Here is a 53949-nt window from a genome sequence, read left to right on the forward strand (position 1 = left end):
GACACCCTTCGGAGTACATTCTCCCCCTCTCCGCCCCTCTTCCTGTCTCCCCCCCCCCCCCCCCCTACTCCCCCCCCCCCCCCCCCCCCACCCCCCCCCCCCCCTCCCCCCCCCCCTCCCCCCCCCCCCCCCCCCCCCCCCGCGTCCGGCTCATCCCGCCCGCAGGTGCCGGACCGCGGGCGGCGCGTGGCGGTGCGCGGTGGTCGCGGGCGTGGCCTCGAAACGGCTCGGGAAGGGGTACTTCCGCTCCAGGAAGGCGTGGATGGCGGCCCGCGCCGCCGCCCTCGCCGCCGGGGCGGTGTCGACGTCGTTGAGGCAGAAGAAGTCGACGTCCTCGCCCGCCGACAGCCGGGCCAGGCGCCGGCCCATGTCCGGCGTGCCCAGTTCCACGTAGCGGAAGCGGTAGTCCGCCGGGACGGCCCGCCCCGTCGCGATCGCCCAGTGGTGGTGGAGCGTGGACGCCGGGGCGACGTCGTGCACCGAGCGGAAACGCGAGGCGGCGGTCCGCTCCAGCTCCTCGATGCCGAAGCCCTCCATCTCCCGCATGACGGACAGCAGTTGGGGATGCGGGGTGTGCAGCGACTTGTGCCTGGCCTGCCGGCCGTGGAAGCGGCTGATCACCTCGCGGGCGTTCTTCCCCGCGGAGTTCGGGGCGGGCTCCAGCGGATGCGGGTCGCCCACGCCGAGCTTCAGCGGGGACAGCGGGATGCGGGCGATGCCGTTGCCGTGGAAGAAGAACTCGGCGCGCACCGGGCGGTTGATGAAGACGTCGTCGTTGAAGTAGAGGTAGCGCTCCGACAGGCCCGGTATGTGATGCAGCCGGCTCTCTATGGCGTGCGAGTTGAAGACGGGCAGCGCCTCGGCCGGGAGGATGTCCCGGTGGTCGACCACGGTCAGGCCCTCCGCCCGCGGATCCAGCCAGTCGGGCACCTGGGAGTCGGTCACCAGGTAGACGTGCCGGACGAACCCGGCGTACATCTCCAGCGAACGCAGCGCGTACTTCAGCTCGTCGTGGCTGGTGTAGCGGGAGGCGCCGGTCTCGCGCGGGGCGATGCCGCTGCCGGCCGGGTTCTGGTGGGCCCGGCGCTTCGCGGCCATCGCCGGGTCCTCCCCGTCCACCCATGTGTACACGGCGTCCACCGGGAAGCGCACCTCGTCCAGACCCGGCTCGGCGAACGCGGCGAACGTCGGCACGCTGCGACGCCGGCCCGCCACCGCGGCGGGCAGCTGCGCCGTCGCCGGCACCACCTCCGACACGGCGTTGGGGCGCGGGGCGACCAGCGCCGGGCCGAAGACGTCCCCGAGTCGGCTGCCGGGCACGGTCAGCCAGGACGGATCCGCGCCCATGTCGCGGCCACGGCGCCAGAACTCGACGTCGCACCCCGCCTCCAGGCCGCTGAGCACCTGGCCTCCGGGGCCGAGCCGCACCACGCCCGTACGCAGCACCGTGGCCCGGCGCAGCGCCCGCGGCAGCTTCCGGTCGGCCCACAGCGCGGCCCGCGTCACGGCCCCGTCCGGGCCGACGGCGCCGACGTAGCAGGCCGTGCCGGCGAAGCGCTCCGCGGCCCGGGCGAGGACCGTGCCGCGGTGCGTCTCCTCGACGCCGATCACCCGGCGCGGCGCGCCGGCCGTCTCCTCGGTGGGCACCAGGAAGTAGGGGACGCCGGCCGCCTCCAGCAGGGCGCACACGCCCTCCAGGTCGGCGTCGGCGGCGTCCGCGGCGGTGTAGCCGGCGACCGGGCGCCCGTACAGCGGCAGCGGTCCGCAGTACACGCGGCGCAGGCCGGGCACGGCGGCCCGCAGGCTCCGCCGGGCCCGGGCGGAGCGCAGCGCCCAGAGCCGGGCCCACAGCCAGAGTCTCAGGCGGGCCAGGAGATCCCGGGTGGCCCGCATGCCCGCGGCACCCGCGAGGCGGTGACGGATATCCATGGACGCGGCCCCGTCAGTTCTGCTTTTCGAAGCGGCTGGGGAACGGGAAGTAGTCCTCCAGGAACTCGTGCATCCGCACGCCGACCCGCTCCCGCTCCTCCGGCGGCACGTCGACGTCGTTGAGGCAGAAGAAGTCGAAGCGGCGGGTGCGGCGCAGGTCGGCCAGACGCGCCTCGGCGTCCGGGCGGCTGATGTTCACGTACCGGAAGCCGAACCGGCCCGGCACACCGCGGCCGGTCATCAGCGCGTACTGGTAGAGCAGCGGCGCCGTCATGGCGATGTCCTGCGGCGAGCGGAAGCGGGAGGCCGTGGTGCGGGCGACGTCCTCGGCGAAGAGCTCCTCCAGCTCCTGGAGCGTCGCGCGCTGCTGCGGCAGCGGGGTGTGCATGAAGTTGTTCGTGGTCATGCGCCCGAACCTCTCCAGCAGCAGCCGCCGGACGTTCTTGCTCGCGGAGTTGGTGGCCGTCTCCTCGGCGTGCGGCTTGCCCACGCCGATCTTGAGCGGGGACACCGGGATCTTCATCAGGCCGCTGCCGTGGAAGAAGTGCTCCGCGGTGACCCGGCGGCCGACGAACACGTCGTCGTTGAAGTACAGGTAGTGGTCCGACAGGCCCGGTATGTGGTGCAGCCGGGTCTCGATCGCGTGCGAGTTGAACACCGGCAGGACGTCCTGCGGGAAGATGTCGCGGTGGTCGACGACCGTGATGCCGTCGGCCCGGTCGTCGAGCCAGTGCGGCTTCTGGCCGTCGGTCACCAGGTAGATGTGCCGGACGAAGTCGGCGTACATCTCCAGCGAGCGCAGCGAGTACTTCAGCTCGTCGTGGCTGGTGTAGCGGGAGGCGTTGGTCTCCTTGTCCAGGATCTCGGCGGTGCCGCGCTCCTGGTACCGGGCCCGCTTCGCCCGCATCCCGGGCTCCTCGCCGTCGACCCAGGTGTAGACGACGTCGACCGGGAAGGTCACGTCGTTCACCGTGGGCAGGGTCAGCGGGGTGAAGGTCGGCAGCTCCCGGGCGCCGATCCGTACCGTGGCCGGCTTCTGCTCGGACGCCGGCAGTACGTCGGTGATCCCGTTGTTGCGCGGCGCGACCAGGGACTCGGCGAAGACGTCCTCGGACGCCTGCGGCTGTACCTTGGCCAGGCGCCGGGGCCCCTCGTCGGAGGCGAGGAGCTGCCCCCCGTCCTCCCAGAACTCCACGTCGCAGGCCAGCTCCGGCCCGGCGAGCAGTTGGCCGGCGGGCCCGAGGTGGTTCTCGCCGACGCGCAGCGTGGGCGCCGTGCGCAGCGCGGCCGGCAGGGCGCCGTCCATGAACAGGGCCGGGTGCTTGAGCTGACCGCCGGGCAGCGGCCTGCCGATGAACACCGCCTTGCCCGCGTTCCGGGCCTCGAGGGCGGTGAGGAAACGCTCCCGGTCGACGGCGTTCACCCCGACCGTGTGCCGTACCCGGGACGACGGCACCAGGAAGTAGGGGATCCCCTCCTGCTCCAGGGCGGCGACCACCAGGTCGAGGTTGGCTGCGGCCGCCTCGGCGGCGGTGAACCGGGTCACCACCCGCCCGTAGAACCGCTGCCCGCGCACCGCCACCGGGCGCAGCACCGGATCCGCGACCGCTGCCCTGCGGCGCCGCCGCATGGTGCGCAGCTGCCACACTCCCTCGGATGCCTTCCGCTCGACTCGCGGCCGCATCCTCCGGGCAAAAGAACGCACGGTCACGCTCGGGGCTCCTCTTCCTCATTGCTGAACATCCCTGCGCTAACCAGACAGGCGCACATGACGAAAGGTTGTAGAAGATTTCCCCGGGAATTAACGAACGTGAGGGGACCCACACAGCTCATTCATCATCGGCTGTGCTATGCGACGGCCTCGTCGGCGCCTCGCGGGCCGGACGGTCGGCGTCCCACCGGAACGGCACCACGGCGCGCGCCGGCGACTGCCCGTCACCGGCGAATGGCGCAGGTCGGGTGCCCGGGGCGCCACCGGGCGGCGGCGTCGTGGCCGAGAGCGGTTCCCCGGTCCTGCTGGAGCACGGTCACGGGCATGGCCGGACGGTTGCCCGCGGCCCGGCCGGCCCGGTCGGCCTGGTCGTGCTCCGTGTCGATGCCCGCGGAGGCGCGGTGGTCGGCGACGATCGACGGCACTGCCTCGCGGCAGGCTCGCAGGCAGGCAGGCAGGCAGGCAGGCAGGCAGGCAGGCAGGCAGGCAGGCGGCGCGGACGTCGGCCGGGACGGCGCGGGGGTCGTTCGACCGGGCGTCGAGGAAGTGCCCGAAGAACGCGTCCGCGCTCGCCGTGATCACCTCCTCGGGCAGGCCCGGCGGCCGGCCATGACGTAGAGCTGGGCCATGGGGCAGAGGTGGAAGGCGACCGCGGTCCGAGGCGCCGTGTGACGCCTCCCCCATCTCCAGCGTCGGCAGGACGTCCGGTCAGGCCGGCGCGGTGATCGCGGCGGGGTGGTCGAGGCCGGCCCGGCCACGACGATGCGGCGGGCCGCCGCGGCCCCCGCGCCCGCCCGGCACGAACTGGCGGGCGCGGCCGGCGGCCCGCTGACGCTCGGCCCGGGCGCGGACCACCTGGACGCGCCGCCCGCCGCGCCGGCGGAGGAGCGGCGGCCGGTGGAGGAGGGGCGCCCCGGCGCAGGAGCGGCGGCCCGGCCCGGTCAGGCGAGGGTGACCTCGACCGGCAGCCTCTTGATGCCGTTGACGAAGTTCGAGCGCACCCGCGGCACCTCGCCGACCAGCCGGATGTCCGCCAGCCGCGGGATGAGCTCCTCGAACATGATCCGGATCTCGGTGCGGGCGAGCAGGTTGCCCAGGCACAGGTGCGGGCTGCCCTTGCCGAAGGTGATGTGGTCGTTGTTCTGCCGGGTGACGTCGAAGTCGTAGGGGTTGCCGAAGACCTCCTCGTCGCGGTTGCCGGAGGCGTACCACATGACGACCTTGTCGCCCTCCTTGATGTGCTTGCCGTTCAGCTCCACGTCCCGGGTCGCGGTGCGCCGGAAGTGGTAGACGGGGGACGCCCAGCGCAGGAACTCCTCAACCGCCGTCGGGATCAGCGACGGGTCGTCCCTGAGGCGGGCGAGCTGCTCCGGGTGCTGCAGGAGGGCCAGCATGGAGTGGGTGATGGTGTGGCGGGTGGTCTCGTTGCCGGCCACCACCAGCAGCAGGAAGTAGTTGTCGAAGTCCTGCGCCGAGAGCGGCACTCCGTCCCGCGGGGTGGTGTTGACCAGCCGGGAGACCAGGTCGGTGCCGTCGCCGCCGCGCCGCTGCCGGGCCAGCTCGCGCCCGTAGGCGAAGACCTCCAGCGAGGCGGGGGAGCGGAAGGGCAGGTCGCGGTACTTCTCGCTCTCATCGCTGTGCAGCAGCACGTCCGCGTAGTCGGGGTCGGTGTTGCCGATGATGCGGTTGCCCCACTCGATGAGCTGCTGGTTGTCCTCCGGGGGCACGTCCAGGAGGCGGGCGAGGACGTTGATGGGGAAGTCGGCGGAGACCTCCTTGACGAAGTCGAAGCGTCCCTTCGCCAGCGCCGCGTCGAGGGTCTGGGCGGTCAGGCCGCGCAGGAAGTCGGTGTAGCTGCTGATCACGCTCGCGCCGAACTGGCGCTGGATGACGCTGCGCAGAGCGCGGTGGCGGACGCCGTCCAGCTCCAGGACCGAGGCGCGTTTCTTGATCTGGTCCTCGTCGAGCTCTTCCAGGTTGACGAACTTCGAGGAGGTGAAGGTCTCGGCGTCGCGGTCGACGCGCGCGATGTCGGCGTGCCGGGTGACCGCCCAGAAACCGGAGTTGGGCGCCTCCTCGGGCTGCCAGTGCACCGGGTCCTCGTGCCGCAGGGTGTGGAACATGCGCCAGGGGGTGACGCCGTCGGTGAAGTTGTCGAGGTCGGCGAGGTCGACGTCGGCCAGGGGCAGCGGTTCGCGCACGGCGTCGGTCACGTTCGGGGTGGTGATGCTCATGGGGTGCGGGCTCCTCGGTGTCACAGGTGGTAGGCGTACTCGGTGAACTCCCAGTCGGTGACGTGCCGTTGGAAGCGTTCGACCTCGTCGCGCTTGTAGGTGAGGTAGGAAGAGGTGAAGGACTTGCCGAGCAGCTCGGTCAGGTCGGCGTCGGCCTCCAGGGCGTCGAGCGCGGCCGGCAGGGTCGTCGGCAGCATGGCCGCCCGGCTGGTGTCGTAGCCGTAGCCCTCCAGCGGGGCGGGGGGCTCCTCGCCGGCCAGGACGCCCAGCAGCGCCGCCGCGGTGGTCGCGGCGACGGCGAGATAGGGGTTGGCGCTGGCGTCCCCGAGGCGCAGTTCGAACCGGGCTCCGGAGCCCCGCTCGGGCGGGATGCGGACCATCGCGCTGCGGTTGTCCATGCCCCAGTCGATCAGCCAGGGCGCGAGGGTGTCGGGGCCGAAGCGCTTGTAGGAGTTGACCGTCGGGTTGAGCAGCGCGGCCAGGGCGGGCGCGTGGGCGAGGACACCGGCGACGGCGTGCCGGGCGGTGGCCGACAGGCCGTGGGCGCCGGCGGGGTCGTCGAAGGCGTTGCGGCCGTCCGCGCCGGTGCAGGAGAAGTGCAGGTGGAAGCCGGAGCCGCCGGCGTCGTTGAACGGCTTGGCCATGAAGGTGGCGAGCCTGCCCTCGCGCCGGGCCAGTTCCTTGACCGCGGCCTTCAGGCGGAAGGCGCGGTCGGCGGCGGAGAGGGCGTCGGAGTGCAGCAGGTTGATCTCGAACTGTCCGCCGTCGAACTCGTGGTTGCCGCTGAGCACCCCGATGCCGAGGCCGCGCACCTGCCGCAGCGTGCGCAGCAGGTGGTTGTCCGGGTCGGCGCGCAGGCCGGCGGTGTAGACGACGCCGCCGGTGGTGTCGTAGCGCCGCCACCCGCCGGCCGTCCCGGGGGCCGGCTCGCACAGGAAGTACTCCAGCTCGGGGCCGACGACCGGGCTCAGCCCGTGCTTCCGGCACCGGTCGAGGACCGCGTGCAGCAGGTCGCGGGGTGACTCGGGGGCCGGCCGTCCGGTGGCCGGGTCGACGACGTCGGCGAGGCAGGCGGCGACGCCGGGCTCCCAGGGCAGGGCGGTGAGGGTGTTCAGGTCGGGCCGTACGGAGACGTCCGGCAGGCCGGCGTCCAGGCCGCCGCTGACCGGGACCACGTCGCCCTGCGGGGTGGTGTGGTAGACGGCCCGGCAGAAGGCGAGCCCGTGTTCGACGGCCCGCGGCAGCTCCTCCAGCAGCACGTCGCGGGCCCGGTCGGTGCCGATGAGGTCGGGATAGGTCACCCGGACCACGTCGATGCCGTCGGCGGCGAGCCGGTCCATGTGACGGCGGACTTCTGGCAGGTCTTGAGCGCTCACCGTTGTCTCCTCGGGCGGACGGCGGGACACCTCCGGGACCGGACGTCCGGGAGGCGGGTGGCGTGGGGGAGAAGGAGGCCGGGGCGCTTCTGCGGGAGGCAGCTCCGGGCCGGTTGTTTGATGCCAAACGGTAAGGAGGGGCGGACCTTGCCGCAAGGGGGACGGGGAAAGAATTTATCCATACGGATAGCTATTGACCAGGGGGTGCCCCCTGCCTACCTTGTTTGAAGCCAAACGAGTTGGGGGCGCGTTCTCGGCGCCCCTTTGGCCGGGGCCCGGCCGTTCCGCGGCCGGGCCCCTCTTCTGCTTCTTCCTCTCCCCCGCTCCCGTTCCCCAGGAGGACCGGCCATGAAGGTCGTCGTCGACATGAACAAGTGCCAGGACCACGGCCAGTGCGTCTTCGCGGCCCCCGACGTCTTCTCCATGGACGACGCGGGACACCTGGTGTACGTCTCCGAGCCCGACGACGCGCTGCGCGACGAGGTCGAGGAAGCGGCCGACGTGTGTCCGCTGCAGGCCATCCGGATCGAGGGCTGACCCGATGCCGTCCGGACGCATCGTCGTGGCCGGCGCCTCCATGGCCGGCCTGCGCGCCGCCGAGCAGCTGCGCGCCGCCGGCTGGAGCGGAGCGATCACGCTCGTCGGCGAGGAACCCCACATGCCCTACAACCGGCCGCCGCTGTCCAAGGAGGTCCTGGCCGGCAGAGCGCCCTTCGAGTCCCTGGCCTTCCGCCCCCGCGCCGAGGTGTCCGACGCCGAGTGGCGGCTGGGCACGAAGGCCGTGGCGGCCCGGCTCGCGGAACGGACCGTCTCGCTCGACGACGGCTCTACGCTGCCGTACGACGGGCTCGTCGTCGCCACCGGCATGCGGCCCCGGCGCCTGACCTGCCCCGGCCCGGTCGAGGGGCGGCACACCGTGCGCACCCTCGCCGACGCGCGGGGACTGCGCGAGGCGCTCACCCGGCCCGGCGCGCGGGTCGTCGTGGTGGGCGCCGGCTTCATCGGCTGCGAGGTCGCCGCGACCGCGGTGGGCCTCGGGGCCGCCGAGGTGACGGTCGTCGACCCGCTGCCCCTGCCCATGCTCGGCCCGCTCGGCGACCTGCTCGCCCGGGCGCTGCTGAAGCGGCACCGGGAGCGCGGCGTGCGCTTCGCCCTCGGCACCGGAGTGTCCGGCTTCACCGGCGAGGACCGGGTCACCGGCGTGGTGCTGGCCGACGGGACCGTGCTGCCCGCCGACGTGGTTGTGGAGTCGGTCGGCTCGGTCGCCAACACCGAATGGCTCGACGGCAATGGCCTCGACCTCACCGACGGGGTGCTGACCGACGGCATGCTGCGCGCCGGCGGACACCCGGAGGTCGTCGCGGTCGGCGACGTGGCCCGCTTCCCCAACCCCCGCTACGACGGTGTGCCGCGCCGCGTCGAGCACTGGTCCATCCCGACGGACACCGCCAAGCACGCGGCGAGGACCCTCGTCTCCCATCTGGCCGGAACCGAGGAACCGCCGGCGCCCTTCGCGCCGCTGCCGACCTTCTGGAGCGACCAGCACGAGTTCCGGCTGCAGTCCTTCGGGGCGCCCGCCCTCGGCAAGGACGACGTACGCGTCCTCGACGGCGACCCGGACGGGGACGTCCTCGTCGGCTACCACGCCCACGGCCGGCTCGTCGGCGTCGTGGCGCTCGGCGGCCGGGCCGCCGCGTCCGCCGCCGCCCGGTACCGCGCCGAACTGCTCGAGCAGCCCGCCCTCACCGCATAAGGAACCCCAGTGACCAGTGTCCGTGGATACTTCCCTCCCAAGACGGCGAGCGGCGCCTCGTCGCTGATCCCGTCGCCGCCGTGGCGCTACTCCGGTGACCTGCTCACCGTCGAGTACCGCACCGACCCCGCCAGGGTGCGCGAACTGCTGCCCGAACCGCTTCAGCTCGCCGACGACGACCCCGGCGCGGTCGCGCTGATCTGGGCCGACTGGCAGTCCTGCTCGGCCTCCGGCGCGGAACTGCTCGACCCCGTGCTCTCCCAGTACAAGGAGGCCTTCGCGGTCGTGCGCTGCAAGTACCGCGGGCAGACGTACTCGCGCTGCGTCTACATCTGGGTCGACAAGGACTTCGCGATCGCCCGCGGACTGCACCAGGGCTACCCGAAGAAGCTCGGCTCCATCCACCAGACCCGCCCGCACCCTTACGGGCCCGCTCCGCGCATCGAGGCCGGGGCCCGCTTCGGGGCGACGCTCGCCGCCGCGGACCGGCGGCTGGCGCAGGCCGTGGTGACGCTGCGGGAGCCGTCGGAGACGAACGGTTTCGTCAACAGCCACCCCATGGCCCACCACCGCTGGCTGCCGTCGATCGAGAAGGGCAAGGGCCTCGCGCTGGACGAGCTGATCGAGTCCGGCGCGGCGTCCTTCGAGGCCGGGCAGGCCTGGCGCGGCGACGCGGAGCTGGAGCTGTTCGAGGCGCCCACCGAGGAACTGGCCAGGCTGGAGATCCGCGAGCCGATCGCCGCCTACTACCGCCAGGTCGGCGTCGTCTGGGACGGCGGCCGCCTCCTGGAGTCGAACACCTCCGGCGCCGAGTGACCTCCGCACACCACACCGCACTGGGAGACCGGACATGACTGACCACACGCTCACGGTGGCCGGGGTCGCCGTCGACACCCGGCACTTCATCGGCGGCGAACGCGTCGCCTCCGACGCCACCTTCACCGACTTCTCGCCCATCGACGGCAGCGTCCTCGGCGAGATCGCCCGCGGCGGGGCCGCCGAGGCGGAGGCCGCCGTGGCCGCCGCCAAGGCCGCCTTCCCCGCCTGGGCCGCCACCCCCCGCGCGGAACGCGCCCGCCTCCTGCACGCCGTCGCGGACGGCGTCGAGAAGCGCCTGGAGGACCTGGCGATCGTCGAGACCTGCGACAACGGCGCCCTGCTGCGCTCGCACCGTCGCGGCGTCATGCCGCGCGTCGCCCACAACTTCCGCTTCTTCGCCGACTGGCTGCTGAAGCTGGAGCACGAGGACTTCGAGACGCGGGGCCACACCAACCACGTGAGCTGGGACCCGGCCGGACCCTGCGTGCTGATCACGCCGTGGAACGCGCCGCTGATGCTGGCCACCTGGAAGGTCGCCCCGGCCCTCGCGGCCGGCGACACCGTCGTCCTCAAGCCCGCCGAGTGGTCCCCGCTGACCGCGTCCCTGCTCGCCGACATCGCCGCCGAGGCCGGCCTGCCCGCCGGTGTCCTCAACGTCGTCCAGGGCTACGGCGCCGAGATCGGCGACCCGCTGACCTCCCACCCCGACGTGCGCCGGATCAGCTTCACCGGGTCGGTGCCCACCGCCAAGCGCATCTCCGCCTCGGCCGCGGCCAACCTCACCCCGCTCAGCCTGGAGCTCGGCGGCAAGTCACCCCTGCTGGTGTTCGCCGACGCCGACCTCGACCTCGCCGTCGACCTGGCGGTGGAGCAGTACGACAACGCCGGGCAGGTCTGCCTCGCCGCCACCCGCATCCTCGTCGAGGAGCCGGTCGCCGAGGAGTTCACCCGCCGCTTCGTGGCGAAGGCGTCCCGGCTGACGCAGGGCGACCCGCGCGACGAGGCCACCGACATCGGCCCGAACATCCACCCCCGCCAGCTGGAGAAGATCGACGGGTTCGTGCGGCGGGCGCTCGCGGCCGGCGCCCGACCGGTCATCGGCGGCCACCGTGGCGAGGGCCAGTACTACGCGCCGACGCTGCTCACCGACGTCGCCCAGGACTCGGAGATCGTGCAGGAGGAGGTCTTCGGCCCGGTGCTGACCCTGCAGACCTTCACCGGCGAGGACGAGGCCGTCCGCCTGGCCAACGACACCCGCTTCGGCCTGGCCGCCACCGTGGCCACCGGCGACCGCGAACGCGCCGAGCGCGTCACCGCGCGGCTCGTGGCGGGCACCGTCTGGGTCAACTGCTTCTTCGTCCGCGACCTTCAGGCCCCCTTCGGCGGCTCCCGCCACTCCGGCGTGGGCCGGGAGGGCGGCACCTGGAGCTTCGACTTCTACTGCGACCTGAAGAACACCGTCACCGCACCGAAGGGCTTCCACGACCATGGGTGAGATCGTCGGGGCGGGCCTGCTCGCCCACGTCCCCACCATCGTGCTCCCCGAACAGGACCGGCTGGAACTCAACGAGGGCAAGGAGATCACCCTCGTCACCGGCCTGCGGGAGCTGCGCCGGGACGTCTTCGAACGCGACTCCGCCCAGGGGTACGACACCGTCGTCGTCCTGGACTCCCACTGGGCGACCACCGTCGAGTTCGTCGTCACCGCCCAGCGGCGGCGCGCCGGGCTGTTCACGTCCGAGGAGCTGCCGCGCGGCATGTGCCGGATGCCGTACGACTTCCCCGGCGACCCCGAACTCGCCCACAACATCGCCTCGTTCGCGGACCGGCACGGCACCTGGATCACCGCGATCGACGACGAGTACCTGCCGATCTTCTACGCCACCACCAACCTGTGGAAGTTCCTCGGCGAGGGACTGCCCGACAAGCGGTGGGTGACCATCGGCGTCTGCCAGACCGGCGACATGGAGGATCACCTGCGCCTCGGCCGGGCGCTCGCCGACGGCATCGCCGCCACCCCGGGCCGCCGGGTGCTGCTGATCGCCTCCGGCGCCCTCTCGCACACCTTCTGGCCGCTGCGTGAGCTGCGCGCCCACGAGGCCAGCGACCCGGCGCACGTCTTCACGCCCGAGGCCCGCGAGGCCGACCTCGAGCGGATCGCCTGGTTCAAGGAGGGCCGCCACGACAAGGTCCTCGACACCATGGACGACTTCTCCCGGTACAAGCCCGAGGCGAAGTTCTTCCACTACCTGATGATGGCCGGCGCCCTCGGCGAGCAGGCCTGCACCGCGAAGGCCCGCCAGTACGGCGAGTACGAGAACTCCATCGGCACCGGCCAGGTCCACCTCTGGTTCGACCGCCCCGCCGACGGCTGGACCGGCGCCGGCCTGCCCACCCCCGACAGCCGCAGCTAGGAGCCCCCCATGCCCGAATACCGCCGCATCCTCCTCGACGGCGCGGCCGTCGAAACCGTCGTCGACGGGGACGAACTCGTCGCCGGGGACGGCCGGCGCGTCAAGATCGACGACGCCCACCACCTGCCCCCGGTCGTCCCGTCCAAGGTGATCGCCGTCCACCTCAACCACCGCAGCCGGGTCGACGAGTTCGGCATCGGCCTGCCCGGCACCCCCACCTACTTCCACAAGCCGACCTCCTCCCTCAACTCCCACCGGGGCGCGATCGTCCGCCCCGAGGGCTGCAAGTGGCTCAACTACGAGGGCGAGGTCGCCATCGTCATCGGCCGTACCGCGCGCAACATCGCCCCGGCCGAGGCGGGGGAGTACATCGCCGGGTACACGGTCGCCAACGACTACGGCCTGCACGACTTCCGGGACACCGACGCCGGCTCCATGCTCCGGGTCAAGGGCTCCGACACCCTCTGCCCGCTCGGCCCCGGCCTGGTCACCGACTGGGACTTCCGCGGCAAGCGGCTGCGGACGTACGTCAACGGGGAGGTCGCGCAGGACGGCTCCACCGACGAGATGACGTGGGACATGCACTACCTCGTCGCCGACATCGCCCGCACCATCACCCTGTACCCCGGAGACGTGCTGCTGTCCGGCACCCCGGCCAACTCACGGCCCGTCCAGCCCGGCGACGTCGTCGAGGTCGAGGTCGAGGGTCTGGGCCGGCTGACCAACCACATCGTCACCGGCCCGACCGCCATCCGCACGGACGTCGGCGCGCAGCCCACCGAGTCCGAGGAGGTGCTGTCCACCGCGCTCGGCGGCGACTGGGAGTTCCGTGGCATCCGGCCTCCGCGCCGCTGAGGCGGCCGGCCCGGGTAGGGTCGGCCGCATGACGGAGTCCGCCGAGACCTCGCAGCAGCCCCGTACCCGGTCGCGGAAGAAGCGGCTCGGTTACGGCGAGGGGCGCGAGGCGCTGCTCAAGGCCGCCGTGCGGGTGGTCGCGCGGCGCGGACTGCGCCACCTCACCTACCGGGCCGTCGCCGAGGAGGCCGGGGTCACGCACGGTCTCGTCGTCCACCACTTCGGCTCCCGCGACGCGCTGATCGAGGAGTCCCTGGCCTACGCCGTGCGCGCCAGCCTGAGCAGCAGCCTGCTGGAGCCGGGCACCGGCCGGCCCGAGGACTTCGTCACCGGCGTGCCGGAGATGGTGGAGCAGGACGCGGACGGTCAGGCGTACCAGTACGAGCTGCTGCTGGAGGCGCGCCGCCGGCCCGAGCTGCTGCCGCGGGTGCGCGAGCGCTACGACGAGTACTTCGACGCCTCGCGGCGCGAGCTGGCCCGCATCCTGCCCGACGGCGTGAGCCCGGCCTTCAACCGGCTCGTGTTCGCCGCGCTCGACGGTCTCGTGCTGCACCAGCTCACCGGTGTCGGCGACCGCGCCGACACCGAGGCCGCCCTCGCCGAGCTGCGCTCCCTGCTGAGCGCGCTCGGCGAGCGGCCTTCCGCGCACCGCGACTGAGCGTGCCCGGCACGAGACCCCCCGTCGCGGCTCGCGGCGGGGGGTCTCCCGTCCGTAAATTCCTCTCCCGCCCCCTTGTCAGATGGATAGTTCCAGCTCACCATGAGGCAACTCGTTTGGCTCAAAACGAAACCTCTTCCCTTCCTCAGCAGGTGATCCGAGTGGACAGTCAGACGGTCGACGCCTCCCCGCAGACCGCGGAGGGCACCCGCCCCGCGGCCACCCTCAAACGCAACGCCCTGGGCGTCCTGGGCATCCTCTTCTTCGTCCTGTCCGCCCAGGCGCCGCTCACCGGCATCGCGGGAGCCGTCCCGATCGCCGTCGCCATCGGCAACGGCCCCGGAGCCCCGGCCGCCTACGCCGTCGCCGGCGCCGTCATCCTGCTGTTCTCGGTGGGCTTCGTGGCGATGGGCCGGCACGTGGTGAACGCGGGCGCCTTCTACACCTACATCGGCAAGGGCCTCGGCCGCACCACCGGCAGCGGCAGCGCCGCCGTCGCGCTGTTCGCCTACTGCACGGTGCAGGCCGCGATGTACGGCCTGTACGGCGTCACCGTCTCCGGCCTGGTCGGGCACTACACCGGCCTGCACACGCCCTGGTGGGTGTGGGCGCTGGTCACCATGGTCGTCGTCCAGGTGCTCGGCGCGGCCGGCATCGAGATCGGCGCCAAGATCCTCGCGGTGTTCGTCCTGGCCGAGTTCAGTATCCTGCTCGCCTTCGCCCTGGTCACCCTCGCCACGGGCGGCGGCCCGGAGGGCCTCGGCGTCGCCGACACCTTCTCCCCGGGCGCCGTCCTGCAGGGCGCGCCCGGCGTGGCCCTGATGTTCGCCGTGGCGTCCATGTTCGGCTTCGAGGCCACCGCCATCTACGGCGAGGAGGCCCGCACCCCGCACAAGACCGTGCCCCGCGCCACCTATCTCTCCGTCGGCGTGGTCACCGGCTTCTTCGCCTTCATCTCCTGGATGCTCGTCTCCTCCTACGGCCCCTCGAAGGCCACCGCGGCCGCCGGACGCGCCCTCGCGGGCGGCGACTCCACGGTGTTCGTGTTCGAGCCGATCGCCGACCGGTTCGGCGGCTGGGTCTACGACGTCCTGCCCGTCCTGCTCGCCACCTCCCTCTTCGCCGGCATCCTCGCCTTCCACAACTCCGCCAACCGCTACCTGTTCTCCCTCAGCCGCGAGGGCCTGCTCCCGGCCCGGCTGCGCTCCCTCAACTCCCGGCACGCCCCCTGGAGCGCGGGCGTCGTGCAGACCGTGATCGCGGTGCTCCTGGTCGTCCCGTTCGCGCTGGCGGGCAAGGACCCCGTCCTCACCCTCTTCTCCTGGGGCAGCGGCGTCGGCGTCCTCGCCTGCATGCTGCTGTACTTCCTGACGTCGGTGTCCGTGATCGTCTTCTTCCGCCGTTCACGCCTCGACACCCGGCCCTGGAACACCCTGATCGCGCCCGCCCTCGGCGCCCTGGGCATCGCCGCCGTGATCTGGATCGTCGTCGCGAACTTCACCACCCTCATCGGCGGGGACCCCGCCACCGCCGCCTGGCTCGTCCTCGCCGTACCGGCGGTGCTGCTGCTGGGCGCCGGCGCCGCGCGCGCCGTCCACGCCCGGGCCTCCGCCCGCTGACCCACCCTCATCGGGCCCGGCCCCTCCCGCAGACGGGCCGGGCCCCTTCCCCACTGCTCCCGTACCGCGGTGATCCCGTACCCGGGCATCGCCGCCCTCCCGTACCCCCTGGACGGAAACACATGCTGGACGTCACCCACGACGACCTGCTGCGCCGCGCCGAGGCGCTCGACCTGCCGACGCTGCACCACATCGACGGGACCGACGAACCCGGATCCGGCGCGACCTTCGCGGTCGTCTCGCCACGCGACGGGCAGGTCCTCACCGAGGCCGCCGACGCGGGGCAGGCCGAGGTCGACCACGCCGTCGCCGCCGCCCGCCGCGCCTTCGACTCCGGCCCCTGGCCACGCCTGGCGCCCGCCGACCGCGGCCGCGTCCTGCTGCGCATGGCCGACCTGCTCGAAGAACGAAGGGAGGCTCTCGCCCTCACCGTCACCCTGGAGATGGGCAAGCCGATCACGGACGCCCACGACATCGAACTGCGCGCCGCGATCAACACCTTCCGCTGGTACGGCCAACTCGCCGACAAGCTCACCGACGAGTCCCCGCACGCCGCCCCCGACGCCCTCGCCCTGGTCACCCGCGAACCGGCGGGCGTGGTCGGCGCCGTGGTCCCCTGGAACTTCCCGCTGACGCTCGCCAGTTGGAAGGTGGCCCCGGCCCTGGCCGCGGGCTGCACGGTCGTGCTGAAGCCGTCCGAGTCCACCCCGCTGTCCGCCCTGCTCCTCGGCCGCATCGGCACCGAGGCCGGACTGCCGCCCGGGGCGCTGAACGTCGTCACCGGCGACGGCCCCACCGCCGGCCGCGCCCTCGGCCTGCACCCGGACGTCGACGTCCTCGCCTTCACCGGATCGACGGCCGTGGGCCGCCACTTCCTGCGCTACGCCGCCGACTCCAACCTCAAGCGGGTCTGGCTGGAGCTCGGCGGCAAGTCGCCCAACATCGTCCTGCCCGACGCCCCCGACCTGGACAGGGCCGCGGCCACCGCCGCCTGGGGGATCTTCTTCAACCAGGGCGAGATGTGCACCGCGCCCTCCCGGCTCCTGGTCCACTCCTCGGTCGCCGAGCGGGTGACCGACGCGATCGTGCGCCGCGCCGAGGAACTCCGGCTCGGCGACCCCCTCGACCCGGCGACCGAGATGGGCGCACTGGTGGGCGCGGCCCACCTGGAGCGGGTACGCGACCACGTCGCCAACGGCCGCGCGGAGGGCGCCCGCCTGCGCACGGGCGGCGAACCCGCCCTGGCGGAGACCGGCGGCACCTACCTGCGGCCGACCGTCTTCGACCGGGTCGAGCCCGGCATGCGGCTGGCCCGCGAGGAGATCTTCGGCCCCGTCCTGTCGGTCCTCACCTTCGACGACCTGGACGAGGCGGTCCGCCTCGCCAACGCCACCGAGTACGGCCTCGCCGCCGGCCTGTGGACGTCCGACCTGTCCACCGCGCACCGCGTCTCCCGCGCCCTGAGGGCCGGCACCGTCTGGGTCAACTGCTACGAGGAGGGCGACCTGACCGTCCCCTTCGGCGGAATGAAGCAGTCCGGCAACGGCCGCGACAAGTCCGCCCACGCGCTGGAGAAGTACACCGAACTCAAGACGACCTGGATCCAGTTGTGACCCGCCCGCTCATCGCCGTCCCCGCCCGCTTCTCCGCCACCACCTCCGCCCTGCGCTTCGCCGCCGAGGTCAACGCCCGCGCCCTGATCGAGGCCGTGTGGCGGGCGGGCGGCGAACCCGCGACCATCCACCCCGCCGAGGCCGGAGTGGCGCAGCGGCTCGCCCGGTTCGACGGCGTCCTGCTGCCCGGCGGCGGCGACCTCGCCCCGCACCGCTACGGCGCCGCCGACACCCACGACACCGTCTACGACGTCGACGAGCTCCAGGACTCCTTCGACCTCCAGGTCGCCCGCCACGCCCTGGCGTCGGGCCTGCCCCTGCTGGCGGTCTGCCGCGGGCTGCAGGTCGCCAACGTCGCGCTCGGCGGCACCCTGGAGCAGGACATGGGCGGCCCGGACCTGGACCACCGCCACCGCGTCCACCCGGTCCGCGTCCGGCAGGGCACGCTCCTGGAACAGGCCCTGGGCACGGACAAACTGGACGCCTCCTGCTACCACCACCAGCGGGTCGACCGCCTCGGCAGCGGCCTCACGGCCGTCGCCACGGCCGCCGACGGCACCGTCGAGGCCCTCGAAGCGACCGCCGCTCGGGGCTGGTTCGTCGCCGTCCAGTGGCACCCGGAGGACACCGCCGAACGGGACCCGGTCCAGCAGCGGCTGTTCGAGGCACTGGTGGAGGCGGCGCGTATGCGCGGCCGCGCCTGAGGGGTGGCCGGGGTCAATCGGCGTGCGTCAGCCGACCGGTTGACCCCGGCGAGGCCGATCTGGCGAGGCGGACCCGGCGAGGCCGACCTGGCGGACGCTGGTCGGCTACGGCCGGTTGACCCGGAACGGAGGGCCGGAATGGACGGCCCGGAATGGACGGCCCGGAATGGACGGCCCGTAACGGACTGGTTTGGTGCGTTCGGCGCGGAACGAGCGGCCCGGCGCTGATCGGCCCGGAGCCGACCGGCCGGAGCCGACCGGCCGGAGCCGACCGGCCGGAGCCGACTCGTCGGAACTGACCGCCGCGGGGCGACGGGTCAGAGCTGGGTGGCGCGGGGCGGCCGGTCGGAGTTGACCGGCGTGGGGCGTTCGGCGCGGGGCGACGGGTCGGCGCCGGCCGACGCGGGACGACCGACCCGGCGACGGGCGGAGCCGGTCGGTCGGCTGGGGCGCCGTCGGTCAGGTCCTCGGCCGGCGGCCGCTGCGCCGCGGCGCGGGTTCCGCTCCGTCCAGCAGCTCCCGGCGGCGCTCCTCCCCGTGCTCCTCGATCTGAAGTACGACCTGCCGCAGCCCCTCCGCGAGACCGCGGCACTCGGCGTCGCTCAGGCGGGCCGTGACGAAGGCCTCCTCCTCGTTGAACTCGGGGAAGACCCGCCGCATCAGATCCTCGCCCTGGTCCGTCAGGCTCAGCAGCACCAGCCGGCCGTCGCTCGGATGGGCGGCCCGTCGCAGCAGGCCCCGCGACTCCAGCGTGCGCGCCACCCCGGTGAGCGTGCCTTTGGAGATGCCGGCCTCCTCCGCCACGTGCCGGGTCTCCGACTCGCCGAACACCCACACGATCCACAGCACGACGAACGCCGTCCAGGTCAGGTCGGAGCCGCGCAGTACGGAGTTCTCCAGGTGCTGGCGCACCGCGGACGCGGCCCGGTAGATGTTGGCCACGGCCGCCATCTGCTCCCGGCGGATCGGGAAACCGCCGAGCTTCGCCGAGACGAGCGACTCGGCTTCCGTGATGGATCGCTGACCGGGCACGGGCGGCTCCTTCGGGTCCTGCGCAAGAACCGCACGGGCGGTGGGCGCCGTGCGGTCGTTCGGCCTCAAATTGTACGGAGGCGATCTCGGGCGCCCGCCGGGGTCCCGCGCGGGCCGCACTCTCACCCGTGTGGGTGATCTTGGATGCCCGGAACGCGGGTACCCGCGCGCGGTGACTGTTCCAGACGGGCCGCCGCCGGAGGTGCGGCTGTTGATCGAGCGGATCGTGTCCGCCGTCCGCAAGGGCGACGACACCCGCGTACAGGTCCTGCTGTGCCGCTTCGCGCGCGAGGCCGACATGGGGGCCGCCTTCATGCTGCGGCAACGGCTGCTGCTCGACCCGCCGGACGGACCGGGCGGCGGCGACGCCGCAGGGTCGGGCGGCGCGGGGGCGGGCGGCGCGGGGGCGGACGACGGGGAGGCCTGTGGTGAGGACGGTGGTGAGGACGGCGGGAGCGGCCCCGGGCTGCTCCCGCCGCACCCGGCCGGACACCTTCGGTGAGCACCACATGGGGGCGGCGCTTCGGGGTAGACGGAGCCTGCGCGGGCCGGAGGGCGATCCGGCCCGCGTCCCCGGTGCTACGCACCGGGGACGCCCCCTGACCGGTCGGCGGGTCACGGGGCGGTGGGCCGTCGCCGGTGTCACCCCGGCGACGGCAGTCGCGCCGAGGCCGCCAGGCCGCCCGTGCCTCTCCGATCCGCCCGCCGGTCCCAGGTCCGGTCAAGCCCCCCTGCTTTCGGCGCGGTTGTCCGACGTCCCCTCGCGGGCCGGTTCCCGGCACCGGCCGTCGGCCTGAAATCCCCCTGCCCAAGAGGGTGCGTCCCGCCGGACCGTGAACGCCCTGACACGGGAAGGGGTGACGGCCGCTCATCCCGGCGACGTGGTTACGGTAGCGTAGGTTACGCAACCGTAAGTACGGCTTCCGGAACCGGCGATCACACCTGCGAGGACTCATGCGCACATCCCGGACGACAACCGACCTGCCGTGGCTGATCCAGGGCGGAATGGGCGTGGGGGTGTCCGGCTGGCGCCTCGCCCGCGCCGTCGCGCGCACCGGACAGCTGGGTGTCGTCTCCGGCACCGCTCTGGACACGCTGCTGATCCGGGTGCTGCAGAGCGGTGACCCCGGCGGTCATCTCAGGCGGGCGCTGGCCGCCTTCCCCGTACCCGAACTCGCCGACGACGTCCGGCGGCGCTACTTCGTCGCGGGTGGGATCGCGGCCGGGGAGCGGTTCGCGGCCACGCCCCGGCTCACCGCCGACGAGGCGTGCCCGGCCCGCTCGCTGACCGTCGTGGCCAACTTCTGCGAGGTGTGGCTGGCCAAGGAGGGCCACCCCGGGCCGGTCGGCGTCAACTACCTGGAGAAGGTCCAACTCGCCACCGTCCCCGCCATGTTCGGCGCCGTCCTGGCCGGCGTGGACTACGTCCTGGTCGGCGCGGGCATCCCCGCACAGATCCCCGGGATCGCCACCCGTCTCGCCCGCCTCGAGCCCGTCACCGCACGCGTGGACGTCGAGGGCGACGACCGGCCCGCCGAGCTGCGCTTCGACCCGGCCTCTGTGCTGGACGGGGCGCGGCCGGGACCCCTGCGCCGTCCCGACGTCCTGGCCATCGTCTCGCTGCCCGCCCTGGCCTCGTACCTGTGCCGTTCACCGGAGACCACGCCGGACGGGTTCGTCGTCGAGGGCCACCGTGCCGGCGGGCACAGCGCGCCGCCGCGCGGGCCGGTACGGCTGGACGAGGACGGCGACCCCGTCTACGGCCCCCGCGACACCCCGGACCTCGCCAGGATGGCCGCGCTCGGCCTGCCCTTCTGGATCGCCGGCGGCCAGTGCGGGCCGGAACACCTGCGACGGGCCCGCGCGGCGGGCGCGGCCGGCGTCCAGCTCGGCAGCGTCTTCGCGCTGTGCGAGGAGTCGGGGCTCGACGCACGGCTGCGGCGGGAGCTGGTGGCCCGCCGGCTCCGCTCCGAACTGACCGTGCGCAACGATCCCGCGGCCTCCCCGACCGCCTTCCCCTTCAAGATCGCCGATCTGCCCGGGACGCTGGCCGACCCCGCCGTCGGCGCGGCCCGCCACCGGGTCTGCGACCTGGGCTACCTGCGCACCCCGTACCGCTCCGAGCGCGGCACCCTCGCCTACCGCTGCCCGGCCGAGCCGCGCGCGGCCTACCTCCGCAAGGGCGGCGCCGCCGAGCAGACGGAAGGGCGCCAGTGCCTGTGCAACGGCCTGCTGGCCGCCGTGGGACTGGGCCAGCGCCGCCCGCACGGTGCGGTGGAGCCCCCCGTCGTCACCATCGGCCAGGACCTCGGCTTCCTGCCGCGGATCGCCCCCGAAGGCCGCCCGTACACCGCCGAGTCGGTGGTCCGCTGGCTGTCCACCGGCCTCACGACGACGCCCGCGTGAGGGCGCCCGCGTGACCGCGACGCCGGACAGCCGCTGACGAACGGCTCCTCAGCGTGGTGTCGTGGCCGGTGCCGGCCGTTCCCACAGTTCGCGCAGCGCGGCGTTGACGGTGGCGGGCTGCTGGGGCGGCGAAGCCGTAGGCATCGTCGCTGCCCCGCGTGAAGATGGAGTGGACGGACACCGCGGGAGTTCCCCCGCTCGCCGGTCTCGTCCCACACCGGCATGTGAAGCGGCTCGCCGTCCTTCCTCGCACGGCGAGCCGCGCGCCGCCTCCCGCCGCCCCCGGTCGGCCGACGATCCTGCGACAGTGACGTGCCCGGCGCGGCCCCGTGATGACGGCCGGTCAGGGCCGGCTCGGCGCAGGCGCCGGCTCCGGCTCGCCCAGAGGCGCCGCGGCGCGGCGGGGGAGCAGCAGCGGGGTCGCCAGCAGGAGCAGGCCGGCCAGGCCGATGGCCGGGCGTGGGCCGAGCAGGCTCCCCAGCACGCCCCAGACCGCCGTCAGCAGCGCGGTCGAGGCCTTGGTCGTCACCGCCCAGGCGGACAGCGTGCGGGTGGCCCGGTCGATCGCGGTGCGCTGGAGGCGGTAGGTGGCGTGGACGGGGTTGAAGACCCCGCAGCAGAAGATCAGCCCGAACTCGACGACCGTCACCAGCAGCAGCCCGCCGGCGCCCGGCCCGAGGAACGCCAGGCCGACGGGCCACACCGCGCGCAGCGCCCCGGCCACGACCAGCACCCGGTGCTGCCCGAACCGGGTGACGAGCGGCCGGGCCAGCCGGGAACCGAGCAGCCCGCCGATCGAGGGCGCGGCGAAGGCGAGGCCGTACTGCCACGGTGCGAAGCCGAGCCGGCCGAGCATCAGGACGGCCAGCAGCGGCTGGGAGGCCATCACCAGGCCGTTGAACAGGGCGGTGTTGCACAACAGCGGACGCAGCGTCGCGTCGGCGAGGATGTACCGCCAGCCGTCGAGCAGGTCCCGGGCCCGCAGGCGCGCGCCCGGACGGCTCCCGGGCTGCCGCTCCCGGCCGCCCATCGCGCGGATGCCCAGGGCCGAGAGCAGGTAGCTGACCGCGTCGGCCACCACCGTCGCCACCGGCCCGAGCAGGCCGGTCGCCGCGCCGCCCAACGGCGGACCGATGATCGTCGTCGTCCAGGTCGTCGACTCGAAGCGGGCGTTGGCGACGAGCAGGTCCTCGGCCGGCAGCAGCGTCTTCAGGTACGCGCCGGACGCGGCGCGGAAGGTGATGTCGGCCGCCGCCACGACGACCGACACCAGCAGGAGCTGGAGGAAGGTGAGCACGCCGAGCGCGAACGCGACGGGGACCGCCAGCAGCGCCGCGAACCGCACCAGGTCCATCGCGATCAGCACGGGCCGCTTGCGGCGGAACTCCACCCACGGGCCGAGCGGCACCGCCACGGCCGCGCCCACCGCGGACCCCACCGCGGAGAGCGCGGCGACCTCGGCCGGCCCGGCGTGCAGCACCCGGACAGCGATCAGCGGGAACGCCCCGAAGGCGAGCCAGGTGCCGAGCGCGCTGGTCCCGTACGCTCCCCAGAGCCACCCGAACGGCCGCCCCAGCCGGTGCCCGCGCGGACGTCCCGCCGGCCGTCCGAGCGGATGTCCCACCCGCTGCCCGCTCCTCATGTCCGAAGCCCCTCGTCGCCCGCACAACCGATCCGCGATCGGAAGCATCAAACCGGGCGCCGCGAGCTGGGATCAAACAACCGGAGAGCCGCCGGACACAACCAACGGTTGTGTCCCTAGGGTGTCGGCATGGACCTCGACACCGTCCGGACCTTCGTCGCCGCCGCCGATGCGGGGCAGTTCCAGGAGGCCGCCGCCGAACTGGCGGTCACTCAGCAGGCCGTCTCCAAGCGCATCGCCGCGCTGGAGCGGGACCTCGGCGTACGGCTGTTCACACGGACCCCGCGCGGCGCCGAACTCACCATCGACGGGCAGGCGTTCCTGTCCCACGCGCGCGAGTTGCTGCGCGTCGCCGAACGCGCGGTCTCGTCCGTGCGCACCGGCCGCCGTCCGCTGCGCGTCGACATCATCGCCTCGCGCGTCGCGGCGTCGGGCCTGATGCGCGGCTTCCACCGCGCGCACCCGGAGATCGACCTGGACGTGGTGATGCTGTTCGACATCGAGACGGCCGTCGCCGCGATCCGGTCGGGGGAGATCGACGCCTCGTTCCGCGCCGTCGCCGCGCCCGGCCGGCCGTTTCCCGAGGACATCGCCTCCGTCCGGGTGCTCGACGAGCCGCTCCAGCTCCTCACCGGCCCCGCCCACGTCCTGGCGAACGCCCGCTCGGTGACCCTCGCCGGGCTCGCCGGGCACCGGATCTGGATGCCCGGTGTCGTCCCCGGCACCGAGTGGGCCGCCTACTACGACGACCTCGTCGCCGAGTTCGGTCTCACCATCGAGGCGACCGGCCCCAACTTCGGCTCCGACGCGCTCCTCGACACCGTCGCCGACACCCCGGCCCTGGCCACCTTCATGGGCGGGAACACCCGGCTCGTCTGGCCGGCCGGCCACGGCCTGCGCCGCATCCCGGTGACCGATCCGACGCCCGTCTACCCGCACTCGCTGCTCTGGCACCGCGACAACCCCCACCCGGCGCTTGTCACCCTCCGCGCCCACCTCGCCGCCGCGGCGCCCGGCCACGACGCCCCCGGCACCTGGACCCCGGACTGGGCGATCGCGCACTGAACGCCGCCGCGGTGAGGTCTGCAGTTCCGGCCGCGGTGACCGCCTCGCTCGGCGTGGCGCGTCGCGCGCGGGCGGGGCGTGCGCGGGTGAAGCCTGTGCGCGTGGGGCCTGCGCGGGGCCTGCGCGGGTGGGGCCTGCGCGGGTGGGGCCGGCCGTCCGCCCGGCGTCGGCGCCGCGGTCACCGGGCGGTGCACCGGCGGGCCTGCCGGGACGGACGTCCGTAGCGGCGGGGAGGAGCCGCTTTCATGATCCCGGAGGGTAACCGGCGCCGGCGCCGTCCCGCCCGGGCCGAAGATCCCTTCCGGGGCGGCCGTTCGGCCCTGTTGCCTGGGCCGAAGCGGGGGCCGGGGGGCCGGGGCCGGTGGACCGTCCGGCCCAGGACCCGGCGTGGGCGGCGCGATGATGCTGGTCACCGACCGGCCGGGAGCCACCCGGACCGTCGGGTGCGGCTGCCCGGCCACGTCTCCTCGTGTCCAAGGGCCGCGGCAGCGCGGCCCCCGGCCCGGTCACCGTCCGGTCGTCCCACCCGTCGTGCCGGACGGATGTCCGCCACGCCCCGGCGACGGCGTCCCGCACCACGTCGTCGGCGGGCGCGCCGGCCGCGTCGGGGACGTGGCGGACGAGTCGGCCCACCGCACTGGCCGGAAACTCCGGCCGTGAACCGCTGGAGGCATGCCGTGAGTGCTCTCACCCTGGCGTCGGCGCCCGAGGACGCCACGGCTCTGGAGGCGGCCGGGACACACCGTGTCCGGCTGGCCGGGGAGCCGGCCGGACGGGTGACGACGCTGCTCGCCGCCGCGGACCACGATCCGGGAGCCGCCGATCCGGTCAGGGCCGGCCTCGTCGCCTTCTGCGAGCGTGAACTGCTGCCGCACGCGGCCGCCGAGGAGGCCGTGCTCCATCCCGCCGCGCGGCGGCTGCCCGACAGCCGGCTGCTCATCGAGAGCCTCATCGCCGAACACAGCTGCATGATCGCGCTGGTCGACGCCCTGCGTACCGCGTCCGCCCCGACCGGCGCGGCGGCCGACGCCCGCGCCCTGCAGGTGCTCTTCGAGGAGCACGTCGCCAAGGAGAACGGTCTCGTGCTGCTGCTGCTCGCGGTGGCGCCGGGCGTCCGACTCGCCGCGCTGCTCCGCGAGTTGCACGAACGGCTCGCCGACGCCCCGGCGCCGGACGCCGCCCCCGCACACCGGAACACCGAGACGCGCCGGGGCCCCGAGACGCCGCCGGACGCGGCGGACACCGAGGCCGGGCAGCAGGACGGCCGCGGCCGAGCGTGCCGCTGCGGCGGCGCCGAGGACACCGGCGTGGACACCGGCGTGGACACCGGTGTGCCCGAACCGGACGTGCGGCCGGTGCCGATGGAGCACCCGCGACCGGGTCCCGAGACCTGGCGGCTCCGCCTCGGCCGCGACTGACCCGGCACAGCACAAGCCCGCGGACGCCGACCCGCCCCGGTCCGCACACACCAGGGACAGTCGCGTCGCCCGCGATAGGGAAGGAGACACCGTGCGCACCCAAGTCCTGGACGCCGCTGCCCTGGAGACACTGCTGGCGGCCGCCGTGGCGGCCCCGTCGATCCACAACACCCAGCCCTGGCGCTTCCGGCTGGACCCGGACAGCCTGGCGCTGGAGGTCCGCCCGGCGCCGGAGCGGTCACTGCCGCTGGCGGACCCCTTCCGGCGCGCCCAGTACCTGTCGGTGGGCGCGGCCGTGTTCAACCTCCGCCTGGCGGCCGCCCGCATGGGCCGGCGCCCGCGGGTGCGGCTGCTGCCGGACCCGGCCGACCCCGCGCTGCTGGTCGCCGTCCAGCTGGCAGGCCCGTTCGACGAGGACGGCCGCCACACCCCGGAGCCCGACCTCTACGACGCCATCGCGCGGCGCCACACCAGCCGGATGCCGTTCACCGGCCGCCCGGTACCCGAACCGGTCATCGCGGAGATGAGCGCGGCGGCGCACGCCGAGGGCGCCCGGCTGCACCTGCCGGACATCGCCGGAACCCGGCGGCTGCTGCGCCTGACCGCCGCCGCCGAGGCCCGCAACCACGCCAACCCGCTGCGCACGGCCGAGAGCCGCGCCTGGATCACCGCACCGGGGGCGGCCACCCCGTACGGCATCCCCGCCACCGCCCTCGGCCCGCGCGACGCGGCCGGACGGGTGCCGATGCGGGACTTCACGGGACCGCTCCCGCCGGCTCTGCGTCTGCCCGCCCTGCGTTTCGAACGCCACACCCACTTCGCCCTGTTGTGGACCACCCACGACCGCCGCGAGAACTGGCTGCGAGCCGGCCAGGCCCTGCAGCGCGTGCTGCTCACCGCGACCGCGCACGGGGTGCGCACCTCGCTGCTGCACCAGGCCATGGAGTGGCCGGATCTGCGGGCGGCCAGCGGCCCGGCGTGGCGTCGGTGCCACCCGCAGGTGGTGATCCGCTTCGGCTACGGCCCCGACGGCGCCCGCACCCCTCGCGCACCGGGGCGCGCCGCGTGCGGGACAGGGCCGGAGGGAGGCGGACCGGGCGGAGGCGGGTCGGACGGAGGCGACGCGCCGGACGCGTGACGCAGCACCGGGCCGGACCCGGCAGCCCGGACCGCGATCAGACCGCGAGGAGGCTGACCCCCAGCGCCAGCAGGGCGACCACCTTCACCGACTCCACGGCCACGTAGGCAAGATGACCGCGTGAACGGGGCAGTTCCTCCCCGGCCAGGACGCGGTCGGAACGGCGGTTGAGACGGGGACGGATCACGGCCAGCTGTGCGGCCAGCGAAACGGTCACGACGACGGTCAGCGCGATGACCCCCGCCGTCGGGTCTCCCACGGCGACCGCGACGATCACCGCGACGGCGAGGACGGCCTCGACGGAGTTCAGCGCCCGGAACACCAGCCGGCCGATGCCCAGGCCGAGGGGGACGGTCACGCCGGGAGCGCGGAACTTCAGCGGCGCCTCCAGGAAGGAGATCGCCAGCACCATGCCGAGCCAGACGAAGGTGACTGCCCCCGCGGCGGCGGCTGACGTGGTGTTCATCGAGGTGTTGCCTTTCTCGAACGGCTTACGGATCTCATGGGTTTCTCGGCGGAATTGCTGAACTGACGGTGGAGCGACGGAAGGAGGACGCTCCGTCAGGCCGGTGCGGGTCGGAGGTGGGCGACGCACGAGTCGGGGGTGGCGAACGGCTCCAGCCGGACCGCGTTCAGCGGAGCCCGCAGTCCCTCCAAAGCCCCCTGCATCAGGCCGAGATGGAGTGGGCATACCAACTGCCCGTACTCCTCAGCCAGTTCGAGGAAGGGGCAGTGCCGCAGCCGGATGCGCTCCGGCGCTGCGGCGCTCTCGTCCCCGGGTTCGGCGGTGGGGGCGAAGCCGAGGTCGTCCAGCAGGGCGACGAGTCCGTCGGCGGCCTGCTGAGCGGTCGGCTGCCGGGACGGCGGCGCCGGATCGACCAGGAAGGCGCCCCATGCCCGGCCGGCCTTCGTGGCGGCCCGGTGCGCCTCCGGCCCGGTGGACGCCAGCTGACTGAGCAGCACCTGCGCCAGGAGCCGGTAGCCCCGCGTGCCTCCCCGGTGCATGCCCGGCTCCGGGGCGTAGACGGTCCTGGGCCGTCCGCGGCCCGACGGCTCCTCGGTACGCCGCTGCACCAGGCCCTCGCTCACCAGGGCGTCCAGGTGGAAGCGCACGGTGTTGGGGTGCACCCGCATCCGCTCGGCCACGTCCGTGACGCCCAGCGGTGCCGTGGCGGCCCGCAGTACCTCCAGCACCTCGCGACGGCGAGGGCTCTCCTGCCCGGTGGACATGTCGGTCCGGCCTCCCTGAGCCTGCGTCCGTTCCCGTCCCGGTCCCGTTTCCCGTTTCCCGATTCCGGTTCCGGAATTTTTCCAAATCGTACCTGTAATAATTAGGGCCGGAAAACCCGGCCCCACGAGGAGTCCCATGCCATCCGAGCCACTCCCGCAGATCCTGTGTGACGCCCGTGCGCTGACCGGCCGGCCGCCCGCGTCGGTCGAGGTGGCCTGGAAGCTGGCGGAGAGCGGGCGCCAACTCGACGCCAATCTCGTACGGCTGCCGCCGGGCGAGCGCATCGCCACCCACACCGAACCCGACCTGGACGTGCTGGTCACGGTCGTCGCCGGTTCCGGAACGGTCGACACCCCGGCCGGCGACGGGCCTCAGGCCCTGGCCCCGGGTACGGTGCTGTGGCTGCCCCACGGCTCCACCCGCAGCCTGACCGCGGGGGAGGAGGGCATCGCCTACTTCACCGTCCACCGCCGCCGCCCCGGCATGCAGATCCGCCCCCGCCCGCCGCAGCCCCCGGCCTCGTAGCGGTGACCGCCCCGCCCGCCCTTGGCCTGCCGGGACGGCGGAACGTCCGGCCTCAGGGGCGGGCCACGGACCGGAATTCGGTCGGGGTCATGCCGGTGCGGTGGCGGAAGAAGGCGCTGAAGGCCGTGGCGTGGGAGAAGCCGATGCGCTCGCCGACCGCGGCGGTCGGCAGGGAGGTGTGGATGAGGAGGCGCTTCGCCTCCAGCAGCACCCGGTCGTCGATGTAGCGCTTGGCGCCGCAGCCGAGGGCGGCGCGAGTGGCCCGGGTGAGGGTGCGGGGGCTGTACCCCAGGCCGGCGGCGTAGTCCTCGACCCGGTGGGTGCGGTGGAAGCCCTCCTCCACGGCCCGGCGGAACCGCTGGAAGGGCTCGTCGCCGGTGCGCGTCGCCCGCAGCGGGTCGGCCAGGTGGACGAGCCGGATGAGGATCACGGACAGCAGGTCGCGCAACGTCTCCACGTACGCCTCCAGCGGCAGGTCGCTCAGCGCGGCGTGCTCGTCCGTCAGCGTGTCCAGCAGTCGCAGCAGGGTCGCCTGGCGTTCCTCGCCCGGCGTGATCAGCCGGTGCGGGACGTGCTCGCCGTCCCGGATCAGCGCGTCGGTCGCCGCGCTGGGGAAGCCCGGCGGGACGACCAGCACCGTGCCGTCGCCGCCCTCGTGCCCCGAGGGGAACCGGACCACCTGCCCCGGCCACACCCACAGCCAGTCCCCGGCGGTCAGCCGGTAGGCGGTGAAGTCCACGGAGCACTCCAGCCGGCCGCGGCGCAGCGCGATCAGCAGGTGGAACCCCGGACGCGCGGGCATCGTGAGCGGCAGCCGCCGCTCCCGGGCGCGCTCGGCCAGCCCCGGCAGGTCGAGGACCTCCAGGCCGGGCGGCCGGCCCGGGCTCGGACGGTACGGCACGGCCGGGATTACCGTCGCCCCGCCCTGAGCCGGGATCTGTCCGTTTTTCTTCATCGCGTGGCCGAGTGTATGCCGGGCGCCCCGCGCTGCCGGACCTAGGTTGTGCAGGAGCCGCAAGGGCCGTCCCCACCGCCGGAGCAGCCGCCCCCACCCCGCCGAGCCCGGACCCCGGTCCGGAAACAGCAGGTCCGCACACCGCGGCCCGTACGTCCGGTCCGCACACCGCGGGCCCGGACGCCCGGTCCGCACACCCGGTCCGCACACCCGGTCCGTGGACCGCGGCCCGGGCACCGCGGCCCGGGCACCGCGGCCCACGCACCCGCCGGGAGCCGCCTGCCGGGGTGCGCACCGCCCGCACCGGGTTCCGATCAGAGAGGATCGCCGTGACCATCGAGTTCGCCACCCGCTACCGCAGCCGTTCGCAGATACCCGCCGACCCCGGCAAGCCGTACTTCGTCGAGAAGGGCATGGGCGACCGCGCCCACCTCTTCACCGACCTCTTCACCGTCTACGCCGGCGGTGAGCAGACCGAGAACACCTTCAACTTCTTCACCTGCGAGGGGCCCAAGGGCGACCTGATCCCCGCCCACTCGCACCCGGACACCTACGAGGTCTTCTACATCACCGACGGCGCCGTGCGCCTGTTCGTGGAGGACCTGGAGGGCGAACAGCACGAGAAGCTGCTCACGGCCGGCGACTTCGGCTTCGTGCCCAAGAACTGCCCGCACGCCTACCGCATCGAGCGCCACCACAGCCGTATCGTCGGCGTGGCCGCGGGCCCGAACGGCACCTTCGAGCGATTCTTCGAGAACCTCGGCACCCCCACCGAGGAACTGGGCCTGCCGCAGCGGCCGTTCGTGCCCGAACCGCAGAAGTTCGGCACCGTGCCGCAGCGGTACGACGTGACCTTCCTGCCCGACCACCAGTGGCGCACCGGGAGCTGAACCGATGCCGTATCTGAAGGCGCTGCTGGCAGGCGTCCTGGTCGGCGTGGCCTACGTGGTGGTGCGGGTCAAGTCGCCCGCACCGCCCCCGGTGGCGCTGTTCGGCCTGCTGGGCATGGGACTCGGCCAGGTTGCGCTGGGCGCCCTGTGAGACCGATGAGAGTCCCTTGAGCCGCGCGCCCAGCGTGCCATGCGTGACCGGCGTGACCCCTGCGAGTGTGAGCGGTGAGCCCGTCGCTCCGCGTGCCTTCCTGCGCCGGGCCGGCCTGTCCTTCGCCGCCGGACTGCTCATGGGCGCGCTGTACCAGGGGCTGGACCTGACCTCGCCGGCCCCGCCGCTGATCGGCCTGACCGGGCTGGCCGGCATCGTGCTCGGCGAGCGCGGCGCCACCGCCGTACGCGACCGCCTCCCGTGGGTACGCGACCGCCTCACGCGCCGCCCCGCCCCCGCACCCCCCGCCGCAGAAGAAGGAACCTCCCGTGTCCCCTGACACCCCCGGCTACCTCGACGTCCACGCCCACTTCGTCACCGACTCCTACGTCCGGCAGGCCCGCGAGGCCGGACACGAACTCCCCGACGGGGTCCCCGGCTGGCCCACCTGGTCGGCCGCCGCGCACCTGGAGCTGATGGACCGCTGCGGCATCGAGACGTCGATGCTGTCCGTCTCGTCGCCGGGCGTCCATTTCGGCGACGCCGCCGCCGCCCGCCGCCTGGCCCGCGAGGTCAACGAGGCGGGCGCCGACACCGTACGCGAACACCCGGGCCGCTTCGGCCTGTTCGCCTCCCTGCCGCTGCCGGACGTCGACGGCGCCCTGGCGGAGATCGCCCACGCCTACGACACCCTGGGCGCCGACGGCGTGGTCCTGGAGTCCCACACGCACGGCACCTACCTCGGCAACCCGGACCTGGAGCCGGTGTGGGCCGAGCTGGACCGGCGTGGCGCGGTCGTCTTCCTGCACCCGACCTCGCCGGTGTGCTGGGAGCGGTCCGCCCTGGGACGTCCCCGCCCCATGGTCGAGTTCATCTTCGACACCGCCCGCACCGTCACCGACCTGCTAATGTCCGGCACCCTCCGGCGCCACCGCGACCTGACGGTGATCGTGCCGCACTGCGGCGGCGCCCTGCCCGTGCTGGCGGACCGCATCAACGGGTTCATGAAGATGTTCATGCCCGCCGGAACCCGCGCGCCCGACGCCGTGGAAGAGCTGGGACGCCTCTACTACGACCTCGCCGGGCCGGCCCTGCCGCGCCAGCTGCCCGCCCTGCTGAACCTCGTCGCCCCCGACCGGCTGCTGTACGGCAGCGACCACTGCTGGACCCCCGCCGCCGGAGTGGAGGCCCATGTCGCGGCCCTCGACGCCGCGCCCGCACCCGACGGCGCCGCGAGCTGGCGCCACCTCACCACCGCCAACGCGCGCCGCGTCCTGCCGCGCCCGGCCCGCTGACGGACGGACCACGACCCGATGACCCACCAGGCACCCGCACCGTTCCCGTTCCACCTGCTCGCGCCGCCCGACCCGCTGGCCCTGCCGCTGCCGCCCGCGGCGCGTCCCGCCGACGGCGTGCGGCTGCTGCGCGGCGTCGTCTACGCCATCCCCGACGGCAGCCGCCCGCTCACCGTCGACCTGTGGCTCCCCGACAACGCCGCCGGACCGGCACCGCTGATCGTCTTCGTCCACGGCGGCGCCTGGCGCACGGGCCTGCGCGACGACCTCGGCCCCCGCTTCCGCCACTGGCGGCCGGGCCCCTTCGCCCGGCTTGCCCGGGCCGGCTTCGCCGTGGCCTGCCCCGACTACCGCCTCACCGGCGAGGCGCCCCACCCGGCCCAGACCGACGACCTGGCCACCGCGCTCGCCTGGCTGCACGGCCGGGCCGGCGACCTCGGCGTGGACACCTCGCGCACGGTGCTGTGGGGGGAGTCCGCCGGCGGGCACCTGGCCGCGCTGACCGCGCTCACCCAGCACACCCGTCCCGGCACGGCCACCGTCACCGGCTGCGTCACCTGGTACGCGCCCACCGACCTCGCGGGTCTCGCCGAGGACTGCCCGCCCGGCCGGTTCGACGCCCACGACCCGGCCACCTTCGAGGCGCTGCTGCTCGGCGGGCCGCCCGCCGACCGGCCCGACGCGGCCCGCGACGCCAGCCCCGTCGGCCAGGTGGGCCCGAAGGCGCCGCCGTTCCTGCTGCTGCACGGCGCCGACGACACGATCGTCCCCGCCCGCCAGTCCGTCCGCCTCGCCGACGCCCTGCGCCGGTCCGGCCACCACCCCGACCTCCGGCTCCTGTCCGGCGCCGACCACCTGTGGGTGGGTCTGACCGACGAGGGCGTCGAGGAGTGCTTCACCCGCACTGCGGACTTCGCCCGCGCCTGCGCGAAGGACGGCACGAGAGTCTGAGGGGGCGCCGGCACGGGGTGCGAACCGCCGTGGTGTGGGTACCGGGCCGGTACGGGGCCGGTGTCCCGGTGGCCGCGACGTCCTGGAGGCAGACGGTGGACGTGACAGTGAGCCGACTCGGCCTGGTCGTGCACAGCGGGCGCCCGGCGGCGGCCGAGGCGGCCGGTGTGGTCCGGGGATGGTGCGAGGAGCACGCGGTGCGCTGCGCCGACATCGACGTCTGGCGCGACGGCGGGCGGCGCAGCGCCCCTGAGGAGGTCGAGGCCGCGGGCGACCCCGACCTCATCGTCACCCTGGGCGGCGACGGCACGTTCCTGCGCGGTGCCCGGCTCGCCGCCGAGAACGATGCCCTGGTCCTGGGGGTCGACCTGGGCCGGCTCGGTTTCCTGACGGAGGTGCCTGCCGCCGGGGTGCGTTCCGCGCTGGACGCGGTGCGCGAGGGACGGCTGCGGATCGACAGCCGGATGCTGCTCACCCTGCGCGCCTCCCGGCGCCTGGAGGTGCCGCCGGGAGTGGACGCGCTGGTCCGTCAAGGCCGGGGACCGCTGCTGCCGCCTCCCCAGGTGCGCGCCGAGTGCGCGGCCGACGACGAGTGGGGCATCCCGCTGCACGTCACGGCGCTCAACGACGTCGTCCTGGAGAAGCTGGCACGCGACCGCCAGGTCTCGGTCGGGGTCTACATCTCCGGCAGGCTCCTCGCGTCCTACTCGGCCGACGCGGTGCTGGTCGCCACCCCGACCGGGTCCACCGCCTACAGTTTCGCCGCCGGCGGGCCCGTCGTCTCGCCGCGCGCGGAGGCCCTCGTCTTCACGCCGGTCGCCCCGCACATGGCCTTCGACCGGTCGGTCGTCACGGCGCCCGACGAGCCCATCGGGCTGCGGGTCCTCCCGCGGTCGGGCCAGGCCGCGGTCAGCATCGACGGCCAGCTGCGCGGCGTGCTCGACCCGGGCGACTGGATCGGCGTGTACGCGGCCCCGCGCCGGCTGCGGGCCGTCCGGCTGGGCCGGATGGACTTCTACGGCCGGCTGCGCGAGCGGATGAACCTGACCGACGCGCCGGCCGCGGTCGCCTACGGTTCCCCGGCGCCCCTGTGGTCGATGACGACACCACCGCCCGGCGACCTCGCCCACCTGGCCCTGCTGAAGACGGAAGGCCCGCCCCGGCGCTGAACGGCCACCGTCCCGGGCGGACGGCCCGGCGCCCGCGCCGCGGGATCCGGGCGCCGCACCGAGGCCGACCGCCGCACCGAGGCCGGCCCGCCGTACCGAGGCCGACGCGCCCCGCCTCCCGCGCGGGTCAGGGCACGAGGATCGCGCGTCCGCGCACCCGGCCCGCGTCGAGGTCGTCCAGGGCGTCCTGGAAGCGGTCGAGGGGGTACTCGGTGGTGTGCAGCCGGACCCGGCCCTGCGCGGCGAGCACCATCAGCTCGCACAGGTCGCTGTAGGAGCCGACGAGGTTGCCGATGAAGCTGATCTCGGCCGAGATGATGTCGATGGCCGGGACGTCGATGTTCTCCCCGTACCCGACCACGTGGTACTCGCCCGCGCGGCGCAGCATGCGCACCCCGTCCCGGGTGGCGCCGCCCTCGCCGACGAAGTCGACGACCGTCTCGGCACCCACGCCGCCCGTCAGCTCCAGCACGTCCTCCACCTGCCGTCCCGCGGCGAGTACCGTGTGGTCGGCGCCGACGGCCCCGGCCAGCTCCAGCGCCTCGGGACTGCGGTCCACGACGATGATCCCGGCCGCCGTGAGGGCCTTGAGCACCTGGACGCCGATGTGTCCGAGCCCGCCCGCGCCGATGACCACGCACCGGTCGCCCGGCCGCAGCCGCCGGGCCGCCCTGGCGGCGGCGTGATACGCGGTCAGGCCCGCGTCGGCGAGGGCCGCGACGTGGGCCGGCTCCAGGGAGCCGTCGAGGCGTACGACGCTGCGGGCGGAGGTCTTCAGGTACTCGGCGTAGCCGCCGTCCGCGTCGATGCCGGGGAAGGCGCTCTGCTCGCAGTGCACGTCGTCGCCCCGCCGGCAGGCCCGGCACAGCCCGCAGGTGATCACTGGGTTAGCACGGCGAAGGTCGTGTCCACTATCCAGGTGTCGCGGTAAGCGGCGGTCGGGTGTTGGTGACAGCGGCTTGCCTCAGGTTCTGGATGTCTCGGTTTGACGCCGTCAACGCTCGGTCCAGCGATGCACCCCTGGGGGTGGTAGCTGGATCATGTGCGGTGGCGTTGGCTGCAGTAGTAAGTCGTTTGCTGCGAGCAACTGATGACGGGTAGCGTCGCTCGGCATGACTCCCCCGCTGCGCAGTGATCGGCTGTTGCTTGAAGCCTACGTACCTGCTGATGAGGACGATTTCGTAGCGCTCTTCATGGATGCCCAGGTTTCCCGGTGGATGGGTAACGGTCCCTGGCCCGAAGCCGAGTACCGCGCCACGTTTGCCCGGATCTTCACGCATGCCTATAAAAGTGAGAATTTCGACGTCTGGGCCGTGCGCCAGGACAGCCGCCTGGTGGGTCATGCAGAGATCAAGCCGGCGAAGGTCGTCGAAGGGCATGAGCTGGTGTATGGCCTCGCCCCCGAGGTGTGGGGGCGAGGCCTTGGCACTGAGCTTGCTCAGACAGTCACCGCATACGGCTTTACAACGCTGAACTTGGAGCAGGTTTACGCGACTGTGGCAGAACCAAACGTTGCTTCGCTGGCAGCCCTTCGTAAGCTCGGGTTTTGCCACGTCCGAGACATTGCTGAGGACGACGGGACCATCACTCATCTGCTTTCCTGCGGTCGCGCTGAGCAGCGAGTGAGCTCAAGGGAGCCGGAAATGTACCGGTGAACGTACTCAGCTCACGGCGGAGCCGCTGGACCTCGTCGTCCTTGGCCGCCAGAACCGACAGCAGCAGTTGGTGACGTTCCTTGAGCTGCGTGAGCTCGGTGTGGGTGCGGGCGAGTTTGCCGGTGAGCCGCTGGTTGAGATCACGCAGCCGGGCGATGCGGCCCTCGCGCGGGTCGGGCTGCTGACCGGCTGCCCAGGCGGCTGCCCGCCGCTTCTCGAACTCGTCCTTGAGGTGGCCCCAGGTCCGATAGAGGGAGGCGCGGGAGATGCCCGCCTCGCGGGCGAGCGTCTTGACGTCGCAGGCTCCGCCGGGCGGGATCTGCCCGGCCAGCAGCCGGTCGATGGCCGCGCGGATCCGCCGCTCGATCTGGTCGCGCTGGTGGTGGCTCAGTGCCATGTCATCCGGCCTTTTCGGCTGCCGTGTCGATCTCTTCGAGAACCCGCATGGACCGCTCGTGCTCGGCCCGCAGCCGGGCCTTCTCCGCGGGCGGGATGCGAGGGCTGGCCAGCAGGACGACGCCGTTGTCAGCTGTTGTCTGCCAGACGGAACGGTGAACGATGTGGTGGGTGGCCTGCGGGCAGCGGGAGCTGTCACACAGCCCCGTCAGCGGAGCTGCGGCGGACCTGGTGCCGGCGAGCTTGAGACACAGCGCCTTCGCCGGGTCCTCGAACCAGCAGTAGTTCGCCGCGGAGAGGTGCAGGACCGACGCCTTCTTCTTCAGCAGCAGCTCGATCTGCCGGTCGGTGACCACCTTCGCCGGGCCCGGCTCGTTGTCGGCCAGTTCCTTCTCGACGGCGCGGAAGGAAGCCAGCAGCGCGTCGGCTCCCGGGCCGGCGGGCATCTGTCCCTGTTCGAACTGCCGGTATGCCTCGACGGTCCGCTTGAGCTTCTCCTTCGCCTCCTCCTTCTTCCACTCGTGGTGGAAGACGGCCTGGGCGCCGCCCGGCCGGCCGGCGTATCCCTCGCTGGTGGCCACTTGCAAGTGCTTGAAGTGAACCTTGGTGGCCAGCAGTCCCCCCGGGCGGGCGGCCATCTCGACAGACAGCGTCCGCCGCAGGCGGCGGGGGTGCACCGGCTCGTCGGGGATCGGATCCAGGCCCATGCGTCGCCCGGCGGGCGAGGCGACCCACTGCCGCAGCCAGGTCATAGCCCCGTTGGACTCGAAGCCGTTGAACGCGCCGAACAACGGCTGTCCAGGCCCAGCGTCCGTGATCTGCTCGGCCAGAGCGATGACACGGACGACTTCCTCGATGACAACCCACTCGTCGACCTCACCGCCCCATAGACGCCCCTTGACGACCTTGCTGACCAGGCGGTGCCGGGCCAGACCGGTGTCGTCGGCGTCGTCCGTGCGGCGGCAGCCGACCGTCAGCTCCATCAGTTCGCTGGACCGTATCCCCGTCAACGCGGCGGTGGCGACCGTGCAGGCGTGCCCGGCGATTCGGATCAAGGCATCAGAGGACCTGTTCGACAACGGCAACGACCACGGGATCAACTCGCCGGTGTCCGCGCGAGGGGCGTCGGCAGGGTCGCGACACCACAGGTACTCGGTGCCGACCTCGGCGACCGCCTCCTCCAGCAGCGGCCGGGCCTGGGTGAAGAGAGACTTGTGAATGTCGCGGTGTCCCGTCGGTCGCAGCAGGTGCTGGAAGTTGGCTGTCAGCAGCGGATCCTTAGGGTCCCACCCCAGGCGGAGGCGCTTTGTCACCTGGGCGTCCTCGACCGCGGCAGCGGCTGCCTCGTCCGCAGATGTTCCTCGACGAGCGCGGCAAGCCGGTCGCCGTCCCGCAGATGCCTCGACCACTCGACGTTGCGCCAGGACTCGCGCTCGGCCCGCAGCCGGCTCCGCAAGTCCACGAAGTGCGGTCCGAGCACGTCGACCAGGTGTAAGCACGCCGTCAGCAGCGGCCGCAGGACCTCGTCACCCAAGGGCTCGGTCTTGATCACCACCTGCGGCCGGGACGGTGCCCCGGTCACGACGCGGGGCGATCGTGCACCCCAGGGCCGGAAACCGGGCCGGTGCCGGTCGGCCGACAGCAGCTCGCCGTAGTCGGTGATGTCCTGCATGGCGGAGACCACCGTCCGCAGCGATCCGCCGGCCTTGTTCCGCAGGACAGCGCCGGTCTCCTTGTCCCGGACGACGCCGTACTCGCGCAGGAACGCCTCGCAGTGGTCCTGGGTGACCGCGGCGAGCGTGGGGATCCGGCGCTCGTGCAGCCAGTTCAGCCAGAAGGTGAGGTGGTAGACGCGGGCATAGATGGTGCGGGGGTGGCGCGGGAGTCGGCGGGCCCTGGGCAAGGCGAGGACGCGCTCGTCCTGGGTGGCGATCCAGGCCAGGGCGAGTTCCTTGGCGACCACGCGCCAGGGCTGGTGGGTGATCCGGTCGAACAGCATGTTCTTCTCCGTCACCTTCATCTGCACCGGTGCATCGGCCCAGCCGACGAACGACCACACGTCGTCCTCAAAGCGCGGCCGCGGGCAGTCGCGCAGCCAGTTCAGGCGGGCAGTGGCGGCGATGTCGGCGCCGGCGAAGACCGACCCGTGCGCAGGCTCGGCGGAGACAGGAAGCAGGCTCACGACGTGGTCTCCTCGGCTCGCAGCGGCAGCTCGGCGTCCTCGTCACCGACGTCGCGCTGTGCGGCGGCGAGGGCGGCCTTCTCGAACCGCGGCAGGATGTCTGCGGACAGGCGGCGGGCGTAGGGGGCGAAGACGGCGGCGAACTGCTCGCGCGGCATCTGGCGGAACTGCCGCGCGAAGAAGGCCTTCAGCCGCAGTAGATTCGGCAGGTGACGCGGGGCGAACAGCGCCAGCGGGCAGAGCAGGCAGACCCAGGGCCGGGCCGGACAGGGTGTGCCCTTCGGCCCGTGCAGGCCGGCGAACTGGTCGGCGCAGGCCCCGCTGAACACATCCCGCTCGCCTGACAGCAACTCGGCCAAGGCGCCCTCGGCCAGACCGAGGCGGCGTACTTCCTCCGGCAGCCCGGCGGCGCTGGCCGCCTCGTCGACGACCAGCGGGGCACTCGCGCGCCGCAGCAGATCGCCCTGCGCGTCCCGGGCGATTTCCTCGACCACCGCCTTCTGCGCCGGGGTCGCGGCCGACAGGTAGTGATCGCCCTCGACCTCTGGCGAGTGGTTGGGATCGACCGTCGCCCGCAGGGACCACTGCCGCTGGCCCCGCTGCGCGATGAACGTCGTCCGCAGCCGCCGGCGGTCGATGCGCAACAGCCCGCCGTCATCCCCGCGCAGACCATGGGCCTTGACCCACCCGCGCATCATGTACTCCTCGAAGGCCGCGCGGGACGACCTGCCCTGCCGCGTCACCAGCCACACATGCTCAGCCAGCTCGGCCGGGGCATGCCTGCGCAGCAGGGCGCTGTGCTGCAACCACTGCTCCAGCAGCCGCGACGCCCGCGGCGACAGCACCAGGCTCTCGCCCGCCGTGCGGCCCTTGGTGTAGGACAGCAGCGTCGCCTGTCTCCCGGTCCAGCGGATCCCGGGCATCTCCAGGCCGGTCAGTCCGTCCGGGACGATGCCGGTCCAGGCCGCCAGCAGCATGTAGGGAACGGCGTCCTTGTGGGACGGGAACAGCGCTGCCCGGACCCTCTCGATGCCCCGGTGCCTCTTGGTGAACAGGTCCGGCGTGATGCCCAGGTGGGCGGCGACCTCCGTTCGCGTCACCGGCCCCATCCGCAGCATCAGCCAGGCTCCGTTCGCCTCGCTCCAGCCACTGACTGCCGGATCCTGTCCGCCCTCGGCGAGCGCGACTATCGCCCGCTGTTCCTCCCCGAGGCGGCGTACCTCTTGCTTGCAGAGGTCGATCAGCCGGTTCCACTCGGCCGGCGCGTAGGGCGGAAGCGGCCCGTTGAGGGCGGGGCGCGTGTAGTTGGTGCCGAACACCATCTGCCGCACCGGTTCCGCCAGCGCCTGATGCCGGGTGTCGAAGGCGCGCAGGATCGTGCGGGTGCGGTATTCGACCAGGTAGTGCGAGCGCAGCCAGAACGCCCCGAGCACGGTTCTGGTCAGCTCGGCCGCCGACCCGGTGAAGCCGTCCGCGGCCAGTTCGCGGACCATCCGGCGCAGGGTGTAGGTGAAGCTCTTCACCGTGGTCAGCTTGGCGAGCGGCCCGTGGGGATGGACCGAGGCGGCAAGGCCCTCGGTCAGGTCGGCCGCCAGCCGCGGGTTGGGCAGGTCTCCGATGGCGATGACCGTTGTCGTCTCGCCGGGCAGGGACAACTTCAGCGCGAGGGGATCGCGCAGGACTTCGGCCGGCATCAGAACTCCTCCGCGAACTCGGCGTCGGCCTCGGCGAGCGCGGCCGCATCGACGACTGCGCGGGTCCTTTCCCAGGCCGCGTGATAGATCCGGTGGACATCCAGGCGCCGTAATGGTGGGCTCGGGTATTGGAACTCGCCGAATGCCTCTGTCGGGGACACCGCAGGCAGGGTCACAGGTAGTCGAAGAAGCGGATCCACCACGTTGGGGGGTGCTCGGGCGGGTAGTAGGAGACGAGGTCGCTGACGCCGTCGTATCTCGTCCAGAGCAGGTGCTCTGCGATGACGGTGTAGCCGAGGGCTTCGAGTTCTGCCCCGACGCGCAGTCGATCGGTGGCGTGAAAGAGCTCGCGTTCCTCTTCCTCGTTGTAGCTCCCGGGGTTGCCCAAGGTCACGACGGCGAGGTTCCCGAAGTTGCTGATGGTCAACGTGATGTGTTCGGCGCTGTCGGCGGCGGTTGCCGGGATCACAATTGTCCCGTGGTGGCTAGCGTCCTGGACCTGGCGGTCGACGGTGCAGGTGCACTGGAACCGCGCGTCCAAACGGGCTGCGAGCTGCTCAAACCGGGCTCGGGCGGCGGCGTGGTCGTAACCGCGGGGATATTCCATGTGCTGCGGGTCATCGAGCTGTCGGAGCAGAGCCCAGGTGCTCTGGTCATCGAGGGGCATGTACGTCTTCTCCTTGGAGACGGCGGGTGGCTCGTTGGCTGATCTCTGCTGCGTAGGCGGCCCAGTCTCCGGCGGCGGCTCGCTGCCATTTGACGGCGACGGTGATGTCGATGCCGAGGGTGCGGGCGAGCACCGCGGCGGGCAGCTCGGTGGCGAGCTGGAACAGGGCGGTCGAACGGGCTTCCGCGAGCCGGATGCCGAGTTTGCGGAGCCTCTCGCCCATGGCCCAGGCACTGATCGGTCGGCCGGGCTGGCCGCCGGGGAAGAGCCAGAGTGACTCTGTCCGGCCGAGGACGGCATGGCTGCGGCGGGCCGCGACCTGCTGTCGGGCCAGGTCAGCGACGGGTGTGGGAAGCTCGACCGGAACGGCGCCGAGGCGGATGCGAACGGCTCCGTCCGTCTCCTCGATGTGGCCGACGGTGAGCCGGGAGATCGCTGCGGGCCACTGGGCATAGAGGAGCAATAGCATTCCGGCCAGGCGGTCTTCAGGCTTGAGAGTGTCGTCGTGCAGTAGGCGACGGGCGGTGTCCCAGCGGGCCTCGTCGTCCATCGCCTGGGAGGGGCCGTTCCATCGCTCGACAGGGAAGCTGAGGTCGCGGGCGATCTTCTGGGAAAGGGCCCAGCGCACGAAGTGTCCTGCCTCCCGGCGATGGCGGACATCGTCGCTGGTCATCCAGCGTTCAAGGTCGGCCTGACGGCAGGTGGCAATGGTCAGATTCTGCTCCTCGAGCCAGTCCAGGAGATGAACGGCCGCCCGCAGATGTTGCCGTGCGCCCGCAAGCTGGTAGTGCGTGATCTCCTTGCCGCGGCTGCGTCGGCGAAGCCGACGCAGGAGATGCCAAGTCGCGTACCGGTGCGGCATTTTCCGGCCCTCGGCCGTCGCATGGGAGGCGACGAGGTTCTTCACGTGCCGTTCGAGACGGACCATCTGCTCGTCCCGCCCGGGCAGGACTCCGGTGGCGACGAGAACGCTGCGGATGTGCTCGACGACCTTGCCTTCGGGGAGCTCGTCCAGGGCCTCATGGGTGAGAGGCCGACGGCCGGAGCCAAGATCGGTCAGGACGGTGGAGACGATGTCCTTGGAGAGCCAGCGCATCGCGGTGCCGGCCCGCCCGGTGTCGGCCAGGGCGTCGTGAAGGAGCCGTAGCTTCGGGTTTATGGAGCCGGAGCCATCGGCAAGGAGTTCGTGGAGCCGCTGCTTGAGGCTGCAGCGGGGGCACGGTCCCGGCGCGTGCAGCCGTTCGGCTTGTCCGCAGGTGGGACAGGGGCGCCAGAGCTCGCGTCCGGCGTGGTGCAGGGGCCGCAGACGAATCAACGGCTCGCCATCGAGCCCCCAGGACTGCCAACCCTCGGCAGAGAAGAAGTGCACCAATACGCGTCGGGACGGTAGGTCCGCGACACGACCTTCATCAACTGCTAACCCCACGTCTGATCAACGGGAGTTGAGGAATGTGAGACACGCCAAGACAGCAGCGACAAAGCGGATGCAGGATGACCTTGTCGCCCTCGGCGACGTTCGTGACGGCGTCGCCGACCGCGTGCACCCAGCCGGCGTTCTCGTGCCCGATCGTGCAGGGCAGCGTCACGCCGGACTTCTCGGCCCACTGCCCTTCGAGGATGTGGAGGTCAGTGCGGCACACGCCCGCGCCGCCGATCCGGACGATCACGTCGTGCGGGCCGGTGACCTCGGGCGCGGGGACGTCGGTCATCTCGGGGTCGCGACCGTAGCCGACGACCTGGACTGCCTTCATCGGTCGTGCTCCTTCCTGCGGGCGCGGCCGGGCCGCGCCGCGGGCTTCGGCCGTCCGCGTCAGCTCTCCGCTTCCGCCGCGGTGAGGGCGGCGAGCGCGGCGTCCAGGCGGCGGGTGGCCTCCTCGGCCACGGGGCGCAGGGCGTCGAGTTCGGTGAGGGCGACCATGGTGCCGGGGTCCAGGGCCTGCACGGCGGTGCGGTCGCCGTCGCGGCGGACGACGACGTTGCAGGGCAGCAGCAGGCCGATGCCGCGGTCGGTGTCCAGGGCGCGGTGCGCGAGGCCGGGGTTGCAGGCGCCGAGGATGACGTAGTCCTCCATCTCGTGGTCGAGCTTGGCCTTGAGGGTGGCGGTGACGTCGATCTCGGTGAGGATGCCGAAGCCCTGCGCGGCGAGCGCGTCGCGGGTGCGGGCGACGGCGGTGGCGAAGTCGGTGTCGAGGTGCACGGTGCGGTCGTAGCGCATGGTGTCGGCCTTTCTCGTCGGCGTGCCCGTGGGACGGGTGTCCTGCCGTGGGCGAGGTACTCGTGGAGTGTTTTCCGGGCTTTTGACATCCTTGGAAATACCCCAGGGGGTACTCATGTTACCTTCGTATACATACCCCCCGGGGTAAATGTCTCACTCGAAGGGAGTACTCGTGTTCTTCGTCGACACGATCGAGCTGTCCGGGCTCGGCAACCGCAGCTACCTCGCGGGCGGCGAGCGGACGGCCGTAGCGGTCGACCCGCCGCGCGACATCGACCAGGTGATCGCGGCCGCGGCCCGGCGGGGGGTGCGCATCGCGTACGTCGTCGAGACGCACGTGCACAACGACTACGTCACCGGCGGCCTCGAGCTGGCCCGGGTCACCGGCGCTGCCTACCTCGTGCCCGCCGACGCCCGCGTCTCCTTCGAGCGCGTACCGGTGCGCGACGGCGACCACGCCGACATCGACCCCGGCGCCGGCCTGGTCCTGCGCGCCCTGGCGACGCCCGGCCACACCCCGCACCACACCTCCTACGTGCTGGAGGAGAACGGCACGGCCGTCGCGGTGTTCACCGGCGGCTCGCTGCTGATCGGCACCGTGGGCCGGCCCGACCTCGTCGAGCCGCGGCTGACCGAGCGCCTCGCCCGGGCCCAGCACGCCTCCGCGCACCGGCTGGCCGCCGAGCTGCCGGAGGAGACGGCGGTGCTCCCCACGCACGGGTTCGGCAGCTTCTGCTCCTCCTCCCAGGCGGAGGGCAGCTCCACGACCATCGGCAAGGAGAAGGCGACCAACGAAGCCCTCACCCGGGACGTGGACACCTTCGTCGCCGACCTGCTGGCCGGCCTGGACGACATCCCCGCCTACTACACGCACATGGGACCGGCCAACGCCGCCGGCCCCGCGCCCGTCGACCTCACCCCGCCCGCCGTCGCCGACGCCGGGGAGATCGCCGCCCGGCTGGCCGCCGGGGAGTGGGTGGTCGACCTGCGCAACCGCGTCGCCTTCGCCGCGGGACACGTCTCCGGGTCGTTCAACTTCGAGGCCGAGGGGCAGCTCGCCACCTACCTGGCCTGGCTGATCCCGTGGGGCAAGCCGGTCACCCTGCTCGCCGAGTCGCCCGAGCAGCTCGCCGCCGCGCAGCGCGAACTGGTGCGGGTGGGCATCGACCGCCCGGCCGCCGCGGCCACCGGCGGCCTTGCGGACTGGCTGCCCGAGGGTGAGACGCCGGCCTCCTTCCGCCGCGCCGTGTTCGCCGACCTCGCCGCCCGGTATCCGGTCGAGGGCGTCGTCGTGCTCGACGTCCGCCGGGACTCGGAGCGCGCGGGCGGCTACATCGAAGGGTCGGTGCACATCCCCGTCCACACCCTGCACCGGCGCGTCGACGAGGTGCCCGAGGGCGAGGTCTGGGTGCACTGCGCGGGCGGCATGCGCGCCGCCGTCGCCGCCTCCCTGCTGGACGCCGTCGGCCGCGACGTCGTCGCGGTGGACGACTCCTTCGACGCGGCCGAGAAGGCAGGGCTGGTGCTGCGCACCGGCTGACGGCGCCAGGACACCGCAGTGGGCCGGGCCGGCCTTTCGTACAGATCCGGAAACAGGAGTCAGACACCGAGATGAGCATCTTCCGACGCAGCAAGGGCGGCCCGGGCCGCGTGACCGTGCAGGAGGCCGCCGGGCGCACCGGCCACGGCGACTCCGCCGAGCCCGGCGACGCCGTGCTGCTCGACGTCCGCGAACCCCACGAATGGCAGGCGGGGCACGCCCCCCACGCCGTCCACCTGCCACTGTCCGCGCTGACCACGGGGGCTGGGCTGCCCGCGCGGGCGCAGTCCCGGCCGCTGATCGTGATCTGCCGCTCGGGCAACCGCTCCCGGCGGGCCGCCGAACTGCTGGCGGCCCGCGGCGCGGAGGCCGTGGACGTCGTCGGCGGCATGCAGGACTGGGCCGGGGCCGGGCTGCCGGTGGTCGACTCGCGCGGCAAGGCGGGCGTCGTCGCGTGAGCGCTGTGATACTCGCCCTCGTCGCCGGCGCCGTCATAGGCCTGGCACTGGGCGCGCTCGGTGGCGGCGGCAGCGTCCTCGCCGTCCCCGCCCTGATCTACCTGCTCGGTTTCACCCCGGTCGCGGCGACCACCGCGAGCCTGGTCATCGTCACCATCACCTCCGTCACCGCGCTGTCCGCGCACGCCCGCGACGGCAACGTCCGGTGGCGTACCGGACTGCTGTTCGCGGCGGCCGGGATCGGCCCGGCGATGCTGGGCGGAGCGCTCGCCGACCGCATTCCGGAGCCCGTGCTGATGGCGGCCTTCGGCGTGGTGGCCGCGGTGGCCGCGGCCCGCATGCTGCGGCCCGCCAAGGCGGCGGCCCCCGTCACGCACGCCCGTCCGGGCCGGGCCGCGGCGGCCGGCGCCGGGCTCGGCGCGGTCACCGGCGTCCTCGGCGTCGGCGGGGGTTTCCTCGCCGTACCGGCGCTGGTGGGCGTGCTCGGGATGCGGATGCGCAACGCGGTGGGCACCAGCCTGCTGGTCATCACCGTCAACTCGCTGGCGGCGCTGGCGACCCGCGCCGGCACCGTCGACACGCTCGACTGGGCGGTCGTGGGTCCGTTCATCGCGGCCGCGGTCCTCGGCGCGTGGGACGGCAAGCGGCTGGCCGGGAAGGTCTCCGGCCCCACGCTGCAGCGGATCTTCGCCGCGGTGCTGCTTGCGGTGGGCGGTTTCATGCTGATCGACGCGATGCTGTGATGCGCTCTCCGCTTCCGCTTCCGCTTCACTTTCCGCTTCCCGGCCCGCCCGGCCGGCCGGTCCCTACGCCAGGGACAGGAACAGCTTCTCCAGCCGGGTGCGGATCTCCTCGGTGCCGACACCGTCCGTGCGGCCGGACCCGATGCCCGCCATGCACTGCTGCAGACCGGTCGCGACGATCGCGAACCCGGCCCGGTCCAGCGCCCGGGACGCGGCGGCGAGCTGCGTGATCACGTCCTCGCAGTCACGGCCCTCCTCGAGCATCCGGATCACGCCGGAGATCTGACCCTGCGCCCGGCGCAGCCGGTTCAGCACGGCCTTCAGGTCCGCACCCTCGAGCTCCAGTTCCATGACCCACACTCCTCACAGCAATACCCCTAGGGGTACTGTACGTCCCGGTTCGGGACGACGTCGACCATAAGGATCACTTCTGCCATGAGCACTTCCACCCCTGTCACCCTCGACACCGACCAGGCGCGCAGCCGGCTGCACGAGTTCACCGTCATCGACGTGCGGACCCCCGGCGAGTACGCCTCCGGTCACCTTCCGGGCGCCGTGAACATCCCCCTGGACCACATCCGGCGGGCGCTGCCGGAGATCCGCCACGCCGCCGAGCAGGGCGACGTCCTCGTGGTGTGCGCCTCCGGCGCCCGTTCGGAGAACGCCTGCAAGCTGCTGGCCGCCGAGGGCATCGTCACCGCCACCCTCGCGGGCGGCACCGGCGCCTGGGCGTCCGAGGGGAACGACCTGCAGCGCCCCGTCGCCTGCGACACGCGCGCCTCCTGGAGCATGGAGCGGCAGGTGCGCTTCACCGCCGGCACCGTGGTCCTGCTCGGGCTCCTGCTCGGCGTGCTGGTGCACCCGGCCTTCCTGTTCCTGTCCGCCGGCATAGCGGGCGGCCTGGTCTTCTCCGCCCTGACGAACACCTGCGGCATGGCGGTCATGCTGGCCAAGCTGCCCCACAACCGCCCCCGCACCGCCGACCTCGACACCGCGCTGGCGGCCCTGCGCAAGCGCTGAGCCCCGCAGGCGGAAAGGGCGCCCGCACCGATGGCCGGTGCGGGCGCCCTCGCGTCCGTTGCCGCACGCGGTCCGGCGCCGCCGTCCCGGCGCGCGGCCACCCGCCGGGGGAGTGCCGCCCAGCCACCGGGCGGACGAGCCGCCGAGCCCGCGAGCCGGATGTGACGGGGGGCCCGGACGTGACGGGGCGCCCGGACATGACGGGGCGCCCGCACCGAAGCTTCGGCGCGGGCGCCCCGTCATGTCCGGGCACCGGTCGTCAGCCGCGCCGGGCCGGCCCCGCCGTTGCCTGTCGGCGCACGTCGTCCATGTCGACGGCGCGGATCTTGCCGATCAGTTCCTCCAGGGCCTGCGGCGGCATGGCGCCGGGCTGTGCGTACAGCACGGTCCGGTCCCGGATCGCCATCAGGGTGGGGATCGAGGAGATCTGGAAGGCGCCGGCGAGTTCCGGCTGCGCCTCGGTGTCGACCTTGCCGAACACGATGTCCGGGTGGCGTTCGGCGGCCTTCTCGAAGACGGGGGCGAACATCCGGCACGGTCCGCACCAGGCGGCCCAGAAATCGATCAGCACGATCTCCGAACCGGTGACGGTCTCCTCGAAGTTTTCCTTGGTCAGTTCGACGGTCGGCATGGGCTCCGCGCTCCTCTCGTATACCCAGTGGGGTATCTGTTCCAACAGGCGCCCGGCCGCATTTGTTCCAGCGCCCCGTCACGCCTCCAGTTCGATGTCGATCGCGGGCGTGTGGTGGAGGGTGTTGTGCACCGTGCAGTGCGAGGCGACCGCCAGCAGGGCGTCCCGGCGCTGCTCGGGAAGGTCCGGCGGCGGGACGACCACCACGCGCAGGGAGGCGACGCGGGCCGGGCGGTCGGTGGCCATGGTGAACTCGGTGCGGACCCGCAGCCCGGCGCGGGACAGGCCGTGGCGGTGCAGGTAGCGGCCCGCGTAGAAGGCGACGCAGGTGGCGAGGGAGGCGGCGAACAGTTCCGTCGGCGTGGGTGCGGTGTCCGTGCCGCCCACCGCGACGGGCTGGTCCACCAGGAGCCGGTGGCCGCGGATGTCGACGGCGTAGGCGTCCTGGTCGACGTGGGTGACCTCGAATTGCTGCACGTCGGCCTCGCGCGGCCGGTTCGTGCCGGGGTCCTGTACTGCGGTGCCGGTCATGGCCGGGTCCCTCTCGTTCGCATGCGCTCTCGCTGACGTCTCCAGTCGACCGCACCCGGGGCGCCGGGACGTAGAGACCGACGGGCTGAGGTGGGGACTGTTGGTCCCCGTGAGACAGGGCCGATATACCCTGGCGGGTATCTCGTCAGGGCATTCGCGGCGAGCGAGGGGGCCGATGGTCCGCCGGCGGGCCCGCGGACATACCCCGGTGGGTACCCGGCCCGGGACCAGCGGCCCATGCCGACGCTCCCCTGCCCGGCGCCACTGTGGAGCCATGGGCAAACACATCGTGATTCTCGGCGGCGGAACGGCCGGCACCATGACGGCCAACCGCCTGCGCCGCGCCTACGACGAGAGCGAACTCCGGATCACGGTCGTCGACCAGCACGACGACCACCTCTACCAGCCCGGCCTCCTCTTCGTCCCCTTCGGACTCGCCCAGCCCCACCACCTCGTCCGGTCCCGCCCGCGGCAGCTGCACGCCGTCGACTACAAGCAGGCGCCGATCGAGCGGGTCGACCTGGAGGCCCGCACCGTCCACCTCGCCGGCGGCATCCGGCTGGCCTACGACGTGCTGGTGGTGGCGACCGGAGCCCGGCTGCTGCCAGAGGAGACCGAGGGCCTGACCGGCCCCGGCTGGGGCGAGAACGTCTTCACCTTCTACGACCTGCCCGGCGCCACCGCACTGCACCGGGCGCTGGAGCGCTTCGACGGCGGCCGCGTCGTGATCGACGTGGCGGACCTGCCCCTCAAGTGCCCCGTCGCACCGCTGGAGTTCGCCTTCCTCGCCGACTGGTACTTCCAGCGGCGCGGCATCCGCGACGAGGTCCGGCTGACCTACGCCACCCCGCTCGACGCGGCCTTCACCAAGCCGGTCGCCTCGAAGGCGCTGGGCGGACTGCTGGCGGACAAGGGCATCGAGCTGGTCACCGAGTTCACGCTCGGCGAGGTCGACGGCTCGGGCGGCCGGCTGGTCTCCTACGACGAGCGCGAGGTGCCCTTCGACCTGGCGGTCGTCGTCCCGCTGCACGGCGGCGCCGCGTACGTCGGACGCTCCGAGGGCCTGGGCGACGAGCTGGACTTCGTGCCGGTCGATCCGCACACCCTCCAGCACCCCGACCGTCCCGAGGTGTTCGCCATCGGCGATGCGGCGGGTCTGCCCGCCTCCAAGGCCGGATCGGTGGCCCACTTCGAGGGCGAGGTGCTGGTGCGCAACATCAGCCGCTTCCTCGACGGGCGGCCGGTGGACGCGTCTTTCGACGGGCACGCCAACTGCTTCGTGGAGACCGGCTTCCACAAGGCCCTGCTGATCGACTTCAACTACGACACCGAGCCGCTGCCGGGGCACTACCCGGCCGCGCTGGGGCTGCCGCTGCTGAAGGAGTCGCACGCCAACCACCTCGGCAAGCTGGCCTTCGAGTGGCTGTACTGGCACAGCCTCCTGCCGGGCCGGGACCTGCCCGGCATCGGCTCGGCGATGCCCGAGCGCGGCAAGGTCCACCTCCCCGCCTGAGCGAAAGGAAACCGTCATGCCCACCGCCACCTACGACGGCACCCCCGTACCGGTCGACGACGAAGGCTTCTTCACCGACCCCGGCCGGTGGACCGAGCCGATGGCCGGCCAGATCGCCGAGGAATGCGGCATCGACACCCTGACCGACCAGCACTGGACGGTCATCCGCTTCATGCGCGCCCAGTACGCCGAGAAGGGCACCGGACCCACCGTCCGCGTCCTCGGCAAGAGCTCCGGCGTCAGCGTGAAGGAGCTCTACCAGCTCTTTCCCAAGGGTCCGGCGAAGACGGCCGCGAAGATCGCCGGAATCCCCAAGCCGCGCGGCTGCATCTGAGAGGAGGGGGCGGTCATGGCGGACGTCGCCACGATCCAGAAGGTCTCGATCATCGTCTCCAAGGGTTCCCTGGAGGGCGTCTACCCGGCTCTGATCATGGCCAACGGCGCCCGCGCCGAGGGCATCGAGGCCGACCTGTTCTTCACCTTCTTCGGGCTGGACGCCATCACGAAGAAGCGCTGGGAGCACATCAAGCTGGCCACGGTCGGCAACCCGGGCCTGCACCTGCCGACCCTGCTGGGCGGCATGCCGGGTGTTCCCGACCTGGTCACCCGGTACATGGAACGCAAGATGGACAAGCTCGACATCCCGCCGATCCCCGAGTTCATCGAGATGATCTCCGACACGGGCGCCGGGATCTACGCCTGCAAGGCATCCGTCGACCTGTTCGAACTGGACAAGGACGACCTGGTGGAGCAGGTGCAGGGCATCATCACGGTCGGCGAGTTCTACGAGCACGCGGCCGGCGGGCAGATCATCTACACCTGAGCGGGACGCGTCAGTGACGCACCTGGCGAGAGCGCCCCTTCCGGCAGTCCGGACGGGGCGCTCTCGCCAGGTGCGGCGGCGGTGGCCGCTTCGACGGCGATCCGGTGGTACGCCGTCCAGCCGTCCGGCGCTATGGCCGTCCGGCGCTGCGGCCGTCCGGCGCTGCGGCCGTCCGGCGCTGCGGCCGTCCGGCGCTGCGGCCGTCCGGCGCTGCGGCCGTCCGGCGCTGCGGCCGTCCGGCACTGCGGCCGTCCGGCGGTCCGGCCGTCCGGTCAGGAGCGGCGTTCCGCCCGGCCGGCGTGCAGCAGGAGCAGGCGGGCCAGGTCGCGGGCCTCGTCGGCGGTGAGCGCAGCCCAGGTGCCGTGCTCGTCCCCCTGGTCCGGTCCCACGTCCAGGGTGACCCGGCTGATGGGCCGGTCGGCGGGCGCGAGGCGCAGGCACCGTACGGCGATCCTGCGTCCGCAGCCGGTCACGAGCGAGGTGTCCTCGGCCGCCATGGGCCGGGTGCGTTCCGGGATCGCCATCGTCCTCACACTCCTACGACCAGTGGTCAGGGTCCCGGCCGACGCCTTCGCGTATACCGGGCGGGGTATCAGGAACAGCACTGTGCGCACGCGGATTGTTCCCTCCGGCGGGGAGGTCCGGCCGTCCCGGAGGCCCGAGGGGCGAACGGGGAAGTCGGCAGGGCCGTACGGCCCCCCGCCGGGCGGTCGTACGGCCCTCCAACCGGGTGGGACCGGGAAAATACGTTAAAGGGGTATACAGACATCTGTGATCGCCCTGGAGGGATCCTCCGATGACCGTCTCCGACCAGCCGACCCAGCCCGCCCCCGCCGGCCTGCCCCTCATCGGCGACAAGGCACCGTACTTCGAGGCCGAGTCCACCCACGGCCCGGTCCGGCTCACCGACTACTCGGGCCGCTGGCTGGTGCTCTTCAGCCACCCGGCGGACTTCACCCCGGTGTGTACGACGGAGTTCGTCGCCTTCACCGAACTCGCCGACGAGTTCGCCGCCCGCAACACCGCCCTGCTCGGCAACTCCGTGGACTCCGTCCACAGCCACCTCGCCTGGACCCGGGCGATCCAGGAGAAGCTGGGTGTGCGTGTTCCGTTCCCGATCATCGCCGACCTCGACACACGTGTCGCGCGCGCCTACGGCATGCTCCACCCGAACACCTCCGGCACGGCCGCCGTGCGTGCCGTGTTCGTCATCGACCCGGAGCAGACCGTGCGGGCGATGCTGTACTACCCGATGAACGCCGGACGCATGATCCCCGAGATCCTGCGGCTGGTCGACGCCCTGCAGACCTCCGACCGTGACGGCGTGTCCTGCCCCGCCAACTGGCGTCCGGGCGAGGACGTCGTCCTGGGCGCCCCGCGCACCGAGGCGGAACTGGAGGCCCGCCTCACCCAGGAGGGCGTCAAGCTCACCGACTGGTACCTGGCGACCAAGCCCGGCAAGCCGGCCTGAGGCCACGAGGCCACGAGGCCACGTGACCGCGTGGCGCGGCGTCAGCGCCGTACGGCGCGCACCAGCACGTCCACGGCCGTGCGGCGCTCGCCGTCCGCGTCGGTCACCGGGCGGGTGACCGGCTCGGCCCGCACGATGTCGGCGTACGGCCGCCACACGTCGGCGACCTGCTCGGCGGTGTACAGCACGCGCGGGTCCTGCGGCCCGCCGTGGCCGTGCTCGAGGTTGGCCGCGTCGTGGCCGACCAGCAGCAGGGTGCCGCCCACGGCCACCGCCTCCGCGGCCCGCCGCAGCACCCCCGTCATCCGCTCCCACGGCAGGTGCAGGTACGCGATCAGCGCCAGGCCGTAGGGCGCCTCGGGGGCCGACCACGAGGTGAGGTCGGCGTGGACGGTACGCAGCGGCACGCCCCGCTCGGCGGCCAGCCGGGCGGCCTTGTCCAGCGCGACGGCGGAGAAGTCCACGGCGTCCACCTCCCAGCCCTGTCCGGCGAGCCAGACGGCGTTGCGTCCCTCGCCGGCGGCCAGGTCCACCGCCCGTCCGGCGGGCGGCAGCCCGGCCAGCTCCTCCTCGACGAACCGGTTGGGCTGTGCCGTCCACACCAGCTCGCGGCCGCGGTACCGCGCGTCCCAGTCCTCTGCGTCCATCCTGTGTGCCTGTCCCTTCGCGTGGAGGTGGTAGGGGTGGAGGTCGTACGGATGGAGACCGTACGTGTGAAGGGCCCGGCGCCGGCCCGCCCCGGCCCGGTCGGTGGTCCCGGGGCGTCAGGCCAGCGTCAGGAACAGTTTCTCCAGTTCGGCCTCGGACAGGGGCGGGGTGTGTCCCCGGTGCCGTTCGGTGAGGCACTGGCGCATCGCGCCCGCCACTATCTTGAAGCCGGCCCGGTCCAGGGCCCGGGAGACCGCGGCCAGCTGGGTGACCACGGCCTTGCCGTCGCGCCCCGCCTCGATCATGGAGATCACGGCGGCGAGCTGCCCCTGGGCGCGGCGCAGCCGGTTGAGCACCTCCGCCGTCGAGTCGAGCGCTGCCGCGGCCGCGGCAGCGTCCGCTTCCTCGCGCTGCTCGTGCTGCTCGAGTACGACTTCCGACTCGTCCACCGGGCACCTCCTCCAGGTCCTCCAGGCCGGGTTCCGGGTGCGCCGGGGCGGGGGAACCGCCCCGGCGCGTGTGGTCAGACGGGGGTACCGTCGCCCTGGTGCACGGCGTCCTCCCGCGCGGAACGGGGAACCGCCATGTCCGGCCCGTCCGCCCCGCGCGCCGCCCGCCCGGCCTTGCGCAGCGTGTACCAGCTGAACCCGATGCCCGCCGCGGCGGCCACCGAGGCCCACGTCCAGGGGCTGGTCAGCAGGGTGTGGCGCAGGTCGGCGCTGACCTGCTGGCCGAGGACGAAGACGCCCATCACGGCGACGAACCAGCCGAAGGACTTGCGCAGCGCGTTCTGCGGGATGCGTCCGGCCAGCAGCCCGCCGATGACGCTGCCGACGACGGCCGCCGCCGTGACCAGCAGGGCGAAGCCCCAGTCGATGTGCACGCTGGCGAGGTACCCGGCCAGCCCGGCGAACGACTTCATGGAGATGACCAGCAGCGAGGTGCCGACGGCGACGGTCATCGGCAGCCCGCCGAGCAGCGCGAGCGCCGGGACGACGAGGAAGCCGCCGCCCGCACCGACCAGACCGGTGACCAGGCCGACCACGATGCCGTCCAGCAGGACGTGCATGACGGGCAGTTCGTGGTGGGCCTTCTTCGGCTGCTGCTTGCGGCCGCGGATCATGGCGAAGGCGGTGGCGATCATCATGAGGGCGAACGCGATCAGCAGGACGGTGCCGGGGATGAACTCGGCGAACCGTCCGCCCGCGTAGGCGCCGGTCATGCCGGCCAGGCCGAACAGGAGCCCGGTCCGCCACCGCACACGGCCCGCGCGGGCGTGCGAGACGACACCGGCGGCGCTGGTGACGCCCACGACGAACAGGGACGTGGCGATGGCCTGCTTGGTCTCCATGCCGGCCAGGTAGACCAGGATGGGCACGGTCAGGATGGACCCGCCGCCGCCCAGGATGCCGAGGCTGATGCCGATGAGCAGGGACGCGGCGATGATGACGGCGATCACGACGCACCCCGCAGGGCGGCGACGACCGAGTCGATGTCGGTGCGCGGGCCGCGGTTGTAGGGCAGTTTCGACAGCAGCATGCCCATCGCGCAGGTGTTGCTCAGGGCGGCGAAGGTCAGTCCGGCGCCGACGGCGGTGCCGATCAGGTGCAGTCCGGGCACGAACACGCCCGCGACACCGGTGGCCAGAACCAGGCTGCCGGCGACCAGCCGGACCTGGCGTTCCAGGTCCCAGCGCTCGGGACCGCGGGTGAGGGTGCCGCCGGCGGCCTCCCAGGCCATGACGCCGCCCTCGAGGACGCGCAGGTTGGGCATTCCGGCCTCGGCCAGCGCCTTCTCGGCCTGGGAGGCGCGGGCGCCGGAGCGGCAGACGAGGACGACGTCCTCGTCGAGGTGGTGCAGCAGTTCGGCGCGGTGCTCGCGCAGCGTGTCCAGGGGGACGTTGTAGGAGCCGGGGATGTGCGCGGTGTGGAACTCGCCGGGGGTGCGCACGTCCAGCAGGCGGGGGCCTTCGCCGGTGCGGGTCAGCTCGCGGAGCGCGGCTGGTTCGAGTCGTGGCTGGTCGGCATCGGTGGCCATGGGGGTACCTCGATGTGGCTGGAGGGGAGGGGGAGAGGTGGGGGCGCTGCAGGGGGAGAGGGGGCGGGGGGGGGGGGGGGGGGGGGGGGGGGGGGCGGCGGGGGGGGGGGGGGGGGGGGGGGGGGGGGGTGGGGGGGTGGGGGCGTCTGCCTCCCCTCCACAGCCAACCACA

General features: G+C 73.1%; 58 protein-coding genes and 1 pseudogene. 31 read left to right on the top strand and 28 right to left on the bottom strand.

The annotated features are described in order from the left end of the window. Positions 1–150: 150 nt before the first annotated feature. The 5 genes and pseudogenes from ACZ5GT_RS28840 to ACZ5GT_RS28860 form a co-directional block, all read right to left on the bottom strand. Entirely contained in the window at positions 151–1929 is a 1779-nt protein-coding gene (locus ACZ5GT_RS28840) for a stealth family protein (protein WP_469031845.1), read from the bottom strand. A gap of 13 nt (positions 1930–1942) precedes the next feature. Beyond that, positions 1943–3640 (bottom strand): stealth family protein, encoded by a 1698-nt coding sequence (locus tag ACZ5GT_RS28845; protein ID WP_469031846.1) that lies wholly within the window; start codon positions 3638–3640, stop codon positions 1943–1945. Positions 3641–3730: 90 nt separating this feature from the next. Further along, positions 3731–4405: pseudogene (locus ACZ5GT_RS28850) on the bottom strand (hypothetical protein); the annotation flags it as partial. A 176-nt stretch (positions 4406–4581) separates the two neighbouring features. Then, the gene (locus tag ACZ5GT_RS28855) at positions 4582–5874 is read right to left on the bottom strand and encodes a cytochrome P450 (RefSeq protein WP_469031847.1); all 1293 of its coding nucleotides are present in this window, start codon (positions 5872–5874) and stop codon (positions 4582–4584) included. Positions 5875–5894: 20 nt separating this feature from the next. Next, a complete protein-coding gene (locus tag ACZ5GT_RS28860; RefSeq protein WP_469031848.1) occupies positions 5895–7250 on the bottom strand; it encodes a glutamine synthetase family protein in 1356 nt (451 codons plus the stop codon). A 348-nt stretch (positions 7251–7598) separates the two neighbouring features. On the opposite strand from ACZ5GT_RS28860, the gene ACZ5GT_RS28865 reads away from it, so the two are divergent. The 10 genes from ACZ5GT_RS28865 to ACZ5GT_RS28910 all read left to right on the top strand — a co-directional run bounded on the left by ACZ5GT_RS28865 (position 7599) and on the right by ACZ5GT_RS28910 (position 17685). Next, on the top strand, positions 7599–7787 hold the full coding sequence (locus tag ACZ5GT_RS28865) for a ferredoxin (RefSeq protein WP_469031849.1): 189 nt from the start codon (positions 7599–7601) through the stop codon (positions 7785–7787). Between the two features lie 4 nt (positions 7788–7791). Next, entirely contained in the window at positions 7792–9003 is a 1212-nt protein-coding gene (locus tag ACZ5GT_RS28870; protein ID WP_469031850.1) for an NAD(P)/FAD-dependent oxidoreductase, read from the top strand. A gap of 9 nt (positions 9004–9012) precedes the next feature. Further along, positions 9013–9819, top strand: coding sequence for an acetoacetate decarboxylase family protein (locus tag ACZ5GT_RS28875; protein WP_469031851.1), 807 nt, complete (start codon positions 9013–9015; stop codon positions 9817–9819). 34 nt (positions 9820–9853) lie between these two features. Beyond that, positions 9854–11317, top strand: a complete 1464-nt coding sequence (locus ACZ5GT_RS28880) for an aldehyde dehydrogenase (RefSeq protein ID WP_469031852.1) — start codon at positions 9854–9856, stop codon at positions 11315–11317. Next, entirely contained in the window at positions 11310–12236 is a 927-nt protein-coding gene (locus tag ACZ5GT_RS28885; RefSeq protein WP_469031853.1) for a 3,4-dihydroxyphenylacetate 2,3-dioxygenase, read from the top strand. The genes ACZ5GT_RS28880 and ACZ5GT_RS28885 overlap by 8 nt, the downstream gene beginning before the upstream one ends. A gap of 9 nt (positions 12237–12245) precedes the next feature. Further along, a complete protein-coding gene (locus tag ACZ5GT_RS28890) occupies positions 12246–13091 on the top strand; it encodes a fumarylacetoacetate hydrolase family protein (RefSeq protein WP_469031854.1) in 846 nt (281 codons plus the stop codon). A 28-nt stretch (positions 13092–13119) separates the two neighbouring features. Further along, positions 13120–13749 carry a TetR/AcrR family transcriptional regulator gene (locus tag ACZ5GT_RS28895; protein WP_469031855.1) on the top strand — a complete coding sequence of 210 codons (630 nt, stop codon included), beginning with the start codon at positions 13120–13122 and terminating at the stop codon, positions 13747–13749. A 161-nt stretch (positions 13750–13910) separates the two neighbouring features. Then, positions 13911–15368, top strand: a complete 1458-nt coding sequence (locus tag ACZ5GT_RS28900; RefSeq protein ID WP_469031856.1) for an APC family permease — start codon at positions 13911–13913, stop codon at positions 15366–15368. A 122-nt stretch (positions 15369–15490) separates the two neighbouring features. Then, positions 15491–16981, top strand: coding sequence for an aldehyde dehydrogenase (locus ACZ5GT_RS28905; protein ID WP_469031857.1), 1491 nt, complete (start codon positions 15491–15493; stop codon positions 16979–16981). Next, positions 16978–17685, top strand: a complete 708-nt coding sequence (locus ACZ5GT_RS28910) for a gamma-glutamyl-gamma-aminobutyrate hydrolase family protein (RefSeq protein WP_469031858.1) — start codon at positions 16978–16980, stop codon at positions 17683–17685. The genes ACZ5GT_RS28905 and ACZ5GT_RS28910 overlap by 4 nt, the downstream gene beginning before the upstream one ends. A gap of 459 nt (positions 17686–18144) precedes the next feature. On the opposite strand, the gene ACZ5GT_RS28915 is transcribed toward ACZ5GT_RS28910, so the two are convergent. Further along, positions 18145–18717: a MarR family winged helix-turn-helix transcriptional regulator gene (locus ACZ5GT_RS28915; protein WP_469031859.1), complete on the bottom strand. Its 573-nt coding sequence runs from the start codon at positions 18715–18717 to the stop codon at positions 18145–18147. Between the two features lie 172 nt (positions 18718–18889). On the opposite strand from ACZ5GT_RS28915, the gene ACZ5GT_RS28920 reads away from it, so the two are divergent. Both ACZ5GT_RS28920 and ACZ5GT_RS28925 read left to right on the top strand, forming a co-directional pair. Beyond that, a complete protein-coding gene (locus ACZ5GT_RS28920; RefSeq protein ID WP_469031860.1) occupies positions 18890–19219 on the top strand; it encodes a hypothetical protein in 330 nt (109 codons plus the stop codon). Between the two features lie 452 nt (positions 19220–19671). After that, entirely contained in the window at positions 19672–21123 is a 1452-nt protein-coding gene (locus tag ACZ5GT_RS28925) for a nitronate monooxygenase (protein WP_469031861.1), read from the top strand. A 343-nt stretch (positions 21124–21466) separates the two neighbouring features. Here ACZ5GT_RS28925 and ACZ5GT_RS28930 read toward each other — a convergent pair whose 3' ends face one another. Continuing rightward, positions 21467–22765, bottom strand: coding sequence for an MFS transporter (locus ACZ5GT_RS28930; RefSeq protein WP_469031862.1), 1299 nt, complete (start codon positions 22763–22765; stop codon positions 21467–21469). Between the two features lie 129 nt (positions 22766–22894). Between ACZ5GT_RS28930 and ACZ5GT_RS28935 the strand changes: the two genes are divergently transcribed. The 3 genes from ACZ5GT_RS28935 to ACZ5GT_RS28945 all read left to right on the top strand — a co-directional run bounded on the left by ACZ5GT_RS28935 (position 22895) and on the right by ACZ5GT_RS28945 (position 26386). Then, positions 22895–23830, top strand: coding sequence for a LysR family transcriptional regulator (locus ACZ5GT_RS28935; protein WP_469031863.1), 936 nt, complete (start codon positions 22895–22897; stop codon positions 23828–23830). A 677-nt stretch (positions 23831–24507) separates the two neighbouring features. Next, positions 24508–25248, top strand: a complete 741-nt coding sequence (locus ACZ5GT_RS28940) for a hemerythrin domain-containing protein (RefSeq protein ID WP_469031864.1) — start codon at positions 24508–24510, stop codon at positions 25246–25248. Positions 25249–25339: 91 nt separating this feature from the next. Then, a complete protein-coding gene (locus tag ACZ5GT_RS28945; protein WP_469031865.1) occupies positions 25340–26386 on the top strand; it encodes an Acg family FMN-binding oxidoreductase in 1047 nt (348 codons plus the stop codon). Positions 26387–26423: 37 nt separating this feature from the next. Here the strand turns inward: ACZ5GT_RS28945 and ACZ5GT_RS28950 are convergent, their stop codons facing one another. Next, the gene (locus ACZ5GT_RS28950) at positions 26424–26852 is read right to left on the bottom strand and encodes a hypothetical protein (RefSeq protein ID WP_469031866.1); all 429 of its coding nucleotides are present in this window, start codon (positions 26850–26852) and stop codon (positions 26424–26426) included. Between the two features lie 95 nt (positions 26853–26947). Then, the gene (locus ACZ5GT_RS28955; protein ID WP_469031867.1) at positions 26948–27616 is read right to left on the bottom strand and encodes a helix-turn-helix transcriptional regulator; all 669 of its coding nucleotides are present in this window, start codon (positions 27614–27616) and stop codon (positions 26948–26950) included. Between the two features lie 136 nt (positions 27617–27752). Between ACZ5GT_RS28955 and ACZ5GT_RS28960 the strand changes: the two genes are divergently transcribed. Continuing rightward, complete coding sequence (locus ACZ5GT_RS28960) at positions 27753–28142, top strand: cupin domain-containing protein (RefSeq protein ID WP_469031868.1); 390 nt, start codon at positions 27753–27755, stop codon at positions 28140–28142. 52 nt (positions 28143–28194) lie between these two features. Here ACZ5GT_RS28960 and ACZ5GT_RS28965 read toward each other — a convergent pair whose 3' ends face one another. Continuing rightward, entirely contained in the window at positions 28195–29097 is a 903-nt protein-coding gene (locus tag ACZ5GT_RS28965; RefSeq protein WP_469031869.1) for a helix-turn-helix transcriptional regulator, read from the bottom strand. Between the two features lie 329 nt (positions 29098–29426). On the opposite strand from ACZ5GT_RS28965, the gene ACZ5GT_RS28970 reads away from it, so the two are divergent. The 6 genes from ACZ5GT_RS28970 to ACZ5GT_RS28995 all read left to right on the top strand — a co-directional run bounded on the left by ACZ5GT_RS28970 (position 29427) and on the right by ACZ5GT_RS28995 (position 33553). Then, on the top strand, positions 29427–29987 hold the full coding sequence (locus ACZ5GT_RS28970; protein WP_469031870.1) for a quercetin 2,3-dioxygenase: 561 nt from the start codon (positions 29427–29429) through the stop codon (positions 29985–29987). Between the two features lie 4 nt (positions 29988–29991). After that, entirely contained in the window at positions 29992–30138 is a 147-nt protein-coding gene (locus ACZ5GT_RS28975) for a DUF1427 family protein (RefSeq protein ID WP_469031871.1), read from the top strand. Between the two features lie 67 nt (positions 30139–30205). Next, complete coding sequence (locus ACZ5GT_RS28980; protein ID WP_469031872.1) at positions 30206–30478, top strand: DUF1427 family protein; 273 nt, start codon at positions 30206–30208, stop codon at positions 30476–30478. After that, positions 30468–31433, top strand: coding sequence for an amidohydrolase family protein (locus ACZ5GT_RS28985; protein WP_469031873.1), 966 nt, complete (start codon positions 30468–30470; stop codon positions 31431–31433). The genes ACZ5GT_RS28980 and ACZ5GT_RS28985 overlap by 11 nt, the downstream gene beginning before the upstream one ends. 18 nt (positions 31434–31451) lie before the next feature. Beyond that, entirely contained in the window at positions 31452–32384 is a 933-nt protein-coding gene (locus tag ACZ5GT_RS28990; protein WP_469031874.1) for an alpha/beta hydrolase fold domain-containing protein, read from the top strand. Positions 32385–32485: 101 nt separating this feature from the next. After that, positions 32486–33553: an NAD(+)/NADH kinase gene (locus ACZ5GT_RS28995; protein WP_469031934.1), complete on the top strand. Its 1068-nt coding sequence runs from the start codon at positions 32486–32488 to the stop codon at positions 33551–33553. Positions 33554–33680: 127 nt separating this feature from the next. Here the strand turns inward: ACZ5GT_RS28995 and ACZ5GT_RS29000 are convergent, their stop codons facing one another. Beyond that, positions 33681–34436: a zinc-binding dehydrogenase gene (locus ACZ5GT_RS29000; RefSeq protein WP_469031875.1), complete on the bottom strand. Its 756-nt coding sequence runs from the start codon at positions 34434–34436 to the stop codon at positions 33681–33683. Positions 34437–34665: 229 nt separating this feature from the next. Between ACZ5GT_RS29000 and ACZ5GT_RS29005 the strand changes: the two genes are divergently transcribed. Next, positions 34666–35208 carry a GNAT family N-acetyltransferase gene (locus tag ACZ5GT_RS29005; RefSeq protein ID WP_469031876.1) on the top strand — a complete coding sequence of 181 codons (543 nt, stop codon included), beginning with the start codon at positions 34666–34668 and terminating at the stop codon, positions 35206–35208. Here the strand turns inward: ACZ5GT_RS29005 and ACZ5GT_RS29010 are convergent. From ACZ5GT_RS29010 to ACZ5GT_RS29050, 9 genes are read right to left on the bottom strand one after another with little or no spacing between them, the layout of a single operon-like run. Continuing rightward, complete coding sequence (locus ACZ5GT_RS29010; RefSeq protein ID WP_469031877.1) at positions 35138–35605, bottom strand: hypothetical protein; 468 nt, start codon at positions 35603–35605, stop codon at positions 35138–35140. The two genes, ACZ5GT_RS29005 and ACZ5GT_RS29010, sit on opposite strands and share 71 nt — an antisense overlap. 1 nt (position 35606) lies before the next feature. Continuing rightward, a complete protein-coding gene (locus ACZ5GT_RS29015; protein WP_469031878.1) occupies positions 35607–36917 on the bottom strand; it encodes a hypothetical protein in 1311 nt (436 codons plus the stop codon). Then, positions 36914–37786, bottom strand: a complete 873-nt coding sequence (locus tag ACZ5GT_RS29020; RefSeq protein WP_469031879.1) for a hypothetical protein — start codon at positions 37784–37786, stop codon at positions 36914–36916. The genes ACZ5GT_RS29015 and ACZ5GT_RS29020 overlap by 4 nt, the downstream gene beginning before the upstream one ends. After that, positions 37783–39480: a hypothetical protein gene (locus tag ACZ5GT_RS29025; protein WP_469031880.1), complete on the bottom strand. Its 1698-nt coding sequence runs from the start codon at positions 39478–39480 to the stop codon at positions 37783–37785. Before ACZ5GT_RS29025 ends, ACZ5GT_RS29020 begins: the two co-directional genes overlap by 4 nt. Then, positions 39480–39641, bottom strand: a complete 162-nt coding sequence (locus ACZ5GT_RS29030) for a hypothetical protein (protein ID WP_469031881.1) — start codon at positions 39639–39641, stop codon at positions 39480–39482. The genes ACZ5GT_RS29025 and ACZ5GT_RS29030 overlap by 1 nt, the downstream gene beginning before the upstream one ends. An 11-nt stretch (positions 39642–39652) precedes the next feature. Further along, a complete protein-coding gene (locus tag ACZ5GT_RS29035; protein ID WP_469031882.1) occupies positions 39653–40147 on the bottom strand; it encodes a hypothetical protein in 495 nt (164 codons plus the stop codon). Continuing rightward, positions 40134–41516 carry a hypothetical protein gene (locus tag ACZ5GT_RS29040; protein ID WP_469031883.1) on the bottom strand — a complete coding sequence of 461 codons (1383 nt, stop codon included), beginning with the start codon at positions 41514–41516 and terminating at the stop codon, positions 40134–40136. Before ACZ5GT_RS29040 ends, ACZ5GT_RS29035 begins: the two co-directional genes overlap by 14 nt. Positions 41517–41556: 40 nt before the next feature. Next, positions 41557–41898: an alcohol dehydrogenase catalytic domain-containing protein gene (locus ACZ5GT_RS29045; protein ID WP_469031884.1), complete on the bottom strand. Its 342-nt coding sequence runs from the start codon at positions 41896–41898 to the stop codon at positions 41557–41559. A 59-nt stretch (positions 41899–41957) separates the two neighbouring features. Then, positions 41958–42362 (bottom strand): DUF302 domain-containing protein, encoded by a 405-nt coding sequence (locus tag ACZ5GT_RS29050; RefSeq protein ID WP_469031885.1) that lies wholly within the window; start codon positions 42360–42362, stop codon positions 41958–41960. A gap of 172 nt (positions 42363–42534) precedes the next feature. On the opposite strand from ACZ5GT_RS29050, the gene ACZ5GT_RS29055 reads away from it, so the two are divergent. The 3 genes from ACZ5GT_RS29055 to ACZ5GT_RS29065 all read left to right on the top strand — a co-directional run bounded on the left by ACZ5GT_RS29055 (position 42535) and on the right by ACZ5GT_RS29065 (position 45103). Next, complete coding sequence (locus ACZ5GT_RS29055) at positions 42535–43902, top strand: MBL fold metallo-hydrolase (protein WP_469031886.1); 1368 nt, start codon at positions 42535–42537, stop codon at positions 43900–43902. 71 nt (positions 43903–43973) lie between these two features. Beyond that, complete coding sequence (locus tag ACZ5GT_RS29060) at positions 43974–44360, top strand: rhodanese-like domain-containing protein (protein WP_469031887.1); 387 nt, start codon at positions 43974–43976, stop codon at positions 44358–44360. Further along, a complete protein-coding gene (locus ACZ5GT_RS29065) occupies positions 44357–45103 on the top strand; it encodes a sulfite exporter TauE/SafE family protein (RefSeq protein WP_469031888.1) in 747 nt (248 codons plus the stop codon). Before ACZ5GT_RS29060 ends, ACZ5GT_RS29065 begins: the two co-directional genes overlap by 4 nt. A 63-nt stretch (positions 45104–45166) precedes the next feature. On the opposite strand, the gene ACZ5GT_RS29070 is transcribed toward ACZ5GT_RS29065, so the two are convergent. Beyond that, positions 45167–45454 (bottom strand): metal-sensitive transcriptional regulator, encoded by a 288-nt coding sequence (locus tag ACZ5GT_RS29070; RefSeq protein ID WP_469031889.1) that lies wholly within the window; start codon positions 45452–45454, stop codon positions 45167–45169. Positions 45455–45538: 84 nt separating this feature from the next. Here ACZ5GT_RS29070 and ACZ5GT_RS29075 point away from each other — a divergent pair, with 84 nt between their 5' ends. After that, positions 45539–46123 carry a rhodanese-like domain-containing protein gene (locus tag ACZ5GT_RS29075; RefSeq protein WP_469031890.1) on the top strand — a complete coding sequence of 195 codons (585 nt, stop codon included), beginning with the start codon at positions 45539–45541 and terminating at the stop codon, positions 46121–46123. Positions 46124–46382: 259 nt separating this feature from the next. Here the strand turns inward: ACZ5GT_RS29075 and trxA are convergent, their stop codons facing one another. Then, entirely contained in the window at positions 46383–46754 is a 372-nt protein-coding gene (gene trxA, locus ACZ5GT_RS29080; RefSeq protein ID WP_469031891.1) for a thioredoxin, read from the bottom strand. A gap of 78 nt (positions 46755–46832) precedes the next feature. Next, on the bottom strand, positions 46833–47285 hold the full coding sequence (locus ACZ5GT_RS29085; RefSeq protein WP_469031892.1) for an OsmC family protein: 453 nt from the start codon (positions 47283–47285) through the stop codon (positions 46833–46835). Positions 47286–47559: 274 nt separating this feature from the next. Between ACZ5GT_RS29085 and sqr the strand changes: the two genes are divergently transcribed. The 3 genes from sqr to ACZ5GT_RS29100 are packed head-to-tail and all read left to right on the top strand — an operon-like array spanning position 47560 to position 49621. Further along, on the top strand, positions 47560–48798 hold the full coding sequence (gene sqr / locus ACZ5GT_RS29090; RefSeq protein WP_469031893.1) for a type III sulfide quinone reductase, selenoprotein subtype: 1239 nt from the start codon (positions 47560–47562) through the stop codon (positions 48796–48798). Positions 48799–48814: 16 nt separating this feature from the next. Then, positions 48815–49132, top strand: coding sequence for a TusE/DsrC/DsvC family sulfur relay protein (locus ACZ5GT_RS29095; protein ID WP_469031894.1), 318 nt, complete (start codon positions 48815–48817; stop codon positions 49130–49132). A 15-nt stretch (positions 49133–49147) separates the two neighbouring features. Further along, positions 49148–49621: a DsrE/DsrF/DrsH-like family protein gene (locus ACZ5GT_RS29100; protein ID WP_469031895.1), complete on the top strand. Its 474-nt coding sequence runs from the start codon at positions 49148–49150 to the stop codon at positions 49619–49621. 272 nt (positions 49622–49893) lie between these two features. Here the strand turns inward: ACZ5GT_RS29100 and ACZ5GT_RS29105 are convergent, their stop codons facing one another. Further along, the gene (locus tag ACZ5GT_RS29105) at positions 49894–50145 is read right to left on the bottom strand and encodes a hypothetical protein (protein WP_469031896.1); all 252 of its coding nucleotides are present in this window, start codon (positions 50143–50145) and stop codon (positions 49894–49896) included. A 272-nt stretch (positions 50146–50417) separates the two neighbouring features. On the opposite strand from ACZ5GT_RS29105, the gene ACZ5GT_RS29110 reads away from it, so the two are divergent. After that, the gene (locus ACZ5GT_RS29110; RefSeq protein WP_469031897.1) at positions 50418–51092 is read left to right on the top strand and encodes a peroxiredoxin; all 675 of its coding nucleotides are present in this window, start codon (positions 50418–50420) and stop codon (positions 51090–51092) included. Positions 51093–51133: 41 nt separating this feature from the next. Here ACZ5GT_RS29110 and ACZ5GT_RS29115 read toward each other — a convergent pair whose 3' ends face one another. The 4 genes from ACZ5GT_RS29115 to ACZ5GT_RS29130 form a co-directional block, all read right to left on the bottom strand. Next, the gene (locus ACZ5GT_RS29115; RefSeq protein ID WP_469031898.1) at positions 51134–51739 is read right to left on the bottom strand and encodes a class I SAM-dependent methyltransferase; all 606 of its coding nucleotides are present in this window, start codon (positions 51737–51739) and stop codon (positions 51134–51136) included. Between the two features lie 117 nt (positions 51740–51856). After that, positions 51857–52096, bottom strand: coding sequence for a metal-sensitive transcriptional regulator (locus ACZ5GT_RS29120; RefSeq protein ID WP_469031936.1), 240 nt, complete (start codon positions 52094–52096; stop codon positions 51857–51859). Between the two features lie 167 nt (positions 52097–52263). Next, the gene (locus ACZ5GT_RS29125) at positions 52264–53199 is read right to left on the bottom strand and encodes a sulfite exporter TauE/SafE family protein (RefSeq protein ID WP_469031899.1); all 936 of its coding nucleotides are present in this window, start codon (positions 53197–53199) and stop codon (positions 52264–52266) included. Beyond that, the gene (locus ACZ5GT_RS29130) at positions 53196–53777 is read right to left on the bottom strand and encodes a rhodanese-like domain-containing protein (RefSeq protein ID WP_469031900.1); all 582 of its coding nucleotides are present in this window, start codon (positions 53775–53777) and stop codon (positions 53196–53198) included. The genes ACZ5GT_RS29125 and ACZ5GT_RS29130 overlap by 4 nt, the downstream gene beginning before the upstream one ends. Positions 53778–53949 lie beyond the last annotated feature (172 nt).

Source organism: Streptomyces sp. NPDC031340, assembly GCF_055569945.1.

Excerpts from the sequence above, each read along its gene's own strand:
- ACZ5GT_RS28895 (WP_469031855.1), top strand. The coding sequence starts at position 13,120 with ATGACGGAGTCCGCCGAGACCTCGCAGCAGCCCCGTACCCGGTCGCGG.
- ACZ5GT_RS28965 (WP_469031869.1), bottom strand. The coding sequence starts at position 29,097 with ATGAAGAAAAACGGACAGATCCCGGCTCAGGGCGGGGCGACGGTAATC.
- sqr (WP_469031893.1), top strand. The coding sequence starts at position 47,560 with ATGGGCAAACACATCGTGATTCTCGGCGGCGGAACGGCCGGCACCATG.
- ACZ5GT_RS29005 (WP_469031876.1), top strand. The coding sequence starts at position 34,666 with ATGACTCCCCCGCTGCGCAGTGATCGGCTGTTGCTTGAAGCCTACGTA.
- ACZ5GT_RS28990 (WP_469031874.1), top strand. The coding sequence starts at position 31,452 with ATGACCCACCAGGCACCCGCACCGTTCCCGTTCCACCTGCTCGCGCCG.
- ACZ5GT_RS28905 (WP_469031857.1), top strand. The coding sequence starts at position 15,491 with ATGCTGGACGTCACCCACGACGACCTGCTGCGCCGCGCCGAGGCGCTC.
- ACZ5GT_RS28885 (WP_469031853.1), top strand. The coding sequence starts at position 11,310 with ATGGGTGAGATCGTCGGGGCGGGCCTGCTCGCCCACGTCCCCACCATC.
- ACZ5GT_RS29130 (WP_469031900.1), bottom strand. The coding sequence starts at position 53,777 with ATGGCCACCGATGCCGACCAGCCACGACTCGAACCAGCCGCGCTCCGC.
- ACZ5GT_RS28870 (WP_469031850.1), top strand. The coding sequence starts at position 7,792 with ATGCCGTCCGGACGCATCGTCGTGGCCGGCGCCTCCATGGCCGGCCTG.
- ACZ5GT_RS29100 (WP_469031895.1), top strand. The coding sequence starts at position 49,148 with ATGGCGGACGTCGCCACGATCCAGAAGGTCTCGATCATCGTCTCCAAG.
- ACZ5GT_RS29075 (WP_469031890.1), top strand. The coding sequence starts at position 45,539 with ATGAGCACTTCCACCCCTGTCACCCTCGACACCGACCAGGCGCGCAGC.
- ACZ5GT_RS29025 (WP_469031880.1), bottom strand. The coding sequence starts at position 39,480 with ATGCCGGCCGAAGTCCTGCGCGATCCCCTCGCGCTGAAGTTGTCCCTG.
- ACZ5GT_RS29110 (WP_469031897.1), top strand. The coding sequence starts at position 50,418 with ATGACCGTCTCCGACCAGCCGACCCAGCCCGCCCCCGCCGGCCTGCCC.
- ACZ5GT_RS28855 (WP_469031847.1), bottom strand. The coding sequence starts at position 5,874 with ATGAGCATCACCACCCCGAACGTGACCGACGCCGTGCGCGAACCGCTG.
- ACZ5GT_RS29050 (WP_469031885.1), bottom strand. The coding sequence starts at position 42,362 with ATGCGCTACGACCGCACCGTGCACCTCGACACCGACTTCGCCACCGCC.
- ACZ5GT_RS29095 (WP_469031894.1), top strand. The coding sequence starts at position 48,815 with ATGCCCACCGCCACCTACGACGGCACCCCCGTACCGGTCGACGACGAA.
- ACZ5GT_RS28840 (WP_469031845.1), bottom strand. The coding sequence starts at position 1,929 with ATGGATATCCGTCACCGCCTCGCGGGTGCCGCGGGCATGCGGGCCACC.
- trxA (WP_469031891.1), bottom strand. The coding sequence starts at position 46,754 with ATGCCGACCGTCGAACTGACCAAGGAAAACTTCGAGGAGACCGTCACC.
- ACZ5GT_RS28930 (WP_469031862.1), bottom strand. The coding sequence starts at position 22,765 with ATGAGGAGCGGGCAGCGGGTGGGACATCCGCTCGGACGGCCGGCGGGA.
- ACZ5GT_RS29085 (WP_469031892.1), bottom strand. The coding sequence starts at position 47,285 with ATGACCGGCACCGCAGTACAGGACCCCGGCACGAACCGGCCGCGCGAG.
- ACZ5GT_RS29035 (WP_469031882.1), bottom strand. The coding sequence starts at position 40,147 with ATGCCCCTCGATGACCAGAGCACCTGGGCTCTGCTCCGACAGCTCGAT.
- ACZ5GT_RS29070 (WP_469031889.1), bottom strand. The coding sequence starts at position 45,454 with ATGGAACTGGAGCTCGAGGGTGCGGACCTGAAGGCCGTGCTGAACCGG.
- ACZ5GT_RS29105 (WP_469031896.1), bottom strand. The coding sequence starts at position 50,145 with ATGGCGATCCCGGAACGCACCCGGCCCATGGCGGCCGAGGACACCTCG.
- ACZ5GT_RS28880 (WP_469031852.1), top strand. The coding sequence starts at position 9,854 with ATGACTGACCACACGCTCACGGTGGCCGGGGTCGCCGTCGACACCCGG.
- ACZ5GT_RS29010 (WP_469031877.1), bottom strand. The coding sequence starts at position 35,605 with ATGGCACTGAGCCACCACCAGCGCGACCAGATCGAGCGGCGGATCCGC.
- ACZ5GT_RS28950 (WP_469031866.1), bottom strand. The coding sequence starts at position 26,852 with ATGAACACCACGTCAGCCGCCGCCGCGGGGGCAGTCACCTTCGTCTGG.
- ACZ5GT_RS28960 (WP_469031868.1), top strand. The coding sequence starts at position 27,753 with ATGCCATCCGAGCCACTCCCGCAGATCCTGTGTGACGCCCGTGCGCTG.
- ACZ5GT_RS28890 (WP_469031854.1), top strand. The coding sequence starts at position 12,246 with ATGCCCGAATACCGCCGCATCCTCCTCGACGGCGCGGCCGTCGAAACC.
- ACZ5GT_RS29115 (WP_469031898.1), bottom strand. The coding sequence starts at position 51,739 with ATGGACGCAGAGGACTGGGACGCGCGGTACCGCGGCCGCGAGCTGGTG.
- ACZ5GT_RS28865 (WP_469031849.1), top strand. The coding sequence starts at position 7,599 with ATGAAGGTCGTCGTCGACATGAACAAGTGCCAGGACCACGGCCAGTGC.
- ACZ5GT_RS28935 (WP_469031863.1), top strand. The coding sequence starts at position 22,895 with ATGGACCTCGACACCGTCCGGACCTTCGTCGCCGCCGCCGATGCGGGG.
- ACZ5GT_RS29045 (WP_469031884.1), bottom strand. The coding sequence starts at position 41,898 with ATGAAGGCAGTCCAGGTCGTCGGCTACGGTCGCGACCCCGAGATGACC.
- ACZ5GT_RS28975 (WP_469031871.1), top strand. The coding sequence starts at position 29,992 with ATGCCGTATCTGAAGGCGCTGCTGGCAGGCGTCCTGGTCGGCGTGGCC.
- ACZ5GT_RS28955 (WP_469031867.1), bottom strand. The coding sequence starts at position 27,616 with ATGTCCACCGGGCAGGAGAGCCCTCGCCGTCGCGAGGTGCTGGAGGTA.
- ACZ5GT_RS29060 (WP_469031887.1), top strand. The coding sequence starts at position 43,974 with ATGAGCATCTTCCGACGCAGCAAGGGCGGCCCGGGCCGCGTGACCGTG.
- ACZ5GT_RS28925 (WP_469031861.1), top strand. The coding sequence starts at position 19,672 with ATGCGCACATCCCGGACGACAACCGACCTGCCGTGGCTGATCCAGGGC.